Below are 57,671 nucleotides of genomic sequence, written 5' to 3' on the forward strand. Positions count from 1 at the left end.
TCGTTGGCGCCCTTCACATAGGCCGCGTGGTGCTTGTCGTGGTGCAGCTCGATGATCTCGGGGCTGATCACGGGGGCCAGCGCGGAGTAGTCGTACGGCAGTTCAGGCAGCGTGTAGACGGGCATGCGGTCCCCTCCGACCTCTTATTGCACAAGCCTTGCAACTGCACGCTAGCAGCAGGAGAGCGGTCGCGCCGGTGCGGGGCGCGCGAAAAAGCCCCCGCACCCGGGTGGTCCCGGGTGCGGGGGCCCGTCGGGGCCGGGCGGGTCAGCCCTTCGCCCGCCTGCGCTGCCGGGCGTAGCCGACGGCCGCGAGGAACAGCGTCATACCGCCGGTCGAGTACAACTGGACCCGGGTGTCCGGCTCCCGGGCCATCAGCACGAACACCGTCGCCATCCCTGCCAGCGCCACCCACGTCAGCGCCGGGAACGCCCACATCCGGACCACGATCCGCTCCGGGGCCTCCCGCTCCAGCCGGCGCCGCAGCCGTAGCTGCGCGACCGCGATGAAGATCCAGACGACCAGGATCACCGCGCCGATCATGTTCAGCAGCCAGGAGAAGACGTCGTCCGGCCGCCAGTAGCTCAGCAGCACACACCCGAACCCGAACACCGAGGACGCCGCCACCGCGATCCGCGGCACCCCGCCCGACACCCGCCCCAGCGCCTTCGGCCCCTGCCCGCGCCCCACCAGCGAGTAGGCGATCCGGGAGGCGCCGTAGATGTTGGCGTTCATCGCGCTCAGCAGCGCGACCAGCACCACCACGTTCATCAGCTGACCCGCCCCCGGGATCCCGAGGTGGTCGAGGGTGGCGACGTACGGGCCCTTCTCCACGACGTCCGGCGAGTCCCACGGGACGAGGGTGACGACCACGGCCATCGAGCCGATGTAGAAGAGCGCGATCCGCCACATGGCGGTGCGTACCGCGCTCGCCACCCCGCGCACCGGGTTCTCCGACTCGGCCGCCGCGATGGTGACCGTCTCCAGACCGCCGTAGGCGAAGATCGACGCCAGCAGACCGATCACCAGCCCCTCGGCGCCGCCCGGCAGGAAGTCGCTCAGATTGCTCGCCCCCGGCGCGTCCGTGCCCGGCAGCACCCCGGCGATCGCCAGCACGCCGAGCACCAGGAACAGCACGATCGCCCCGACCTTCAGCGCGGCGAACCAGAACTCGAACTCGCCGAAGTTGCGGACGGCCGCCAGGTTCACGGCGCAGAACACCACCATGAACAGCGCGACCCACGCCCACTCCGGGGTGCCCGGCAGCCACCCCGAGACGATCTTCGCCGCGCCGATGCCCTCCAGGCCCACCGCCGTGCACAGCAGCACCCAGAACGCCCAGCCGGCCGTGAATCCCGCCCAGGGGCCGATCGCCCGCTCGGCGTGCGCGGAGAACGAGCCGGACGACGGATACGCCGCCGACATCTCGCCCAGCATCCGCATGACCAGCATCACCAGCAGCCCGGAGAGGGTGTAGGCGACGACGATCGAGGGACCGGCGGCGGCGATGCCCGCCCCGGAGCCTACGAACAGCCCGGCGCCGATGACTCCGCCCAGGGCGATCATCGACAGATGGCGCTGTTTCAGCCCGTGGGTGAGGGCGGCGTCCGAAGACGCCTCGGCGGGGGGAGCGGCCTCGGCGGAGCCGGGGCGCAGGGGGGAGCGCGACATGGTCGGGGCGTCCTTGGTCGGGGCCGTGGGGAGAGAACTCAGGGTAACCCCGGCCCGCCCGGCTCGATCTTGGAGGAATCCAACAGCGACCCGTCGGTCCAGCTCATGTGACCGAGCAGCCCTCACCTCAGTGACCGGCATCACGTCAACCCGGGTGTATCGCGCACCCTTTGTCCGAAGCCCACCAATCGTTCACCGCCCCCTTTGTCGACGGCTGACGGTGATCGGCCGGTGGGCGCTGGGATAGCGTCGCGCTGTCCCGACCTGCCCTCACTCCCGCGGAGTCCCCATGAGCACCGCCGCCACCAGCGCCCGTCCGGGCCTGGTCCTCGCCGATCTGCTGCCCGCCTCACGCGTCCGCGACGTCGCCCTCGTGGCCGGCGGCGCCGTGCTCACCGGTATCGCCGCCCAGATCGCGGTCCCGGTCCCCGGCTCCCCGGTCCCCGTCACCGGGCAGACCTTCGCCGCGCTGCTCGTCGGCACCGCCCTGGGCGCGGGCCGCGGCTTCCTCTCGCTGGCGCTGTACGCGCTGGTCGGCATGGCGGGCGTGCCGTGGTTCGCGGAGGGCGGCAGCGGAGTCGCCGCCCCGTCCTTCGGCTACGTCCTCGGCATGCTCCTCGCCGCCACCGTCGTGGGCGCCCTGGCCCGCCGCGGCGCCGACCGCTCCGCCCCGCGGATGGCCGGCACGATGCTGATCGGCTCGGCGATCATCTACGCCGTCGGCGTCCCGTACCTGGCCCTGGCCGCCGACCTCTCCCTCACCGCCGCCGTCGCCGCCGGCCTCACCCCCTTCCTCCTGGGCGACGCCCTCAAGGCAGCCCTGGCCATGGGAGCCCTCCCCACAGCCTGGAAACTCACCAAGACCCCCTGACCCCCCGTCTTGGGGGCGCGGGGAACCGCGCACGACCAGTGACACCCACCCGCACCTTTCAACCCCGTCAGGGCAACCGCCTGTCTTGGGGGCGCGGGGAACCGCGCACGACAGGCTTCACCCCCCCACACCTTTCCACCCCGTCAGGGCAACCGCCTGTTTCTAGGGGCGCGGGGAACTGCGCGACAAGCCACACCCCCCCGCACTCTCCCCGCACCCCCCGGCACACCCCGCACCCCCAACCGCCATCACCCACCCCCCGCCCGAGAGGCCCGCCGCACAACCTCCCGCCCCACCGCAACCCCCACCACACCCGCGGCAACCAGCAACGACAACAACACCGTCGTACGCCCGTCATGCTCCGTGTCCGTCAACATGTACCCCAGCACGAACACGATCAGCCCCGCCGCCGCCCACGTCAGATACGGATACAGCCACATCCGCACGACCAGCTTCTCCGGCGCCTCCCGCTCGATGATCCTCCGCATCCGCAATTGCGAGAAACAGATCACCAACCACACGAACAGGGCCACGGCCCCGGACGAGTTGACCAGGAACAGGAAGACCGAGTCCGGGAACTTGTAGTTGAAGAACACCGCGACGAACCCGAAGACCACCGACACGAGGATCGCCGTACGCGGCACCCCCCGCCCCGTCGTCCGCGCGAACCCCCGCGGCGCGTCCCCCCGCTCCCCGAGCGAGAAGGCCATCCGCGAGGCCGTGTAGAGCCCGGAGTTCAGACAGGACAGCACGGATGTCAGCACGATGAAGTTCATGATCTGCCCGGCGTGCGCGATCCCGAGGGAGTCGAGCGCGGCGACGTACGAGCCGTCCTCCCGGATCGCGGAGGAATCCCACGGCAGCAGCGCGACGACGACGAAGATGGACCCCAGATAGAACACACCGATTCGCCAGATGATGCTGTTGGTCGACTTCGTGACCGCCCGCTGCGGATCCTCCGACTCCCCGGCGGCCAGCGTGGCGATCTCACTGCCCATGAACGAGAAGACCACCAGCAGCACACCGGTGAGGATCGCCCCGGGCCCGTTCGGCAGGAACCCTCCGTGCTCGGTCAGGTTCGCCAGCCCGGCCTGTGAGCTGTCGGCGCCGGGCAGCAGCCCGAACACGGCCAGCCCGCCGATCACGATGAACGCCCCGATGGCGACCACCTTGATCCCGGCGAACCAGAACTCGAACTCGCCGTAGGAGCCGACGGAGACCAGGTTCGTCCCGGTCAGTACGACCATCACGATCAGCGCCCAGGCCCACTGCGGCACGGCCGGGATCCAGCCCTCCAGGATCGCCGCACCGGCCGTGGCCTCGACGGCGAGCACGACAACCCAGAAGAACCAGTACAGCCAGCCGATGGAGAACCCGGCCCACCGCCCCAGCGCCCGGTCGGCGTGCGCGGAGAACGACCCGGAGGTCGGGTTGGCGGCCGACATCTCGCCGAGCATCCTCATCACCAGCACCACGAGCGTGCCGACGAGGGCGTACGAGAGCAGGATGCCGGGACCGGCGGTGGCGATACCGGTGCTGGAGCCCACGAAGAGCCCGGCACCGATGACCCCGCCGATGGCGATCATCGACAGATGGCGGTTCTTGAGGCCCGCCTGGAGGCCGCCACCCGGCTCGGTGGGACTTCCGGGACCTCCGGGACCTTCAGGGCCGGGGCCGGATTTCGGCAGCGTCGGCTGGGACGTCATGGGGGGAAGCCCTTCGCGTCGTCGGGTGGGTACCAGTGGATGTCAGCGGATGCCGTGGAGAGGGGGGAACGGTGGGGGACATCCGGTGAATCGGAGGGAACGATAAACGAGAACCTTCAAATCCAGACCGCCGCTTGAGCTTCTCCAGAGGTTCGTAATCCATAGGGGTGTCCTGTCGCCGGTCCACCCAGCGCTGCCACGCGTACCCCGGCATGTCACACTCATCCCATGCGCGTGTATCTCGGCTCCGACCATGCCGGTTTTGAACTGAAGAACCACCTCGTCGAGTGGCTCACGTCGGCGGGCCACGAGCCCGTGGACTGCGGCCCGCACCTCTTCGACGCCCAGGACGACTACCCGCCCTTCTGCCTGCGCGCCGCGGAGCGCACCGCCGCCGACCCCGACGCCCTCGGTATCGTCATCGGCGGCTCGGGCAACGGCGAGCAGATCGCCGCGAACAAGGTCAAGGGGGTGCGCGCGGCCCTCGCCTGGAGCGAGGAGACGGCGTCGCTGGGCCGCCGGCACAACAACGCCAACGTCGTCGCCGTCGGCGCCCGCATGCACACGCAGGACGAGGCGACCCGGTTCGTGGAGACCTTCCTCAGCACCCCGTTCTCGGGCGACGAGCGGCACCTCCGCCGCATCGACATGCTGAGCGCCTACGAGACGACCGGCGACCTCCCGCCGATCCCGGCGCACCACCCGCAGGACTGACCCGGCCACCCCAGGACCGACCCCGCCACCCTAGGACCGGACCCGGTACAGAAGGAGACCGAGCGTGCCGGAAGGGCACACGATCCACCGGCTCGCCCAGGACTACTCCCGGCAGTTCGCCGGCCGCGAGGCCCGCGTCAGCAGCCCGCAGGGCAAGTTCAGTGACGCCACGGCCCTGCTCGACGGGGCCCGGCTGCGCACCGCCGACGCCCACGGCAAGCACCTCTTCCTGGGCTTCCGGGACGCCGACTGGGTCCATATCCACCTCGGCCTCTTCGGCAAGGTCGCCTTCGGCGCCGCCCCCGCGCCCCCGCCCACCGACACCGTCCGGCTGCGCCTGCGCAACGACACCGCGTACGTCGACCTCGTCGGCCCCACCACCTGCGCCCTGATCACGGCCCCCGAGAAGCAGGCCGTCCACGCCCGCCTGGGCCCCGACCCGCTGCGCGCGGACGCCGACCCGGGCGCCGCGTACCGGCGGGTCTCCCGCAGCCGTACGACGATCGCGGCCCTGCTGATGGACCAGAAGGTCATCGCGGGCGTCGGCAACGTCTACCGCGCGGAGGTCCTCTTCCGGCACGGCGTCGACCCCTACCGCGCGGGCCGCGACATCACCCCCGCCCTGTGGGACGCCCTCTGGACGGACCTGGTCGCCCTGATGCGCGAGGGCGTCAGGAACAACCGCATCGACACGGTCCGCCCCGAACACACCCCCGAGGCGATGGGCCGCCCCCCGCGCGTGGACGACCACGGCGGCGAGGTCTACGTCTACCGCCGGGCCCACCTGCCCTGCCATCTGTGCGGCGGCGAGATCCGTACCGCCGATCTCGCCGCCCGCAACCTCTTCTGGTGCCCCACCTGCCAGAAACCCTGACCGGCCGCTACCGGCACACCGGTAGCAGCGGTACCGGTACCGGTACCGGAGCCGGTTCTAGAACCCGTGCGGCAGCCACGGTGCCAGGCCGCCCGGACCGAAGCCCACCGACGCCTCGGCCAGCGCCCCGCCCCGCAGTTCACGGACCCGCCCGGCCCCCGCGAGCGAGGCCAGCGTCACCCCGCCCAGATACGCCGCGCCCAACTCCCGCACGGACAGCGCGAGATCGGCCGGTTCGGTCGTACGTTCGCAGGTGGCGCCCTTGGTGTCGCCGCTCAGCCGCCAGCGCCCCGTGTTCCAGGGGCAGAAGGCGTCCTCGACGTCCAGCACCACATCCACCGGCCCCTGGTACGTCCGCGCCGCCAGCGCCTGACCGACATCCACCAGCCGCACATGCAGCGCATCCCGTTCGCGCGGCTTCAACCGCCGTACGTCCGACACCAGGTGCAGCAGCGGATCGTCCACCGGCCGCTGGTGCGCGATCAGCCGGGACGTCAGGTCGATGTCGAACAGGAACCGCCACAGCGCCGCGTACGCCGCCGGGTCCAGCGCCTCCACATCACGCGCGATGACGGTGCCGTCGGCCACCGCGTGCTCCCACTTCGGCTTCACATGGAACCGCGTGTACCCGACGATCTCGCCGTCCCGCTCCGCGACCACGCACTGGAGCGGCGAGGCGCCCTCGCGCTCGCTCTCCGGGTCGAGCACCCCGAGCCGGTCCCAGCCGGGCAGCCGCTCCACCATGCCCGCCCGCAGCGGCACCCGGCGCGCGTACAGCGCCTCGCACCGCGCCAGCACCTCGCCCGGCGCCGCATAGCGCAGCCGTACGTCGTCCGTGCCCGGCGGCACCGCCAGCCGCACCCGCCGGGTGTCGGCCTCCAGATTCAGCTGCCGGGTGCCGATGCCGTACCCGAACCGCCCGTAGATCTCCGGCTCGGAGGCCGTCAGCACGGCCAGCGGCCAGCCCCAGGACCGCACGTCCGCCAACTGCCGGGCCATCATCCCCGTGAGCACCCCGCGCCGCCGGTGGGTCGCGGCCACACTCACCATGGTCACCCCGGCCGCCGGGACCGACGTACCGCCCGGTACGGTCAGCCGGAAGCTGAACGCCCCCGCCGTGCCCACGCACTCCTCGCCGTCCCACGCCCCGAGGGAACGATCCGCCTCGGTCAGCGCCCTCCACAGCTCCCGCTCCTCGGCGGCCTCCGGCACCCCGCCGAAGGCCCGGAGCAGCACGTCGTACCAGCTGTCCCATGCGTCCGGGTCCAGCACCCGAAGCCGTGCCGCACCCGCCGGGCCGTTCACCGAACCTGTCGCATCAGTCGCCATGAACCCATGCCTACCAGGGCATTGCCGGACGAGCGAGGGAATTTCCGCCGGGGGGCGGCGCGAGCGCCTCCCGTGAAGTTCACTGTGAAGTCGAGCCTCGGACGGGGGACAAGTGGGACCTCCCGTGCCAGGCGGCCGGTCCGATGGATAGGGTCCCGAACTAATGGCAGCAGGACGAGAGCGGCGCGCGGCGGCCGAGACGTTCCCGGCCCGGTTGAAGAAGCAATGGCACCGGGCCCGCGTCGGCGTGCGCAGAAGCGCCGTGGACTACTTCCGCGGCGACGGCTCCGACTGGATCGCGCTCGTCGGTCTGCTGCTGACCATTCCCGTGATCACCGCGATGACACTCGCCAACCCGGTCTGGTTCTCCCCGGCCGCGCTGGTGCTGCCGATCGTCGCGGGCGGACTGCTGCTGCGCCCGGCGAGCCTGCTCGGCCTGTACGCGGGCGCGGCCACCGCGCTGATCATCGAGTCGATCCAGCTCGGCCCGTACACCGAGGGACCCGCCCGGGTCACCCCGGGTGTCGTGCTGGTGGTCGCGGCCTGCGGGTTCTTCGGGCTGCTGATCGCCCAGTTCCGCAGCCGGGTCGGCGTGCCCTGGCGGCGCGGCGGCACCATGCTCTTCGACCTGCGCGAACGGATCCGCACCCAGAGCCGGCTGCCCAAGCTGCCCGCGGGCTGGCACCGCGAGATGGCGCTGCGCCCGGCCGGCGGCCAGTCCTTCTCCGGCGACTTCGTCGTCGCGGCCCGCACCAACGGGGGCCGCACCCTGGAGGCCGTGCTCACCGATGTCTCCGGCAAGGGCATGGACGCCGGTTCGCGCGCCCTGCTGCTGTCCGGGGCCTTCGGCGGACTGCTCGGCTCCCTGCCCCCGCACGCCTTCCTCCCCGCCGCCAACGGCTACCTCCTGCGCCAGGACTGGGACGAGGGCTTCGCCACCTCCATCCATCTCGTCCTCGATCTGGACTCGGGGGACTACGAGCTGTACTCCGCGGGCCATCCGCCGGGCCTCCAGCTCAGCGCGGGGAGCGGACGCTGGGAGGAGAAGGCGGCCGAGGGACCGCTGCTCGGTGTGTACGAAGGCGCGCAGTTCGACCCCGTGAAGGGCTCGCTGCGGCCCGGTGACGTGTTGATGCTGTTCACGGACGGTCTGGTGGAGACGGCCGAGCGGGACATCGTGGAGGGCATCGACCGCCTCACCGGCGAGGCCGACCGCTATGTGGCGGGCGGCTTCCACGGCGCCGCCTGGCACCTCATCGAGGCCGTCGCCAAGGACGTCAACGACGACCGCGCCCTGCTCCTGATCTGCCGCGAGGGCAGCATCCCGACCGTCCCGCACTCTCCCGCCGCCTGACCGCGCCGGGGCTGGGACACTGGGCGGATGACTCCCGCCGCCGCTCCCCAGCTCACCCCGGCCCAGGTCGAGGCGCTCGCCCTGGCCGCCCACGCCGGGCAGACCGACAAGGCGGGGCGGCCCTACGCCGAGCACCTCCGGGCGGTCGCCCGGGGGGTACGCGGCCGGGGCGGCGACGCCGATCAGATCGCCGCGGCCTGGCTGCACGACGCCGTCGAGGACGACGCCCTGTCCGAGGACCGGCTCCGGCGGGCCGGGCTGAGCCGTCGTACGAAGGACATCGTCCTCGCCCTCACCAAGCGCCCCGGAGAGCCCCCGGAGTCCTACGCCGCCCGGATCCTCGCCACCCCGGGCGCCCTCCTGGTCAAGGAGTCCGACCTGGCCCACAACGCCGACCCGGCCCGCCTCGCCGCCCTCGACGCCCCGACCCGTGCCCGCCTCACGGAGAAGTACGCCCACATGCGCGCCCTTCTCGGCCTCAGGGACGGCCCGGACAACCCCTAGGTCCCGTCCGGCCCTACGCGTCGACCTTCTCGCGCCGACCGCTCTCCGTCCCACTCCCCGCCCCGGCCTCCGCCCCGGTCTCCGTCACCGCCTCCGTCCCGGCCCGCTCGCCGCTCGACCGGCGTTCGCGTGCCGCTCGACCGGCGTCCGGACGGAACGCCCAGTCCATCCTCGGCTCCAGGGCGAACCGGAGGCCCCGCATGACGAACGGGGTGCACAGCAGCGTGACCCCCGCCGCGGCGACGGCTGTGACGAAGATCTCGCCGAGCGGATGACGCAGCCAGGCGGGGTCGTACCAGCCCTGGTGGTCGGCGAGCTTCACCACGAAGCCGTGCAGCAGATAGCCGGCCATCGTGCCCGTGCCGAGGGCCGTGAACCAGGTCGTACGGCCCGGCACCCAGGCGAAGAAGCAGGCGGTCAGCAGCACCGCGCCCCCGAACATCACCGGCACCATGACCGGCCCCGCCCACCACGGGGCGCCCAACTCCTCGGCGGAGTTGCTGCGGTAGAACCACGAGGAGTCCATCCGCGGCACCGCCCACCAGCCGGCGAGCGCCGCCGCCGCGAACACCGGCACCGACAGGATCCGCACCGACGTGCGCCGCACCATCCGGAAGTGCTCCCGCCGCAGGCACAGACCGAGGACGAAGCACGGCAGGAACTGCAACACCCGCTGCATGTCGAGGTCGTCACCGATCTCGGGGGAGAGCGTGGCGACCATCGCGATGCCCAGGGCCACCGGCAGCGGCCACCGGATCAGCTTCCAGATCGGGGTGGTGAGCCGCCACAGGAACAACGCGCAAAGGAACCAGGTCAGATACCAGGGATCGAGCAGACTGAGGTCCGCCCCGGCATCCTTTTCCCAGAAACGGCGATAGGCGAAATACGCGGTCTCGAACAGGATGTACGGCACCGCGATCCCGGTGATCAGCCGTTTGAGCCGATCGGGCCGCAGATCGAAACTGCGCGAGAAGTAGCCGGAGATGATGATGAACGCCGGCATGTGGAAGGCGTACACGACCATGTACAGACCTTGCAGGGTCCGGCTGTCGCCCTTGACGGGCTCCCAGGCGTGTCCCACCGCGACCAGCACGATGGCCAGGTATTTGGCGTTGTCGAAGAACGCGTCCCGCGAGGGGCGCCGACCACCCGCGGGGTCGGCCCTGTGGTCGGACGAGAGGCTCTCGGGGGACATGGCGGCGGAGAACATCTGAGGCACCTTAGCGTCGTGTCCGGGATACCGGGAAACCCGCGACATCAATGGTTGTGCAGCTCCCTGAATATCCTCGCCATGCCCTCGATTTCCCTGTTCAGTGCCGCTGTTCGACGTGAGGACGACCACATTCGAAATGTCACCTTGTCGGTCGTTCTCAAGGCTTCCCCTTGCCTGTGAACACCGTGTGTGGACATGGAAACCGTTCGGTCGAATCTCATCCGAAGCTGATGGGGTGAGGGGCGGTACGGGCCCGCGCGCACGCCACTTGGCCCGCGCCGGCGCGCGCCGCGTGCCGGGACGGAAACGTCCCCGAGGGACCGACGATGCGTCACACGCCGCATACCTCGGCCGGGTTGGTGGCACGATGGTTCTGGCGGGGGATGTGTGGTCGCAGCCCCGGCCGGGAGGACGGACCGACCGAGGGTGTGATCAGTTGTGGCCATTTCGCTGTCAGTGGTGCTGCTGTTGGCGATCATCCTGGTGGTGTTGATCCGAGGCGGCTCCCTCAAGGGGGGTCCCGCCGTCGTCGCCATCCTCTTCGGCTTCTTCCTGGCCTCGACGGGCATGGCCCCGTCGATCAACAGGTTCCTCGACTCGATAGCCGAGACCATCAACTCGATCAGCTTCTGAGGGCCCGGGACCACCCGGCGCACACGCGTCGGGGCCGGTCGCGGAACGCTCTCCGCGACCGGCCCCGGGCCGTATGGAGCGGGCGACGGGAATCGAACCCGCGTAGCTAGTTTGGAAGACTAGGGCTCTACCATTGAGCTACGCCCGCACAGCGCACCGCAGGTCCGAGGACCGCGGCACCGCATGCATCGTAGCGGGTCACGCCCCTTCGGCGCACACCGCTTCCGCGCACCCGCCCGCCCTCCGTGGACGCGGACCCGCCGCGCCCGCGCGCCGCGAACCGGGACGGCGTCCGCCCCTACCCAGAAAATGCGGCGCTCACACTGTCGTCGGCCATGTACCCTACGTGTCGCACCAGACGGGGTGTGGCGCAGCTTGGTAGCGCGTCCGCTTTGGGAGCGGAAGGCCGTGGGTTCAAATCCCGCCACCCCGACCACGTACACACCGGGCCCCGCCCGGATCCCTCTGCCGTACCTCCGTGCGCCCCCGCGCACCCCCGTGTATCGCTGTCTCATTCCCCCGGGGCCCGGCGTGATCGCCTTTTGGGGCCTTCGGCGGCTGCGGTTACTATGCAAGCTGCGCGCCCGTGTCTCTCCTCACCGAAGCCCCCGGGCGGCGAACCTGTCGGACCTGTCTGGCACCGGCAGAAACCAAGAAGTCAGCCACAAGGAGACCGAACCGTGAAGAGCGCCGTTGAGAACCTGAACCCGACCCGGGTTCGGCTCACTGTCGAGGTGCCCTTCGAGGAGCTCAAGGACAGCCTCGACGCGGCGTACAAGAAGATCAACCAGCAGGTCACGGTGAAGGGCTTCCGCAAGGGCAAGATCCCGGCCCGGGTCATCGACCAGCGGTTCGGCCGCGGCGCCGTGCTGGAGGAGGCCGTCAACGACGCGCTGCCGAAGTTCTACACGGAGGCCGTCAACGAGGCCGACCTGAACGTGCTGGGCCAGCCCGAGGTCGACATCACGGAGCTGAAGGACGGCGAGACGCTGAACTTCACCGCCGAGGTCGACATCCGCCCCTCCATCGAGATCCCGGACTACTCCGGCATCGAGGTCGAGGTCGACGCGGTCGAGGTCACCGACGAGGACGTGGACAAGTCGGTGGAGCAGCTCCGCGAGCGCTTCGCCGCCACCTCCCCGGTCGAGCGGGCCGCCGAGGACGGCGACGTCCTCACCCTCGACCTGGAGGCCAAGGTCGAGGGCGAGGTCCTGGAGGACGGCGTCGCGAGCGGCGTCTCCTACACCATCGGCTCCGGTGAGCTGCTGGACGGCATCGACGACGCCGTGAAGGGCCTGGAGGCCGGTGGCGAGGCCACCTTCACCTCCGAGCTGAAGGGCGGCTCGGCGGCCGGCAAGGAGGCCGAGGTCACCGTCAAGGTCACCCAGGTCGCCGCGCGCGAACTGCCCGAGCTGGACGACGACTTCGCGCAGCTCGCCTCCGAGTTCGACACCCTGGAGGACCTGCGCGCCGACAGCCGCAAGCGGCTGGCCAACATGAAGCAGTTCGACCAGGCCACGCAGGCCCAGGAGCGCGTCCTGGAGAAGCTCCTGGAGCTGGTGGAGGTGCCCGTCCCCGAGAAGCTCCTGGAGGACGAGGTCAACACCCGCAAGCACAACCTGGAGCACCACCAGCTCGGTCAGATGGGCCTCACCCTCGACAAGTACCTGGAGCTCCAGGGCAAGACCGCCGAGGAGTTCGAGACCGAGACCCACGAGGCCGCGGTCAAGGGCATCAAGACCCAGTTCGTCCTGGACGAGCTGGTCAAGTCGGAGAAGCTCAACGTCAGCCAGGACGAGCTGACCGAGCACCTGATGCGCCGCGCCGCGTCCTCCGGCATGTCCCCGGACCAGTTCGCGCAGGCCGTCGTGGAGCAGGGCCAGGTCCCGCTCCTGGTCGGCGAGGTCGCCCGCGGCAAGGCCCTCGCGGTCGTCGTGGAGGCCGCGACGGTCAAGGACACCAACGGCGAGATCGTCGACCTGGACGACGACGAGGACGAGACCGAGACGGCCACCGAGACGGCCGAAGCGGTCACCGACGGTGACGCCGAGCCGGCCGAGGCCGCCGCCGACAAGGGCGACGCCGACAAGGCGTAAGCGACGCACAGAGGGCCCTGGACGAGCGGACGTCCGGGGCCTTCTTGTCTTGGTGCCCGGCCTCGCCCCGATCGTCCCGGCCGTCCGGACTTCGTCCCGATCGTCCCGGCCGTCCGGACTTCGTCCCGATCATCCCGGACATCCGGACTTCGTCCCGATCGTCCCGGCCGTCCTGCTTCGCCCCGGCCTCCGGCCTCGGCCTGGTCCCACCGGGCCCGTCCCAGTCGCCCGGACTCGTCCCGGCCGTCCGGACTCGGCCTGGCCCCCCGGACGCGTCCCGGTCGCCGCCCGGAGCGCGCGCGGGACGTCCGTGCGGGGGTGCCCCGGCAGGGGCGCGGGGCCGTGGCCGCGGGGCCGCCACCCTGCGACGGGGCGACTACGCCCCCGGCGAACACTCCCTCTTCCGGGATTCTCCGGGAGGGCTGCCGCGTTAGGGTCCATGAATACGAGGGCTACTGGAGTCCCCAGCCGGCTCCAGACCCGCAGGGAACACGTGAAGACGGCCCGCGCGCCGTCGCAAGACGAGCAGGTGGATACGTGACGAATCTGATGCCCTCCGCCGCTGGCGAGCCCTCCATCGGCGGTGGCCTCGGCGACCAGGTCTACAACCGGCTGCTCAACGAGCGGATCATCTTCCTCGGCCAGCCGGTGGACGACGACATCGCGAACAAGATCACCGCGCAGTTGCTGCTCCTTGCCGCCGACCCGGACAAGGACATCTACCTCTACATCAACAGCCCGGGCGGTTCGATCACGGCCGGTATGGCGATCTACGACACCATGCACTACATCAAGAACGACGTGGTGACCATCGCCATGGGTCTCGCCGCCTCCATGGGCCAGTTCCTGCTCAGCGCGGGCACGCCCGGCAAGCGCTTCGCGCTGCCGAACGCGGAGATCCTGATCCACCAGCCGTCGGCGGGCCTGGCCGGCTCCGCGTCGGACATCAAGATCCACGCCGAGCGGCTGCTGCACACCAAGAAGCGCATGGCGGAGCTGACCTCCCAGCACACGGGCCAGAGTGTCGAGCAGATCACCCACGACTCGGACCGCGACCGCTGGTTCGACGCCTACGAGGCCAAGGAGTACGGCCTCATCGACGACGTCATCCCCACGGCCGCCGGTGTGCCGGGCGGCGGCGGCACGGGCGCCTGAGCGCCCTGAGCACAGCCCCAGCCGACCGCCACAGCTCCTAGGAGAGAGACAGTGAACGATTTCCCCGGCAGCGGCATCTACGACCGCACGCGCGCCGAGTACAGCGGCCCGGTGGCCGAGTCCCGCTATGTGATCCCGCGCTTCGTGGAGCGCACCTCCCAGGGCATCCGCGAGTACGACCCGTACGCGAAGCTCTTCGAGGAGCGGGTGATCTTCCTCGGCGTGCAGATCGACGACGCCTCCGCCAACGACGTCATGGCGCAGCTGCTGTGCCTGGAGTCGATGGACCCGGACCGGGACATCTCGGTCTACATCAACAGCCCCGGCGGCTCCTTCACGGCGCTGACCGCGATCTACGACACGATGCAGTTCGTGAAGCCGGACGTCCAGACGGTCTGCATGGGCCAGGCCGCCTCCGCCGCGGCCGTGCTGCTCGCCGCCGGCACCCCGGGCAAGCGGATGGCCCTGCCGAACGCGCGTATCCTGATCCACCAGCCCTACAGCGAGACCGGCCGCGGCCAGGTCTCGGACCTGGAGATCGCCGCCAACGAAATCCTCCGGATGCGCGCGCAGCTGGAGGACATGCTGGCCAAGCACTCCACCACCCCGATCGAGAAGATCCGCGACGACATCGAGCGCGACAAGATCCTCACGGCCGACGACGCGCTGGCGTACGGCCTGATCGACCAGATCATCTCGACCCGGAAGATGAACAACGCCTCCGTGCGCTAGCACGGACGGCGTACCGGCAGCACGGACGGCGTATCCCGGCCCCGGGCACAGAAGGGGGCACGGGAGCCGCGCACGGAGTATCGTCTGCCGCCCCTTGGCAAGGTTCGCCCGGGTGCACGACAAGGTGCACGTCAAAGTGAACCGCGCCAAGGGGGGCCCGAACGGGGGGCTCGGCAAGGTACCGTCGGACATAAGGCAGCACCAGGAGCCGGCTGGACTCGAAAGCGTCCAGGCGCTCCCAGGCGAAGGGGAAGCACACCGTGGCACGCATCGGTGACGGCGGCGATCTGCTCAAGTGCTCGTTCTGCGGCAAGAGCCAGAAGCAGGTCAAGAAGCTCATCGCAGGCCCCGGTGTGTACATCTGCGACGAGTGCATCGATCTCTGCAACGAGATCATCGAGGAAGAGCTGGCGGAGACCAGCGAGGTGCGCTGGGAGGAACTCCCCAAGCCGCGGGAGATCTACGAGTTCCTGGAGGGGTACGTCGTGGGCCAGGAGCCCGCGAAGAAGGCCCTCTCGGTCGCGGTGTACAACCACTACAAGCGGGTGCAGGCGGGCGAGCACGGCGGCGCCCAAGGCCGTGACGACGCCATCGAGTTGGCCAAGTCCAACATCCTGCTGCTGGGCCCCACGGGCTCCGGCAAGACCCTCCTCGCACAGACCCTGGCGCGCATGCTGAACGTCCCGTTCGCCATCGCCGACGCGACGGCGCTGACGGAGGCCGGCTATGTGGGCGAGGACGTCGAGAACATCCTGCTGAAGCTGATCCAGGCCGCCGACTACGACGTCAAGAAGGCCGAGACCGGGATCATCTACATCGATGAGATCGACAAGGTCGCGCGGAAGAGTGAAAACCCCTCCATCACCCGTGATGTGAGCGGCGAGGGCGTCCAGCAGGCGCTGCTGAAGATCCTGGAGGGGACGACGGCGTCGGTCCCGCCGCAGGGCGGCCGTAAACACCCCCACCAGGAGTTCATCCAGATCGACACGACGAACGTGCTGTTCATCGTGGGCGGCGCGTTCGCCGGGCTGGAGAAGATCATCGAGTCGCGGGCGGGTGCGAAGGGCATCGGCTTCGGGGCGACGATCCGCTCCAAGCGCGAGCTGGAGGCCAAGGACCAGTTCGAGGACGTCATGCCCGAGGACCTGGTGAAGTTCGGCATGATCCCCGAGTTCATCGGCCGTCTCCCGGTCATCACCTCGGTCCACAACCTGGACCGCGAGGCTCTCCTCAAGATCCTGGTGGAGCCCCGCAACGCCCTGGTCAAGCAGTACCAGCGGCTCTTCGAACTCGACGGTGTGGAGCTGGACTTCGAGCGGGAGGCCCTGGAGGCCATCGCCGACCAGGCCATCCTCCGCCAGACCGGCGCCCGCGGGCTGCGCGCCATCATGGAGGAGGTCCTCCAGGCGGTCATGTACGAGGTGCCGTCCCGCAAGGACGTCGCCCGCGTGGTCATCACCGCCGATGTTGTCCTCTCCAACGTCAACCCGACCCTCATCCCGAGGGATTCGCGGGGACGGGGATCGGGCGAACAGAAGTCGGCCTGACCACCACCACGACCACGCACGAAGGGCGCCCGGCGGAATCCGCCGGGCGCCCTTCGCCGGTCCGGTCCGGGGCAAGGGGCGCGGGCGGACGCCCGGACCCGTTGCCCCCCGGCCTACTTCTTGACGCGGACTTCCTTGCGGACATCGGCGACCATCGTGGCCGACTCGTCCAGCGAGTAGGTCTTCTCGGTGTCCGACGGCTGGACGATGCCCATCGTGCTGTAGTCCGCCCACATGCACAGGAACGACTTCTGCTTCTCGCCGGTGAGGGCGTCCGGGCCCTCGATCTCCTGGCACTTCATCACGGCGCCGTCGAGACCGGCGGGTTCGACGCTCTTGGGCTGCCCGATGAGCTTGACGTCGTCCCCCGGTTCCTTCCGCATCTGCCCCATGGTGACGTCGAGCGCCTTCTCCGGGTCCTTCACCTTGCCGTAGACGCCGAAGTAGGCGAGGTTCTCGGCGGGGTTGCTCTCCAGCTCGCTGGGGTCGTCCATGGCGTTCAGATCGACCGTCGAGTAGAACGAGCCGACCGAGGTCTCGTCGGAGATGCCGGCCTTCGCGAGATCCTTCGCGTCACTGGCGGTCGCCTCCTCCTCGGTCCCCTCGCCCATCAGCTTGTACTTCTCGGACAGCAGCGACTTGGGCGTCGTCAGCTTGTGCGGCCCGTCGTCCTCCAGCCCGCCGCCCGAGCCGGTGCCGCCGATCAGGAAGTACGCGCCGACACCGATCGCCGCCACCACGGCCACCGCGCCGATGATCAGACCGGTCTTCTTCTTGCCGCCGGAGGGGCCGGGCGGCTGGGGCGGGCCGCCGTAGGGGGCCTGCTGGGGGACGCCCGGCTGCTGCGGGTAGCCGCTGCCGTGACCCGGCTGCTGCGGGTAGCCGCCGCCGTGACCTGGCTGCTGCGGATAGCCGTAGCCCGGCTGCTGCTGCGGGGGCGGCGGCTGCTGGGGGTAGCCGTAGCCGGGCTGGGGTGCCTGCGGCTGCTGGCCGTAGGGGCCCGGCTGGCCGTACGGGCCGGGCTGCTGCGGCTGCCCGTCGTACGGGCCCGGCTGGTTGTAGCTCATGACTGGTTTCCCCCTCAGATGCTTATGTCTTCCTGACATCCTGGACCAGGCGAGGGAAGCGCAGGCCACCGGGTTCCGCACCGTTACAAAGGAATCGCGTTTCGGGACGGCCCCGTGACACCTCTAAACTGGGCGCGTGACCGAGAACGCTCAGCAGCAGCCATCAGCGCCCGCCACCGAACTGCCGACCCAGTACGCGCCGGCCGACGTAGAGGGGCCGCTGTACGAGCGCTGGGTGGAGCGGGGTTACTTCGAGGCCGACGCGAAGAGCGACAAGCCGCCGTACACCATCGTCATCCCGCCGCCCAACGTCACGGGCAGCCTGCACCTCGGGCACGCCTTCGAGCACACCCTCATCGACGCCCTCGTCCGCCGCAAGCGCATGCAGGGCTACGAGGCGCTGTGGCAGCCCGGCATGGACCACGCCGGCATCGCCACCCAGAACGTCGTCGAGCGCGAGCTGGGCAAGGAGGGCAAGTCCCGGCACGACCTGGGCCGGGACGCCTTCGTCGAGCGGGTCTGGCAGTGGAAGGCCGAGTCCGGCGGGCAGATCTCCGGCCAGATGCGCCGCCTCGGCGACGGCGTCGCCTGGACCCGGGAGCGCTTCACCCTGGACGACGGCCTCTCCCAGTCCGTCCAGACCATCTTCAAGCGGCTCCACGACGACGGACTGATCTACCGCGCCGAGCGCATCATCAACTGGTGCCCCCGCTGTCTGACCGCGATCTCGGACATCGAGGTCGAGTACCAGGACGACGACGGCGAACTCGTCTCCATGAAGTACGGCGAGGGCGAGGACACCATCGTCGTCGCCACCACCCGCGCCGAGACCATGCTCGGCGACACCGCCGTCGCCGTGCACCCCTCGGACGAGCGGTACCGGCACCTGATCGGCAAGCAGATCCGGCTGCCGCTCACCGACCGCTCGATCCCCGTCGTCGCCGACGAGCACGTCGACCCCGAGTTCGGCACGGGCGCCGTCAAGGTCACCCCGGCCCACGACCCCAACGACTTCGAGATCGGCCGGCGTCACGACCTGCCGGCCGTCACGGTCATGGACGAGCACGCCGTCATCACCGTCCCCGGCCCCTTCCAGGGCCTGGACCGGCTGGAGGCCCGCTCCGCCATCGTCGGCGCGCTGCGCGCCGAGGGCCGGATCGTCGCCGAGAAGCGGCCGTACGTCCACTCCGTCGGCCACTGCTCCCGCTGCAAGACCACCGTCGAGCCGCGGCTGTCCATGCAGTGGTGGGTCAAGGTCGGCCCGCTCGCCAAGGCCGCCGGTGACGCGGTCCGCGACGGCCGGGTCACCATCCACCCCCAGGAGATGGAGAAGCGGTACTTCGACTGGGTCGACAACCTCCACGACTGGTGCATCTCGCGCCAGCTGTGGTGGGGCCACCGCATCCCCGTCTGGTACGGCCCGGACGGCGAGACGGTCTGCGTCGGCCCGGACGAGGAGCCGCCCACCGGCGAGGGCTGGCACCAGGACAAGGACGTCCTCGACACCTGGTTCTCCTCCGGCCTGTGGCCCTTCTCCACCCTCGGCTGGCCCGAGCGCACCGAGTCGCTCGCGAAGTTCTACCCGAACTCCGTCCTGGTCACCGGCTACGACATCCTCTTCTTCTGGGTCGCCCGGATGATGATGTTCGGGCTGTACGCGATGGACGGGACCCCGCCGTTCCGCACCATCGCCCTGCACGGCATGGTCCGTGACCAGAACGGCAAGAAGATGTCGAAGTCCGCCGGGAACGTCGTCAACCCGCTGGACTGGATGGAGAAGTACGGCAGCGACGCGCTCCGCTTCACCCTCGCCCGCGGCGCCAACCCGGGCGTGGACGTCCCGATCGGCGAGGACTGGGTCCAGGGCTCGCGCAACTTCGCCAACAAGATCTGGAACGCGACCCGCTTCGCGCTGATGAACGGCGCGACGGTGGACGGCCCGCTGCCCGAGCCGTCCCGGATGTCGGCCACGGACCGCTGGATCCTGTCCCGGCTGAACTCCGTCGTCGCCGAGGTCGACGCGCTCTACGACGACTACCAGTTCGCCAAGCTCTCCGACACGCTGTTCCACTTCGCGTGGGACGAGGTCTTCGACTGGTACGTCGAGCTGTCCAAGACCACCTTCCAGGCGGGCGGCGAGCCCGCCGAGGTCTCCCAGCGGGTCCTCGGCGAGGTCCTCGACGTCACCCTGCGGCTGCTGCACCCGGTCGTCCCCTTCGTCACCGAGACGCTGTGGACGACGCTCACCGGCGGCGAGTCCGTGGTCGTCGCCGAGTGGCCGAAGGACAGCGGCTTCCGGGACGCGGCGGCCGAGCGGGAGATCGAGACGCTCCAGTCGGTGATCACCGAGGTGCGCCGCTTCCGCGCCGACCAGGGCCTCCAGCCCGGCCAGCGGGTCCCCGCCCGGCTGACCCTGGACGGCACGGCACTGGCCCCGCACGAGGCCGCGATCCGCCAGCTGCTGCGCCTCCAGCCGGAGGGCGACGCCTTCTCGGCGACCGCGACCCTCCCGGTGTCCGGTGCGACGGTCGCCCTCGACCTCTCCGGCACGATCGACGTCGCCGCCGAGCGCAAGCGCCTCGCCAAGGACCTCGCCGCCGCCGAGAAGGAGAAGGCGCAGGCCACGGCCAAGCTCGGCAACGAGGCGTTCCTGGCGAAGGCCCCCGACAACGTCGTGGAGAAGATCCGGGGCCGCCTCACCAAGGCGGAGCAGGACATCGCCCGGATCGCCACCCAGCTGGAGCACCTGCCGAAGGCGTAGCGGCCGGTACGGACACGGACAGCGGACGGCGGCCGGCGGCTGGAGAACGGCCGACACGGCCAGCGGACGGCGGCCAGCGGCCGGCGGACAGCGCCTGGAGAACAGCCGACACGGCCAGCGGCCAGCGGCCAGCCGACACGGACGGCGGACGGCGGCCAGCCGGTGCGGACACGGCTGACACAGGCGCCCGGGGCTTCCCGCTCCGGGCGCCTGCGCGTGCCCGGGGGCGTGCGGGAGCGCGCGGCGGGGGTGTGGCGGGGGGCGTGGCGGGCGGCGTGGCGCCGGGTCGCCGTGCGGCTGCGCCGGGTGGGCGCGACCGGCCGGGGGGAAGCAGGTCCGACCCGCTCCGTAGACTGGTGGGGTGACTGACAGCGACCCGTTCGACGACATCGTCGACGCCGAGACCGACCGCGACCCCGATCTCGCCGTGATCGAGGCCGGCAGCCGTACGCTGCGCACGCAGGGCGGCCCCGCGCACCACGACGTCCCGGCGCGGCCGGAGGACCCCGAGGTCGACCGGGCGCTCCGGGAGGTCGAGACGGAGCTGGCCACCCGCTGGGGCGAGACCAAGCTGGAGCCCTCGGTCACCAGGATCGCCGCGCTGATGGACGTCCTGGGCGAGCCGCAGCGGTCGTACCCCTCCCTCCACCTCACCGGCACCAACGGCAAGACCTCCACCGCCCGCATGATCGAGGCCCTGCTCGGCGCCTTCGATCTGCGCACCGGGCGCTACACCTCGCCGCATGTGCAGTCGGTCACCGAGAGGATCAGTCTCGACGGGGCGCCCGTCTCCGCCGAGCGGTTCATCGAGACGTACCAGGACATCAAGCCGTACATCGAGATGATCGACGGCTCCCAGGAGTACCGGCTGTCGTTCTTCGAGGTGCTGACCGGCATGGCGTACGCCGCCTTCGCCGACGCGCCCGTGGACGTGGCCGTGGTCGAGGTCGGCATGGGCGGGACCTGGGACGCCACCAATGTGATCGACGGGGGTGTCGCCGTCGTCACCCCGATCGACCTCGACCACACCGACCGGCTCGGCGGCACGCCCGGCGAGATCGCCGCCGAGAAGGCCGGCATCATCAAGCCCGACGCGACCGTGATCATGGCGCAGCAGCCGGTGGACGCCGCCCAGGTGCTGCTGAAGAAGGCCGTCGAGGTGAACGCGACCGTCGCGCGCGAGGGGCTGGAGTTCGGGGTCGTCGCCCGGCAGGTCGCGGTCGGCGGACAGCAGGTCACCCTGCGCGGGCTCGGCGGCGAGTACCCCGAGCTGTACCTCCCGCTGCACGGCGCCCACCAGGCGCACAACGCGGCCGTCGCGCTGGCCGCCGTCGAGGCGTTCTTCGGCGTCGGCGCCGAGCGGGCCGTGACGCTCGACGTGGACACCGTGCGCAAGGCGTTCGCGTCCGTGACCTCGCCGGGCCGGCTGGAGGTCGTCCGCCGCTCACCCACCGTCGTGCTCGACGCCGCGCACAACCCCGCGGGGGCGCGGGCGGCGGCCGAGGCGGTCGGGGAGGCGTTCCAGTTCACCCGGCTGATCGGGGTCGTGGGCGCGAGCGGCGACAAGGACGCACGGGGGCTGCTGGAGGCGTTCGAGCCGATCTTCACGGAGATCGTCGTGACCCAGAACTCCAGCCACCGCGCGATGGACGCCGACGCGCTGGCCGCCGTCGCCGTCGAGGTGTTCGGCGAGGACCGCGTGCAGGTCGAGCCGCGGCTGCCGGACGCGCTGGAGGCCGCGATCACGCTGGCCGAGGAGGAGGGCCAGTTCGCGGGGGGCGGGGTGCTGGTCACCGGTTCCGTCATCACCGTGGGCGAGGCCCGGCTGCTGCTGGGGAAGGGCTGAGACCACACATGCGTACGCTCTGTTCGTCGACCCTGATCGGTGAGTTCTTCATCATCGGCTTCGCCGGTCTGGTCGCCATGAAGGACCCCGACCTCTCCATGACCACCGTGTGGACGGTGTGCGGGATCGCGATGTTCCTGTCCGTGGTGCTGTGCGGTCTCATCACCCGGCCCGGCGGGGTCGCCATGGGCTGGGGGCTCCAGGGGCTGCTGATCCTGGCCGGTTTCGTGGTGCCGATGATGTTCTTCCTGGGAGCGATGTTCGCCGGGCTGTGGTGGGCGTCCGTGCACTACGGACGGCAGATCGACGCGGCGAAGGCACGGTTCGCGGCACAGGGCGGGGCGGCGTCCGCGGACGCTCCCGCCGACGCTGTGTGACGGGTGCTCAGGCCCGCCCTGTAACCTCGTCCCACCGCACACCAGTCCCATGTGCCGCCGCCACAGTCCATGAAGGCAAGAAGGAGCCGTCCCGTGACCCAGCGCACCCTCGTCCTGCTCAAGCCCGACGCCGTACGGCGGGGCCTGACCGGCGAGATCATCAGCCGTATCGAGCGCAAGGCCGGCTGGCGGATCACCGCGCTGGAGCTGCGCACCCTGGACCAGGACACGCTGGAGCAGCACTACGGCGAGCACAAGGGCAAGCCGTTCTACGAGCCGCTGGTGGAGTTCATGGCCTCCGGACCGGTCGTCGCCCTGATCGTCGAGGGTGAGCGGGTCATCGAGGGGCTGCGCGCGCTGGCCGGCCCGACCGACCCGATCGCCGCCGCGCCCGGCTCCATCCGCGGCGACTTCGGGGTCATCGTCCGCGAGAACCTGATCCACGCGTCCGACTCGGAGGAGTCCGCCGAGCGCGAGGTGAAGATCTTCTTCCCGGGCCACGCCTGACCTCTCCTCCGGGGTTCGGAGGAGAGGGACCAGATCTTCTCCGGGGTCCGGGGGAGAGGGACCAGATCTTCTCCGGGGTCCGGGGGAGAGGGACCAGATCTTCTCCGGGTCCGGACGAGAAGGACCAGGGCTTCTCCTGGGGCCGGCCCGAGGTCCCTCCGCGTGGCGACACGCCGTCGTCACCGACGCTCCACGGACCCGGGCACGGCACCGGTGACCGGGTCGTGCCCGATGTCGTACGCCGTGTCCGTCCTCGTACCGCCGCCGTACGGCCTCGTGCAACCTCGTACGGTCCCGCTCGGCCCGTGGGGATTTTGCTGAGGGACCGTCACCTGTGACCTGCGGCGGACGCGCGGACGGGCGTACCTTTTCGGCCATGGTTCGGCATATGCGAGGCGATCGGGGGAACGAATGCCCCCGATGGACCGTCTCCACAAGCGAGGCGGTTCGCCATCTGCTGACAATGGCGAAGACCCTCGCGCAGTGTTCGTGCAGGCGCGTCTACGATGGAAGCCTTCACGTCACCGCACCCACCTCGCCTACCTGAAAAGCCCTCAAAGCTCTGTGGGAAGGCCAGACGAATCCTGATGGGGAACTCAATGTCGTTCATCGGCCGTGACATGGCTGTCGACCTCGGGACCGCCAACACGCTGGTGTACGTCAGGGGTCGCGGGATCGTACTCAACGAACCGTCCGTCGTCGCGATCAACACCAACACCGGTGGAATTCTCGCGGTCGGCGCCGAAGCGAAGAAGATGATCGGCCGCACGCCCGGCAACATCGTGGCGGTGCGCCCGCTGAAGGACGGCGTCATCGCCGACTTCGAGATCACCGAGCGGATGCTCCGCTACTTCATCCTGAAGATCCACAAGCGGCGGTATCTGGCCCGGCCGCGGGTCGTCGTCTGTGTGCCCTCCGGCATCACCGGCGTCGAGCGCCGCGCCGTCATCGAGGCGTCGTCCCAGGCCGGCGCCCGTCAGGTGCACATCATCGAGGAGCCCATGGCCGCGGCCATCGGCTCCGGCCTGCCGGTCCACGAGGCCACGGGCAACATGGTGGTGGACATCGGCGGCGGCACGACGGAGGTCGCGGTCATCTCGCTCGGCGGCATCGTCACCGCGCAGTCCATCCGGGTCGCGGGCGACGAACTGGACAACGCGATCATCCAGCACATCAAGAAGGAGTACTCGCTCCTGCTGGGTGAGCGCACGGCCGAGCAGATCAAGATCACGATCGGTTCGGCGTACGACCTCGACGCCGACGAGCACACCGAGATCCGCGGCCGGGACCTGGTGTCCGGGCTGCCCAAGACCGTCGTCATCTCCGCTGCCGAAGTACGCAAGGCGATCGAGGAACCGGTCAACGCGATCGTGGACGCCGTGAAAACCACGCTCGACAAATGCCCGCCGGAGCTGTCCGGCGACATCATGGACCGCGGAATCGTTCTCACCGGCGGCGGAGCACTGCTGCGCGGACTCGACGAGCGGCTGCGCCGGGAGACCGGAATGCCGATCCACATCGCCGAGGATCCGCTCGACAGCGTCGCGCTCGGCTCCGGAAAGTGTGTCGAGGAGTTCGAGGCGCTCCAGCAGGTTCTGGACGCCCAGCCGCGCCGGTGACACGGCTCTTCGATTCCGCCGTACGAGACGATCCCCTCTCGTACGGCGGATCGTTGATATAGAGGCATAAGCTCCGCATACACCCCTGAGGGATCGGTCTCCGATACATCAGCCCTGATCCGTGAAATCTTCGATACATCAGCCCTGATCCGTGAAATCTCCGATACGTCAGCCTTCGACAGGTCAGTCTCCGTCCATCAGCCTTCGACAGGTCAGTCCCGTCGCATCAGCCTTCGACAGGACGTCACCGCTCGGAGATTTCCGTACCGACCGCAATCCCACGCAATCCACTCACTTGAGAATTTCCTATGAGGAAGGGCACGGCCGCCGCACGTGAGGGACACACGAGAGAGCCGGCTGCTTCTGGTGCTGCTGGTCGCCATCGCGTTCGCGCTGATCACGGTGGACATCCGCGGCGGCGAGAATTCACCGGTCGACGGTGCTCGGCAGGCCGCGGCGACGGTCTTCGGCCCGATCGAGAACGGCGTGTCGTCGGCGGTCGATCCGGTCGGCAACGCGATCGCCGCCATCCGGGACTCCGGCGAGCGCCATGACCGCCTCGCCGAACTGGAGCGGGAGAACGCCGCCCTGAAGTCGAAGCTCGGCAGCGACGAACGCAGCCGCAGCCGCCTCACCCAACTCGACTCCATGCTGGCCCTCGCGGGCGAGGGCCAGTACGGGATCAAGGGCGCCCAGGTCATCGCCATAGGAGCGGCCCAGGGCTTCTCCTGGACCATCACCATCGACATCGGCGCCGACGACGGCATCCAGCGCGACATGACCGTCCTCAACGGGGACGGCCTGGTCGGCCGGGTCACCACCGTCGGCCCGAGCACCTCGACCGTGCTGCTCGCCAACGACCCCGACTTCACCGTGGGCACCCGGATGGAGGGCGGCGACGAACTCGGCTTCGCCTCCGGTCAGGGCGACCGACCGCTCCGGGTCGAACTGCTCAACGGCAAGGCGCAGATCAAGAAGGGCGACCGGCTGGTGACCTTCGGGTCGGAGGCCGACAAGCCGTTCGTGCCGGGCGTCCCGGTCGGTGTGGTCTCGCGTGTCGACCCGTCCGGCGGCGACCTCACCCGCACGCTGTACGTGACGCCGTACGTCGGCTTCAGCAAGCTCGACATCGTCGGGGTGGTCGTGGCGGCACCGAAAAAGGACCCGCGCGACACGGTGCTGCCCGACCCGGCCAAGCCCAAGCCCACCCCGACCGTGACGGTCACCGTCACCCCGGGCGCCGACGGTCAGCAGCCGGGCGCGGACGGGCAGCAGCCGGGCGCCGACGGCGCACAGCCCGGCCAGGAGGAACAGCAGGGCCAGGGCGGACAGCAGGACGAGGGCGAGCAGCCCCAGGGCGGGCTGATGCCACGCCATGAGCAGACGCCGCAGGGCGGGCAGACGCCACGCGGGGGACAGACCCCGCAGGGCGCGGCCGAGCCCGACGGTCAGGCCGAGCAAGACGAGCAAGAGCAGTAGGAGAGCCGAACCCATGCGCTTCAACCGGATCCTGCTCTCCACCACGCTGGCCGTGGTCGCCCTGGTCATCCAGGTGAGCGTCCTCGCCCGGCTGCACCTGCCGGGCGCCGTCCCCGACCTCGTCCTGCTCACCGTCCTCGGCCTGGCCCTGGTCTACGGCCATGTGGGCGGCGCCCTCGTCGGCTTCGGCGCCGGACTCCTCGCCGACCTCGCCCCGCCCGCCGACCACGCCGCCGGGCGCTACGCGCTCGTGCTGTGCGTCATCGGCTACCTCGCGGGCCTGGTCAAACCGGAGAACGGCCGACTGCGCTCGGCGACCGCCCCGATGGTGGTGGTCGTGGCCGCCGCGATCGGTACGACCCTGCTGTACGCGGGCGTCGGCGCGCTCGTCGGCGACACCGCCGCCCGCCATGTCGGCCTGCCCAGCCTGCTCTTCACGGCCGCGCTGTACGACCTGCTGCTCGCCCCGTTCGTCGTCCCCGGCATCATGTGGCTGGCCCGCCGGGCGGAGAACGATCCGCTGGCCGAGTCCTCCGCGTCGGCGAAGAAGAGCGACATCTCCTCCGGCTGGCTCTCCTCCGGCACCGGGCTGCGCATCGGCGGCCAGCGCGGCGGACTCAGCGGCCTGAAGGTGAAGGCGGCACGGGCCCGCGGGGCACGGGCCGGACGCATCAAGGGGGTCAAGCGGCTGTGACCGCAGGGCAGTTCACTCGAACGGGCGTACCGGAGCGGAACCGGGACTCGTCGGCCGCTCGTTCCTCACTCGTACAGACCGTCGCACACAGGCTGGGACAGACCGTCACACACATCCTCGTACGTCTCCGACGTCCCGCACATCCCGCACCCGCCGTTGATCTCGCACCCGCCGCACCCGCCGCACCCGCCGCACCCGCCGCACCCGCCGCACCCGCCGCACCCGCCGTACATCCAGTACCTCCCGCACCCGCCGTACCTCCCGCACCCGCCGTGCGCACCGCACCCGCCGCACGCACCGCACGCACCGCACGCACCGCACGCACCGCACGCACCGTCGCACCCGCGCTCTGAGAGGGGGAGCAGCCGCAGTGACCAACATCCCCGAGACCGGCCGGACCCCACGGGTCCAGATCCGGCTCGTCGTCATCCAGATCCTCGTCCTCTCCCTGCTGTGCACGCTCGGCGGCCGGCTCTGGTATCTCCAGATCCGCCAGGGCGACGAGTTCGCCAAGGAGGCGTCGGGCAACCACGTCCAGCAGGTCGTGCAGCCGGCCGTGCGCGGCGCGATCCTCGACGCGCGCGGCGTGCCCCTCGCGGACAACGAGACCCGGCTGGTGGTCTCCGCCTCCCGCACCGAGCTGCTGAAGATGCCGGACGACGGGGACGCGGTCCTCGCCAAGCTCGCGGACGTCCTGGGCATGGAGCCCAAGGAGGTCCAGGAGAAGGTCCGGCTGTGCGACGCGAAGACCCCCCAGCCCTGCTGGAACGGCTCGCCGTACCAGCCCATCCCCATCACCGACGAGGCCACCGCCCGCCAGGCCCTCCAGATCCGCGAGCGCGCGGAGGACTTCCCCGGCGTCACCGCCGAGCCCCAGGCCGTCCGCCGCTACACCGCGCCCGGTGAGGCCAACACCGCCCAGGTCCTCGGCTATCTCTCCCCGGTCACGGACGACGAGATCCAGAAGGCCCAGGACACCGAGTCGCCCTATCTCCGTTCCGACCAGGTCGGCCGCTCGGGCCTGGAGCGGCAGTACGACAGCGAACTGCGCGGCAAGGCGGGCGTCACCCGCTACGAGGTGGACAACCTCGGCCGGGTCATCGGCGAGGCCGAGTCCGACGCCGCCGAGCCCGGCTCCAACCTGGTCACCAGCATCGACGCCCGCGTGCAGCGCGTCGCCGAGTACGAGCTGAACGAGGCGATGAAGGCGGCCCGCAAGGAGTGGGACCGCAACACCCAGGAGAACTACAAGGCGGACGCCGGCGCGGTCGTCGTGATGGAGTCCAGGACCGGCCGGGTCGTCGCCATGGCGTCCAACCCGAACTACGACCCCAACGCCTGGGTCGGCGGCATCTCCGCCAAGGACTACGCGTCCCTGACCGGGAAGACCTCCAACTACCCGCTGCTCAACCGGGCCATACAGGGTCAGGCCGCACCCGGCTCGATCTTCAAGGTGGTCTCCACCGCCGCCGCCGTCGAGGCGGGCTACGACTTCAACGGCAACTACAACTGCGCCAGCTCGTACTCGGTCGGCGGTCAGGTCTTCAAGAACTTCGAGTCCCAGAACCACGGCGCGATCGACCTCGGCCGCGCCCTGGAGGTCTCCTGCGACACCGTCTACTACTCCCTCGCGCACAGCGAGTGGAAGAAGGACGGCGGCATCAACCCCAAGGGCAAGCCGAAGGACTACTTCTACAAGGCCGCCCACGACTTCGGTCTGGGCAAGGAGACCGGCATCGACCTGCCCAACGAGGTCACCGGCCGGGTCCCGGACCGCCGGTGGAAGCAGGACTACTGGGAGGCCAACAAGGACGCCTGGTGCAAGACCGGCAAGAAGGGCGGCTCCTACGTCGAGGTGATCGCGTACGAGAACTGCCTCGAAGGCAACAAGATGCGCGCCGGTGACCAGATCAACTACTCCATCGGCCAGGGCGACACCCTGGTGACCCCGATCCAGATGGCCACCATCTACGCCGCGATCGCCAACGGCGGCACGCTCTACAACCCGACGGTGGGCAAGGCGGTCGTCAGCCCCGACGGCAAGAAGGTCACCGAGATCAAGCCCAGGTCGCACGGCAAGCTGCCGGTCACCAAGCAGACCCTCACGCAGATGGACGAGGCCCTGGAGGGCGTGGCCACCCGCGGCACGGCGGCCTGGCGGTTCGGCGGCTGGCCGCAGGACGAGATCCCGATGCACGCCAAGACCGGTACGGCGGAGGTCTACGGCAAGCAGACCACGTCCTGGTTCGCCACCTACACCGAGGACTACTCGATCGTGATGACGATCTCCCAGGGTGGTACGGGTTCCGGGGCCTCGGGACCGGCCGTGCGCAACATATACGACGCGCTGTACGGCGTCTCCGACAGCGGCGCCATCGACCCGAAGAGGGCGCTGCTGCCGGCGCCGCAGAAGTCCCTGCCGAAGGTCCGCACGGACGGCACGATCGTCGCCCCGAAGATCTCCAAGGACCCGGCGAAGGAGCAGAAGGCCGCGCAGAAGGACGGCGAGGCCCCGGCGGACGGGCAGCAGCTTCCCGTGGGCACCGCCCCGCCGCCGGACACGGACAACCGGCAGACCCGCAGAAGGCGCGGCGCCCGGCCGCGCGGAGGCCGACGGATGTTCGGGCGAGGCCGGAGGACGTGCTCATGACGGGGGCGAACAGCTTCCAGGTCTCCGGCTACGGCCCCGCGCGGGCCGGCTGGACGCGACTGGTGGCCCGTGACTCGCTGGCCCGCAGGCTGGACTGGCCGATACTGCTGGCGGCCCTCGCGCTGTCGCTGATCGGCTCGATACTGGTCTACTCCGCGACCCGCAACCGCACGGAGATCAACCAGGGCGACCCGTACTACTTCCTGGTCCGGCATCTGCTGAACACCGGCATCGGCCTCGCCCTGATGATCGGGACCGTCTGGCTGGGCCACCGCACCCTGCGCACCGCGGTGCCGATCCTGTACGGCGTGTCGGTCCTCCTGATCCTGTTGGTGCTCACCCCGCTGGGCTCCACGGTCAACGGCGCCCACTCCTGGATCCAGGTCGGCGGCGGCTTCTCGCTCCAGCCGTCGGAGTTCGTGAAGGTCACGATCATCCTGGGCATGGCGATGCTGCTGGCGGCCCGGGTGGACGCGGGGGACAAGGCGTACCCCGACCATCGGACCGTGCTCCAGGCGCTCGGCCTCGCGGCCGTGCCGATGCTGATCGTGCTGCTGATGCCGGACCTCGGTTCGGTCATGGTGATGGTCTTCATCGTGCTGGGGGTGCTGCTGGCCTCCGGCGCCTCCAACCGCTGGATCTTCGGCCTGCTGAGCGCGGGCACGGCGGGCGCGCTGGCGGTGTGGCAGCTCGGGATCCTGGACGAGTACCAGATCAACCGGTTCGCCGCCTTCGCCAACCCGGACCTCGACCCGGCGGGCGTCGGCTACAACACCAATCAGGCGCGGATCGCCATCGGCTCCGGCGGGCTGACCGGCTCGGGGCTGTTCCACGGCTCGCAGACCACCGGACAGTTCGTGCCGGAGCAGCAGACCGACTTCGTCTTCACGGTGGCGGGGGAGGAGCTGGGCTTCCTGGGTGGCGGTCTGATCATCGTGCTGCTGGGGATCGTGCTGTGGCGGGCCTGCCGGATCGCCCGCGAGACGACCGAGCTGTACGGGACGATCGTGGCCGCGGGGATCGTGGCGTGGTTCGCCTTCCAGGCGTTCGAGAACATCGGGATGACCCTCGGCATCATGCCGGTCACGGGTCTGCCGTTGCCGTTCGTGTCGTACGGCGGATCGTCGATGTTCGCGGTGTGGGTGGCGGTGGGGCTGTTGCAGTCGATCAGAGTGCAGAGACCGATGTCGGCCTGAGGCGGGTCCGGGTTCGGCCTGAGGTCGGTCCGGGGTCGGTCCGAGGTCGGTCCGGCGACCCGTGGGAGGCCGTTGGTTCGTCGGGGGCGCACTCTGCCCTGATCGCGCTCCTGCCATTAGGGTCGGTTCATGGCGGAGACGAAGCGTGAAATCGAGCGCAAATACGAATCCGACGACAGTGGCCTTCCCGATCTGACCGGGGTGGCAGGGGTGGCGGCCGTCATCGACAAGGGCGTCGCCGAGCTGGACGCCACCTACTACGACACCGCCGACGAGCGCCTCGCCAAGGACGCCATCACCCTCAGGCGCCGCACGGGCGGGGGCGATGCGGGCTGGCATCTGAAGTTCCCCGTCGCCCCGGGGGTGCGGGACGAGATCAGGGAGCCGCTCTCCACCGCTCTGCCGCGCTCCATCGCCGGGCTGGTCCGTAGCCGGGTGCGGGGCACCGACCTGCTGCCGGTGGTGCGGCTGCGGTCCGCGCGGGACGTCCGGGAGCTGACCGACGCCGACGGGCGGGTGCTCGCCGAGGTGAGCGTGGACGCCGTCCGGGCCGAGCGGCTCACCGGAACGGGCGGTCAGGCCCAGTGGACCGAGATCGAGGTCGAGCTGGCCGACGGGGTGGACGTGGCGGTGCTCGACAAGATCGAGAAGCGGCTCCGCAAGGCGGGCGTACGGCCGTCCACGTCCCCGTCGAAGCTGGCGCGGGCCCTGGCGGAGACCGCGGCGGGGCGGGCCGAGGAGCAGGCGCACGCCGAGGAGGCCGAGGGCGCCGAGACGATCAAGGCCGGCAAGAAGGCAAAGGCCAAGGCGAAGGCCAAGGCCGAGGCCGGAGTCAGAGCCGGAGTCAAAGCCGGGGCCGGGGGCGGCAGGAAGGCCGGGAAGCGGATGGACCCGGCGGGCGGGCCGCTGACCTCCGGTGATCATGTGCTGGCCTATCTGCGGGAGCAGCGGGACACGATCGTCGGACTGGATCCGGCGGTGCGCCGGGATCTGCCCGACTCGGTGCACCGGATGCGGGTGGCGACGCGCCGCACGCGCAGCGCGTTCAAGTCGTACGGGAAGCTGCTGGACCGGGCGGTGACCGATCCGATCGGGGCGGAGCTGAAGTGGCTGGCCGGGGAGCTGGGGGTGGACCGGGACCAGGAGGTGCTGACCGAGCGGCTCACGGACGCCCTGGGCGGGCTGCCGCGGTCCCTGGTGGCCGGCCCGGTCCGCACCAGGCTGCGCACCTGGGCGCACGCACGGCACGGGGGATCGCGGCGCCGGCTGATCGCCGTCCTGGACGGCCGGCGGTACCTGGCGCTGCTGGACGCGCTGGACGCGTTGATCGCCGAGCCGCCGTTGCTGGAGCGGGCGGCGGGCAAGCCGAAGAAGGTGATCTCCAAGGCCGTGCGCAAGGACGTCGGGAAGCTGGCGGTGCTGGTGGACCAGGCGCTGGAGCAGCCGCCCGGCCAGGAGCGGGACGTCGCGCTGCACGAGGCGCGGAAGAAGGCGAAGCGGGCACGGTACGCGGCCGAGGCGGCGGCCCCGGCGCTCGGGGACCCGGCGTCCGAACTGGTGAAGTCGATGAAGTCGGTGCAGAGCCTGCTCGGCGACCATCAGGACAGCGTGATGACCCGCGAGGCGCTGCGGGAACTGTCGCGGCAGGCGCACACGGCGGGCGAGAGTTCCTTCACGTACGGGGTGCTGTACGGGCGGGAGGAGCGGCGGGCGGCGGACGTGGAGCGCGAACTGCCGGGCGTGTGGGAGCCCCTCCGCGCGGGCGTCGACCTCTGAGGAGCGCCCGCACGGTGCGTGGGCCGACGGTCGGGAGGCGGGTACGGTGCGTGGGCCGACGGCCGGGAGGTACGGGCGGCCCTCCGGGCCGCGTTAGGCTGGATGGTCACCCCTGTCAGCTCACGAAAGTCCCCGCGATGTCTGTCGAGTCGGTTTTCCCGCAGCTCGAAGCTCTGCTGCCGCACGTGCAGAAGCCGATCCAGTACGTCGGTGGAGAGCTCAACTCCACCGTGAAGGACTGGGACTCCTGCGATGTCCGCTGGGCGCTCATGTACCCGGACGCGTACGAGGTCGGTCTGCCCAACCAGGGCGTCATGATCCTCTACGAGGTGCTCAACGAGCAGGAGGGCGTCCTCGCCGAGCGCACCTACAGCGTGTGGCCGGACCTCGAAGCGCTGATGCGGGAGCACCGCGTACCGCAGTTCACGGTGGACGGCCACCGTCCGGTGGGCGCGTTCGACGTGTTCGGGGTGTCCTTCTCCACCGAACTCGGCTACACCAACCTGCTGACCGCGCTGGATCTGGCGGGTATCCCGCTGGAGGCGCGGGAGCGGACGGTGGACGACCCGATCGTGCTGGCGGGCGGGCACGCCGCGTTCAACCCGGAGCCGATCGCCGAGTTCATCGACGCGGCCGTCATCGGCGACGGCGAGCAGGCCGTGCTGGACATGACGAAGATCGTCCGGCAGTGGAAGGCCGAGGGCCGCCCCGGGGGCCGCGAGGAGGTGCTGCTCCGGCTCGCGAAGACCGGCGGGGTGTACATCCCCCGCTTCTACGACGTCGAGTATCTGCCGGACGGGCGCATCGGCCGGGTCGTACCGAACCGCTCCGGGGTGCCGTGGCGGATCTCCAAGCACACGGTGATGGACCTGGACGAGTGGCCGTACCCCAAGCAGCCGTTGGTGCCGCTGGCGGAGACGGTGCACGAGCGGATGTCGGTGGAGATCTTCCGCGGCTGCACGCGCGGCTGCCGCTTCTGCCAGGCCGGCATGATCACCCGGCCGGTGCGCGAGCGCTCCATCACCGGGATCGGCGAGATGGTCGACAAGGGCCTGAAGGCGACCGGCTTCGAGGAGGTCGGCCTGCTGTCGCTGTCGTCCGCCGACCACTCCGAGATCGGTGAGGTCGCCAAGGGCCTCGCGGACCGCTACACCGAGGACAAGGTCGGTCTGTCCCTCCCCTCGACCCGGGTGGACGCCTTCAACGTCGACCTGGCCAACGAGCTGACCCGCAACGGCCGCCGCTCCGGTCTCACCTTCGCCCCCGAGGGCGGCAGCGAGCGGATGCGCAAGGTCATCAACAAGATGGTCTCCGAGGAGGACCTGATCCGCACCGTCGCCACCGCCTACGGCAACGGCTGGCGCCAGGTGAAGCTGTACTTCATGTGCGGTCTGCCGACCGAGACCGACGACGACGTCCTCCAGATCGCCGACATGGCGATGAACGTGATCGCCAAGGGCCGTGAGGTCTCCGGCGCCAACGACATCCGCTGCACGGTCTCCATCGGCGGCTTCGTCCCCAAGCCGCACACCCCGTTCCAGTGGGCGCCGCAGCTCAGCGCCGAGGAGACGGACGCCCGGCTGGAGAAGCTGCGCGACAAGATCCGCGGCGACAAGAAGTACGGCCGTTCCATCGGCTTCCGCTACCACGACGGCAAGCCCGGCATCGTCGAGGGCCTCCTCTCGCGCGGCGACCGCCGCCTGGGCGCCGCCATCCGCGCGGTCTACGAGGACGGCGGCCGGTTCGACGGCTGGCGCGAGCACTTCTCCTACGACCGCTGGATGAGCTGCGCGGACAAGGCGCTGGCGCCGTACGGCGTGGACGTCGACTGGTACACCACCCGCGAGCGCTCCTACGAGGAGGTCCTGCCCTGGGACCACCTGGACTCCGGTCTCGACAAGGACTGGCTCTGGGAGGACTGGCAGGACGCCCTGGACGAGACCGAGGTCGAGGACTGCCGCTGGACACCCTGCTTCGACTGCGGGGTGTGCCCGGCGATGGACACCCAGATCCAGATCGGCCCGACCGGGAAGAAGCTGCTGCCGCTGAGCGTGGTCAACGGGGGAAGCTGAGCCGCCGCGCCCTCCGCCCATCCCCGGGAGCCACGCCCGCCCGGGGGCACGGGGAACCCCGCGTCCAGTACGCCGTCCGGCACCGGTTCGGGACGGAACCCGGACAGGATGGCCGGATCCGATCGGATACGCCGCGCGTCCCTACCGGTATGGATCCGGTGGACCTGGAGAAGCGGGACGTTCACAGACCCGAGCCGCGGGGCGGTGAGGGCTGTCTGACGGTGGCGGTCCGGTTGCCCGTGCGGATCGTCGTGCTCGTGCTCGTCGTGCCCGTACGGATCGCGTGGGACGCGCTCGTCGTCGCCGGCCGCTTCGCGTACGGCACCGTCCTGCGGCCCGTCGGCCGCGCACTGTTCGTCTGGCCATGGCTCGCGCTGTGGCGGTACGTCCTCGTCCCCGCAGGCCGCGGCCTGGAGCGGCTCGGCACCGTCCTGGTCGTCGTCCCGGCGGTGTGGCTGTACCGGAACGCCCTCACCCCGATCGGCCACGGACTGGCCTGGGCGGGACGGGAGATCTGGGCGGGGCTGCGGTGGGTCGGGGGCTGGACCGCCGCCGGGCTCGGATGGCTGGGGCGATACCTGGTCGTCGTACCCGCCGTATGGCTCCACACCTGGATCCTCGCCCCCGTCGGACGCGCGATCGCCTGGTGCGCGCGGGGCGTTCGGCTCGTCCTGTACTGGACCGTGCGTGTGCTGTTCGTGCTGCCGGTGCTCGCCGTGTGGCGCTGGGTGCTCGCCCCCGTCGGACGGTTCCTGGCCGTCGTCGGACGGGAGACCGCCGACGCGCTGGGACACGCCTGGCGGGTGGCCGGACGGATCTCGCGGGCCGTGGGCCGGTTCCTCGGCGGGATCCTGCGGTGGATCTTCGTGGAACCGCTGCGCTGGGTGTACCGGGCGATGCTCACCCCGGTCGGGCACGCCGTACGGGACACCGTGCTGCGGCCCGTCGCCGACGCCGGGCGGGCCGTGGGCCGGGCCACCCGGCAGGCCCTCGCCACCGCCCGCGCGACCGTACGGCAGACCCGCGCCGACGTGCGCCGGGCCCTCTTCGGCGCGCCCCGACGGCGTGAGATCGCGGCCCGGCGGGAACCTCCGGGCCGCGACACACGTACTCTTGGTAGCAGTACGACCGCACTCACGAAGGAATGAAGGACACTGGGCAAGCGACAGCCCGTAGGCCCGCCGCCCGCACCCGCGGTGCAGCGCATCCGACTGCGCTACACCAAGCGCGGCCGCCTCCGGTTCACCAGCCACCGCGACTTCCAGCGTGCTTTCGAGCGCGCGTTGCGCCGCGCCGAGGTGCCGATGGCGTACTCGGCGGGGTTCACGCCGCACCCGAAGGTGTCGTACGCCAATGCCGCACCCACCGGCACGGGCAGTGAGGCGGAATATCTGGAGATCGCGCTGACGGCACCGCGCGACCCGGGGACGCTGCGCGAGCTTCTCGACGCGTCGCTGCCCCCCGGGCTGGACATCGTGGACGCCGTCGAAGCCCGTACGTCCGGACTGGCCGAACGGCTCACCGCCTCCGTGTGGGAGCTGCGGCTGGACGGCGTGGACCCCGCGGAGGCCGCCCGCGCGGTCGCCGCGTTCAACGCGGCGCAGAGCGTGGAAGTACAGCGCCGCACCAAGAACGGGATGCGCACGTTCGACGCCCGTCCCGCCGTGGCCGCCCTGACATGCGGCGACAGCGCTGAGACACAGAGTGCGCCCGCTGATAGGCCGAGCGGCCGGCCCTGTGCGATACTGCGGCTGGTTGTTCGGCACGTGACGCCTGCCGTTCGACCCGACGACGTCCTGTCCGGACTCCGCGCCGTGGCCGACCTGGCGCCGCCGGTCCCCGCAGCGGTGACCAGGCTGGCGCAGGGGCTGTTCGATGAAGAGACCGGCACGGTGACCGACCCGCTCGCGCCCGACCGCGAGGCAGACCCGGCCCCCACTTCGGCCGCACCGTCTGCCGCCGCGAAGGCGCCGGCGTAGGGAAGGTCCCGCGTAGGACGGACGCCGAAAGCGCCGCCCTCGTACTCGGGAGCCACCTGGGTCGGGCAGCGCACCCCACCACAAGACTTTCGCCAGGCCGTACGCGACAAGGTGTACGGAACCGGCGAGACAGGACACAGAGAGCTCCCGTGCGGCGCCCGCGCCCCGGACGGCGGTACACGCGCTTCGCGCGAGCCGCGGACGTCACCGGCCTTCCCGCCGGACCATGCGCGGCGCCCGGGAGCCTGACGGGAGAAACCCCCGCATGCTCGAACCGACCGATTCCGCAGAGTCCACCGAGTCCATCGACTCCACCGATTCCGCGCAGAACAGCCCCAGCGACACCCTGCCGCCGCGCCGTCGGCGCAGGGCCGCGTCCCGCCCGGCGGGACCGCCGGCCGCCGTCGCGCGAGCCGCCGACGGAGCCGACAGCGCTGACGCCGTCGACGCCGAGGAGGACGAGACCCTGGTGACCGCCGAGGCCGACGAGGCCGAGGTCACCGACGTGGCCGCCGAGGCGCCCGCCGCCGTGGAGGAGCCCGCGCCCGCCCCGCGCACCCGCCGCCGGGCCGTACGACGGGCCTCCGCGCCCGCCGGAGCACCGGTGGCCGGCGAGGCCGCTGAGCCCGCCGAGACCGTGGTGCCGGCCGCTGCCGCCGCCGAGCCGGTCGCCGAGGCCGCCGCCCCCGCCGAGGAGCCCGCCGCGCCACGGACCCGCCGTCGTGCCACGCGCCGCGCCACCGCGCCCGCAGAGGCTTCCGGCAGCACCGAGGCACCGGCCGCCGTGAAGGCCGCCGAGCCCGCCGCCGAAGCCGCCGAGGCCGCTTCGAGCCCGGCCGCCGCCGAGAGCGCCCCGGCCGCCGAGGACGCCGCGCCCCGCCGCACCCGCCGCCGTGCCACCCGACGCGTGGCGACGCCGGAGGCCGAGACCGCCGTAGCGGAGAAGCCCGGGAAGCCCGAGAAGGCCGGAAAGACAGAAGAGATCGAGAAGGCCGGGGCCGTCGTGGCGGCCGGGAAGGCGTCCGAGGCCGCTGCGGATGCCCCCGTCGCTGCCGCCGCGCCCGAGGCCCCGCAGGCCCCTGCGCCCGCCCCTGCCGCCTCCGCCGGCGCCGAGGACGAGGCCGGTGCGCCGCGTCGCGGGCGTCGGCGGGTGGCCCGTAAGGCCGCGACCGGGTTCGCCGCGCCCGCCGAGGCCCCGAAGTCCGCCCGCGAGGACGACGCCCCCCGGCGCCCGTCCCGCCCCGCCGTCGCCGTGTTCCAGGCGCCGGTGTTCGCCGAGCCGAGGTTCCAGACGCCCGAGCGGGCCGCCGCCGAGGCCGCCGCTGAGGCGGCGGAGGAACCGGCCGGACCCACCGGGCGGGTCGAAAAGGCCGAGCGGGTCGAAAGGGCCGTGCGGGTCGAGCGGGCCGAGCCCGTCGCGGCCGTCGCGGCCGAGGAGGTGGCGGAGGAGCAGAGCGGCGGACGCCGCCGTCGTCGCCGTCGCGCCCTGCTCGCCGAGGACACCGCGCCCGCGCGCACCGAGGCACCGGTCGCCGAGGAGACGTCCGGTGGCCCCGCCGAGGACTCCGAGGAGCCCCACGGGCACGAGGAGCCCGGGGACGACACCGAGGACACCGAGGACACGGACGGCGCGGACGGCACCGAGCACGCCGACGAGGAGTCCGAGGAGACCGGCTCGCGTCGCCGTCGCCGCCGTGGGGGCCGTCGCCGCCGCCGGGGTGACTCGGCCGACGGCGACTCCGCCGACGGCGAGGGCGACGAGGCCGCCGCGCAGGACGCCGAGGACACCGACGACGACGGCGCGGACGCCGACGCCGAGAACGACGCCGAGCGGGACGAGGACTCCGGTGGTTCGACCGCCGGCAGCCGTCGCCGTCGTCGTCGGCGGCGTCGGGCCGGTGACTCGGGCGGCGAGCCCGAGGCGTCGTCCGACGACCCGGAGCGCACGGTCGTCAAGGTGCGTGAGCCGCGCAAGCAGTCCGAGCCGTCCGACGAGGTGCAGTCCATCAAGGGCTCGACCCGTCTGGAGGCCAAGAAGCAGCGCCGCCGCGAGGGCCGTGAGCAGGGCCGCCGCCGGGTGCCGATCATCACCGAGGCCGAGTTCCTGGCCCGCCGCGAGGCCGTCGAGCGGGTGATGGTGGTCCGCCAGCACGGCGACCGCACCCAGATCGGCGTCCTTGAGGACGACGTGCTGGTCGAGCACTACGTCAACAAGGAGCAGTCGACGTCGTACGTCGGCAATGTCTACCTCGGCAAGGTGCAGAACGTGCTGCCGTCGATGGAGGCCGCCTTCATCGACATCGGCAAGGGCCGCAACGCCGTGCTCTACGCCGGAGAGGTCAACTTCGAGGCGCTCGGCATGGCCAACGGGCCGCGCCGGATCGAGTCCGCGCTGAAGTCCGGGCAGTCCGTGCTCGTCCAGGTCACCAAGGACCCGATCGGGCACAAGGGCGCCCGGCTGACCAGCCAGGTCTCGCTGCCCGGCCGCTACCTCGTGTATGTGCCCGAGGGCTCGATGACCGGCATCAGCCGCAAGCTGCCCGACACCGAGCGGGCCCGGCTGAAGACCATCCTGAAGAAGATCGTCCCCGAGGACGCGGGCGTCATCGTGCGCACCGCCGCGGAGGGGGCGAGCGAGGACGAGCTGCGCCGGGACGTCGAGCGGCTCCAGTCGCAGTGGTCCGACATCCAGAAGAAGGCCAAGAGCGGCAACGCCCCGACGCTGCTGTACGGCGAGCCGGACATGACCGTCCGCGTCGTGCGCGACATCTTCAACGAGGACTTCTCCAAGGTCATCGTCAGTGGTGACGAGGCGTGGCAGACCGTCCACGGCTATGTGGCGCACGTGGCGCCGGACCTCGCCGACCGGCTCCAGCGGTGGACCTCCGAGGTCGACGTCTTCGCCACGTACCGGATCGACGAGCAGCTCGCCAAGGCGCTGGACCGCAAGGTGTGGCTGCCGAGCGGTGGCTCGCTGGTGATCGACAAGACCGAGGCGATGGTCGTGGTCGATGTCAACACCGGCAAGTTCACCGGCCAGGGCGGCAACCTCGAAGAGACCGTGACCAGGAACAACCTGGAGGCGGCCGAGGAGATCGTGCGTCAGCTGCGGCTGCGCGACCTCGGCGGCATCGTCGTCATCGACTTCATCGACATGGTGCTGGAGTCCAACCGGGATCTGGTGCTGCGGCGGCTGCTGGAGTGCCTGGGCCGGGACCGTACGAAGCACCAGGTCGCCGAGGTGACCTCGCTGGGCCTGGTCCAGATGACCCGCAAGCGGGTCGGCCAGGGGCTGCTGGAGTCCTTCTCCGAGACCTGCGTCCACTGCAACGGCCGCGGTGTCATCGTCCACCTCGACCAGGCCACCTCGGCCGGCGGGGGCGGCGGCAAGCGCAAGAAGCGGGCGCGGGCCGGGGCGGACGTGCCCGAGCACACCCACGAGCCGGCCGTGTCCGCCGCCGCGGAGACCGCCGAGCAGGAGGCGGAGTCGGAGGCCGAGGTCGCCGCCGAGGCCGCGGCTCCCGTGGCCCTGGCGTCGCCCGTGTTCGAGCCGGACGAGGAGCTGTACAGCAGCGTCGCCGAGGCGGAGGCCGCGGCCTCCCGCGGTGGCCGTACCCGCCGTCGGGCCGGACGCCGGGCGTCCGCTCCGGCGGGTGCCCCGCAGAAGGCGGGCGCGCAGTCGACCGGCGAGGTCGTGGTGCCGACGGCCGCCAGGACCGCCGATGCGGCTGACGCGGCCAGGGCTGCCGAGCCGGCCAGGACCGCTGAGCCGACCGAGGCGGCCGAGACGGCCGAGACGGCTGAGTCCGACAGGCCCGCCAAGGGATCCAGGGGAGCCAGGGCGGCCAAGGCCGACAGGGCCGACAGGGCCGACAAGGCAGGCCGGTCGGACAGGGCAGGCAGGGCGGCCCAGGCGGCCCAGGCCACGTCGGAGTCCGGCGCCGCTGCCGCCCCCGTACGGGCCGAGTCCGCCGCCGAGGCGCACGCCGAGCCGGTCGCGGTCGAGGACCCCGTGGTCGAGGCCCCGCCCGTCGAGGAGGCCGCGCCCGTCGAAGAGGCCGCTCCCAAGGGCCGTACCCGCCGTCGCGCCACCCGCCGGGTGTCCGCGCCGGAGGGCGCCGAGGCGACGGTCGTCACGGTGAGCGAGTCGGCGAAGGCCGAGGCCGCCGCCGAGGCCGCCGGAGCCACCGAGACCGGTACCGGCACGGAAGCCGCCACCGAAGCCGCCGCGAGCACCGCGCCCGCAGCGACCGCCGAGGCCGCGACCGCCGAGGCCGCGCCCGCCCGTCCGCGCCGCCGTGCGGTGCGCAAGGCCACCGCGCCGACCGCGTCCGAGGAGACGGCCGTCGTGGTCGTCCCGTCGGGCACGGCGTCGGAGGCACCGGAGCCGGTCGCCGAGCAGCCCGAGGGCGAGGCGGCCCAGGCCACGTCGGAGTCCACGGCGCCGGCCAAGAAGGCGGCCCGTAAGACGGCGAAGAAGGTGACGGCGAAGAAGGCCGCCACCAAGTCGACGGCCACGACCGCCACCAAGTCGACGGCCGCGAAGAAGACCGCCGCCAAGAAGACCGCCGCGAAGAAGGCGACGGCCAAGAAGGCGGCCACCAAGAAGACGGCGGCGAAGAAGACGGCGGCTGCCGAGCAGACGCTGTCCTCGGTGTCGGCCTCCACGGAGGACTGACCGCCGCCGACGAGACGCGGGCCGACCGGCCCGTGAGGCAAGGCAGTTGACGGCCCGTCCGGTGCTCACCGGGCGGGCCGTTCCCTTCCCCAACCGGAATCCGTCGCTTCTCTTCGCCTTCTCCTCGCCTTCTCCGCGCATCTCCTCGCATCTCCTCGAATCCCGAATCCCCTCGAATCTCCTCGGAATCCGGTCCGCACGGTTCGTGAACGCCTGTGCACACCGTGATGACGTGAATACCCCGGGAATCCCTGGGGGAGGCGCGTGCATATGATGTGAGAGGAGACTGTCGGTTATTCAGCGAAAACGGGGACTTTGCTCCCCGTGGTTATTGGGGTTTCTCGTGGTTGCAGTGGTGTTGACGTGAAGGCGCTCGTGCTCTCCGGGGGAGCGGGCACCCGCCTCCGCCCGATCACCCACACCTCGGCCAAGCAACTGGTGCCGGTCGCCAACAAGCCGGTGCTGTTCTACGGCCTGGAGGCGATCGCCGACGCCGGGATCACCGAGGTGGGCATCGTCGTCGGTGACACCGCGGAGGAGATCCGCGAGGCGGTCGGCGACGGCTCCCGCTTCGGGATCAAGGTCACCTACATTCCGCAGGAAGCGCCGCTGGGCCTCGCCCACGCCGTGCTGATCGCGCAGGACTTCCTCGGCGACGACGATTTCGTGATGTACCTCGGCGACAACTTCATCGTCGGCGGTATCACCGCTCTGGTGGAGGAGTTCCGCCGCGAGCGCCCCGAGGCGCAGATCCTGCTGACCCAGGTCCCCGATCCCACCTCCTTCGGTGTCGCCGAACTCGACGCCGACGGACGGGTGGTGGGCCTGGAGGAGAAGCCGAAGCAGCCCAAGAGCGATCTCGCGCTGGTCGGCGTCTACCTCTTCACCCCCGCGATCCACGAGGCGGTGCGGTCCATCGAGCCGTCCTGGCGCGGGGAGTTGGAGATCACCCACGCCATCCAGTGGCTGATCGACGCGGACCGCGACGTCCGCTCCACCGCGATCTCCGGCTACTGGAAGGACACCGGCAACGTCACCGACATGCTGGAGGTCAACCGGTCCGTCCTGGAGAGCCTCCCGCCGCTCAACGAGGGCACGGTGGACGAGGCCAGCGAGCTGATCGGGCGGGTGCGGGTCGAGGCCGGCGCCCGGGTCAGCGGCAGCCGGATCGTCGGACCGGCGATCATCGGCGCCGGATCGGTGGTCAAGGACGCCTACATAGGCCCCTTCACCTCGGTCTCCGAGGACTGCCGGATCGAGGACAGCGAAATCGAATACTCTATCGTCCTGCGAGGCTCGTCCGTGACCGGTGTGCGCCGTGTGGAGGCTTCGCTGATCGGGCGCGATGTCGAGGTCACGCCCGCTCCCCGTCGTCCTTCGGCCCACCGGCTCGTACTCGGTGATCACAGCAAGGTGCAGATCTCTTCATGACGGCCTCTTCCACCGGCGTGACCCGGGCTCCCGCCCCAGCCCCCGCCGCCCGCCCGACCCGGATCCTGGTGACCGGCGGTGCCGGCTTCATCGGCTCGCACTACGTGCGTACGCTGCTCGGCCCCGAGGGCCCGGGCGACGTGGCCGTCACGGTGCTCGACAAGCTGACCTACGCGGGCAACCCGGCCAACCTGGACGAGGTGCGCGAGCACCCGTCGTTCGCCTTCGTGCAGGGCGACATCTGCGATCCCGACCTGGTCGGCACGCTGATGGCCGGACACGACGAGGTCGTGCACTTCGCCGCCGAGTCGCATGTGGACCGCTCCATCGACGGCGGCGCCGAGTTCGTCCGCACCAATGTGGTCGGCACCCACACCCTCATCGACGCCGCGCACCGGGCCGGCGTGCGGACCTTCGTGCACATCTCCACCGACGAGGTCTACGGCTCCATCGACGAGGGCTCCTGGCCGGAGACCCACCCGCTCCAGCCCAACTCGCCCTACTCCTCGGCGAAGGCGTCCAGCGACCTGATCGCGCTGTCGTACCACCGCACCCACGGCCTGGACGTACGGGTCACCCGCTGCTCCAACAACTACGGCCACCACCACTTCCCCGAGAAGGTCATCCCGCTCTTCGTGACCAACCTCCTCGACGGCAAGAAGGTCCCGCTCTACGGCGACGGCGGCAACGTCCGCGACTGGCTGCACATCGACGACCACGTCCAGGGCATCGAGCTGGTGCGCACCAAGGGCCGGGCCGGCGAGGTCTACAACATCGGCGGCGGCACCGAGCTGTCCAACCGGCAGCTCACCGAACTGCTGCTGGCGGCGTGCGGCGCCGACTGGGAGACCAGCGTCGAGTACGTCGAGGACCGCAAGGGCCACGACCGCCGCTACTCCGTCGACTGCGCCAAGATCCGCGACGAACTCGGCTACGAACCCCGCAAGAGCTTCGAGCAGGGCCTCGCCGAGACGGTCCGCTGGTATCGCGACAACCGCTCCTGGTGGGAGCCGCTGAAGGAGCGGGCCGCGCTGTGACCGACACTCGCCCCTGGCTGGTCACGGGAGCGGGCGGGATGCTCGCCCGGGACGTCCTGGCCCGGCTGGCCGTCGCGGGGATCCCCGCGGTCGCGGTCGCCCGCGCCGACCTCGACATCACCGCCCCGGAGGCGGTGCGCGCGGCGCTGGCCGCCCACCGCCCGGCCGTGGTCGTCAACTGCGCCGCCTGGACGGCGGTGGACGACGCCGAGTCCCGCGAGGCCGAGGCGCTGCGCGTCAACGGCGACGGCGCCCGCCATCTCGCCGAGGCGTGCGCGGCCGACGGGACCGTACTGCTCCAGGTCTCCACCGACTACGTCTTCCCGGGCGACGCGGACGCCCCGTACGCCGAGGACGCCCCCACCGGCCCGCGCGGCGCCTACGGGCGTACCAAGCTCGCCGGCGAGCGCGCGGTCCTCGCGGCGCTGCCCGAGACCGGGTACGTGGTGCGCACGGCGTGGCTGTACGGCGCCGGCGGCGGCAACTTCGTCCGGACGATGATCCGGCTGGAGGGCGTCAAGGACACCCTCGATGTGGTGGACGACCAGCGCGGCCAGCCCACCTGGACGGCCGACCTCGCCGACCGGCTGGTCCGCCTCGGCCTGGGCGCCCTCGCGGGCACCGCCCCGGCCGGCGTCTACCACGGCACCAGCTCCGGCGAGACCACCTGGTACGGCTTCACCCGGGCCATCTTCGAACTGCTCGGCGCCGACCCCGCCCGGGTCCGCCCGACCACCAGCGAGGCGTTCGTACGCCCCGCCCCCCGCCCCGCGTACAGCGTGCTGGGCCACGACCGCTGGGCCACGGCCGGCATCGAGCCGATCCGCGACTGGCACGCTGCCCTGACGGAGGCGTTCCCGGAGATCCACCGGGCCCAGACGAAGGAGGATCCGGCGTGACGGTCAAGGTCAGTGTCGTCATCGCGGTCTACAACCCCGGCAAGTATGTCGAGGACTGCATCGGGGCCCTGTTGCGACAGAGCCTCCCCCAGGACGAGTTCGAGGTCTTCTTCGTCAACGACGGCTCCACCGACGACACGCCCGCCCGGCTGGACCGGCTCGCGGCCGAGTACCCGCACATCCACGTCATCCACCAGGAGTCCTCCGGCTGGTCCGGCCGCCCCCGCAACACCGGGACCCGGGCCGCCCGGGGCGAGTACGTGATGTTCGCCGACCACGACGACTGGCTCGGCGACGAGGCCCTGGAGCGGATGTACGACTACGGCAAGGAGAACGACGCCGATGTGGTCGTGGGCAAGATGGCGGGCATCGGACGCCCCGTCCCGCAGGAGCTGTTCCGGATCAACCGGCCCCGGGCCACGGTCGAGACCGCGCCGCTGATCGACAGCCTCACCCCGCACAAGATGTTCCGCCGGGACTTCCTGAACGAGCACGGGATCGTGTTCAAGGAGGGCAAGCGGCGGCTGGAGGACCACGTCTTCGTCGTCGAGGCGTATCTGCGGGCCAAGAGCGTCGCCGTCCTCAGCGACTACCTCTGCTACTACCACATCGCCCGCGACGACGGCTCCAACGCCGGCTTCCAGCGCTTCGACCCGGTGGGTTACTTCAACAACCTGCGTGAGGCTCTCGACGTGGTCGAGGAACTCACCGAACCGGGCCCCGTGCGCGACCAGTTGTACAGCCGCTGGCTGCGTAACGAGATGGTCGAGCGGCTGCGCGGCAGACGGCTGCTCAAGCTGCCCGAGGAGTACGCGCAGGAGTTGTACCGGGAGATCCGCGGGGTGGTCACCGAGCGGTTCGGACCGGGGGTCTTCGCCCGGGTCGCCCCCACCCAGCGGGTGATCGCCGGACTGGTCGCCGCCGGTCTGTACGACGACATCAGGGCGCTGGCCGAGTGGGAGTCGGGGATCCGGCCCGCCGGCCGGCTCACCTCGCTGGCCTGGGAGGACGGCTCCCTCAAGGTCGGTTTCAGCGCCGAGTACCAGGTCGGCGGCGTCCCGATGACCTTCCGCCGGGACGACGGGCAGGACGGGCAGGACGGGCGCGACCTGCTCGACCTGCCGCTGTCCGACGCGGCCCGCGCGGCCCTCGAAGCCCAGGGCATCAGTCTTCGGGCGCCCGTCGCCAAGAGCGATGTCGACCTGGTGATCCGCTTCCGTGAGAACGCGACCCAGTTCTATCTGCCGCTGACCAGCGAACGGCACCGGATCGACACCGGCGACGACGGGGTGTTCCGCCAGGAGATCACCGCCCGGGCGGTGATCGACCCGGAGACCGCCGCCGGGGGAGTACCGCTCGGCAAGGGCATCTGGGATCTGCACCTGCGGATCAAGTCGTGCGGCTGGAACAAGGAGGTCCGGCTCGGCGCGGTACGCGACGGCGAGGTGGAGCGCACCCGGACCGCCGCGCTCACCGGTGAGCCGCGCCGTCTGGTCCTGCCGTACTGGACGGACGGGCCGGGCAACCTCTCCCTCGACGTCGACCACCAGACCAACAAGCTGGAGCGCGAGGCGGTGGCCTGGACGGACCCCGCCGCGGGCACGGTCGAGGGCTCCTCGGTCCGGCTGCCGCTGCCGCTGCATCTCGCCCCCGCCGGGGGCGAGCCGGTCCAACTGCGCTTCGAGCGCAGGAACGTCGGCACCTACCCGGCCCTCGCCGAGGCCGACGGCCGTACGGTGAGCGCTCCGCTGCCCCTGGAGCAGTTGGTCGGGCGCCGCTGGGCGGTGCGGATCGGCATGCCGTCCGCGGCCCGGGGCGAGCCCCGCTGGACCCGGCTGCCGGTGGACGTGCTGGTCGACGCCAAGGGCGCGGCCCGGGTGATCGACCGGAAGTCCGTCCCGCTGTGGCGCAAGCTCGCCCGACGGCTCAAGCGTGCCCTGACGAACCTGCAGAAGACGAACTGAGGAACCCCGCGATGCGACCGCTTTCCCTCCCCGGCGCCTGGGTGCACGAGCCGAAGGTCTTCCCCGACGGCCGGGGCAGCTTCCACGAGTGGTTCAAGTCCCCCGCCTTCACCGAGGCGGTGGGCCACCCGCTCACCGTGGCCCAGGCCAACATGTCCGTCTCCAGCCGGGGCACCCTGCGCGGCATCCACTATGCGGATGTGCCGCCGGGCCAGGCCAAGTACGTCAAGTGCGTGCGCGGCGCGGTCCTCGACGTGGTCGTGGACATCCGTACCGGCTCACCCACCTTCGGTCAGTGGGAGGCGGTCCGCCTCGACGACCGGGACCATCACGCGGTGTACCTCTCCGAGGGCCTCGGCCACGGCTTCATGGCCCTCACCGACGACGCCACCGTGGTCTACCTGTGCTCCGAGGGCTACGCCCCCGAGCGGGAGCACGGCATCCACCCGCTCGACCCGGCCCTGGCCATCGACTGGCCCGCGGACATCCCCCCGCTGCTGTCCCCGAAGGACGAGCGGGCCCCCACCCTGGCGCAGGCCGTGGAGCAGGGGACGCTGCCGTCCTACGAGGAGTGCGTGGCCTACCGGGAGGGCCTCGCCTGAGCCCGTGCCGTCGCGGCCCAGGGCCGGGGCGGGCCCGGTTTGACCCCCTCGGGGCGGGCCCCGTACTCTTGACCGTCGGTGTGTCCCCGGATATGGACGCGCCACATCCCCGTAAACCTCTTCCTCCGGCGGCACCCGGTGTCGGCGGAGAGGCTGCTCGCGTGTCGGGCCGCTGGACTGCGGGGGTGCCGTTCCTGAGCGAGAGAGTGAGATCCGCGTGTACGCCATCGTGCGCAGCGGTGGCCGTCAGCACAAGGTTGCTGTCGGTGACATCGTCGAGGTTGACAAGATTTCCACCGCCAAGGTTGGCGACACGGTAGAGCTCTCTACCCTGCTCGTTGTCGACGGCGAGGCCGTGACCAGCGACCCGTGGGTGCTGGCCGGCATCAAGGTCCAGGCCGAGGTCGTGGACCACCACAAGGGCCAGAAGATCGACATTCTGCGCTACAAGAACAAGACCGGCTACCGCCGTCGCCAGGGCCACCGCCAGCAGTACACGGCGATCAAGGTCACCGCGATCCCCGCGGCTGCGAAGTAAGGGACTGAGGAGAAATGGCACACAAGAAGGGCGCATCGTCCACTCGGAACGGTCGCGACTCCAATGCCCAGCGGCTCGGCGTGAAGCGCTTCGGCGGCCAGGTCGTGAACGCGGGCGAGATCCTGGTCCGCCAGCGTGGTACGCACTTCCACCCCGGCTCCGGCGTGGGCCGCGGCGGTGACGACACGCTGTTCGCGCTTCAGCCCGGTGCGGTGGAGTTCGGCACCCACCGTGGCCGCAAGGTCGTGAACATCGTTCCGGTCGCCTGACCCGAGCGAGTCGACCGAAGCTTTCCACAGCTTTCGCGAGGCGGACCTCACTTCCCGGTCGGGAAGGCGGGTCCGCCTTTCGCGTGTTGACATTGACATTGACCCGAGTTTTCTGGAGGCACCACCATGACCACCTTCGTGGACCGCGTCGAACTGCATGTCGCCGCGGGTAACGGAGGTCACGGCTGTGCCTCCGTCCACCGGGAGAAGTTCAAGCCGCTCGGCGGTCCCGACGGCGGCAACGGCGGACACGGCGGCGATGTGATCCTCACCGTCGACCAGTCCGTCACCACGCTGCTCGACTACCACCACTCCCCGCACCGCAAGGCCACCAACGGCAAGCCCGGCGAGGGCGGCAACCGCTCCGGCAAGGACGGCCAGGACCTGGTGCTGCCCGTCCCCGACGGCACCGTCGTCCTCGACAAGGCGGGCAATGTCCTCGCCGACCTCGTCGGCCACGGCACCTCCTACATCGCCGCCCAGGGCGGCCGGGGCGGCCTCGGCAACGCCGCGCTCGCCTCCGCCCGCCGCAAGGCGCCCGGCTTCGCCCTCCTCGGCGTGCCCGGGGACCTGCGGGACGTCGTACTGGAGCTGAAGACCGTCGCCGACGTGGCGCTCGTCGGCTACCCGAGCGCCGGGAAGTCCTCGCTGATCTCCGTGCTCAGCGCGGCCAAGCCGAAGATCGCCGACTACCCCTTCACCACCCTGGTGCCGAACCTCGGTGTGGTCACCGCGGGCTCCACCGTCTACACCGTCGCCGATGTGCCCGGGCTCATCCCCGGCGCCAGCCAGGGCAAGGGCCTCGGCCTGGAGTTCCTGCGCCATGTCGAGCGGTGCAGCGTCCTGGTGCACGTCCTGGACACCGCGACCCTGGAGTCCGACCGCGACCCCGTCTCCGACCTCGACATCATCGAGGAGGAACTGCGGCAGTACGGCGGCCTCGGCGACCGGCCCCGGATCGTCGTCCTCAACAAGATCGACGTGCCGGACGGCAAGGATCTCGCCGAGATGGTCCGCCCGGACCTGGAGTCACGCGGCTACCGGGTCTTCGAGGTGTCCGCGGTCGCCCACATGGGGCTCAAGGAGTTCTCGTTCGCCCTCGCCGACATGGTCGCGCAGGCCCGCGCCGCCAAGCCGGCGGAGGAGGCGACCCGCATCGTCATCCGGCCCAAGGCGGTGGACGACAGCGGCTTCACCGTCACCCGCGAGGAGGAGTCCCTCTTCCGGGTCCGCGGCGAGAAGCCCGAGCGCTGGGTGCGCCAGACCGACTTCAGCAACGACGAGGCCGTCGGCTACCTCGCCGACCGGCTCAACCGCCTCGGCGTGGAGGACCAGTTGATGAAGGCCGGCGCCCGCACGGGCGACGGTGTCGCCATCGGGCCCGAGGAGAACGCGGTCGTCTTCGACTGGGAGCCGACCGTCATGGCCGGTGCGGAGATGCTCGGGCGCCGCGGTGAGGACCACCGTATGGAGGCGCCGCGCCCGGCCGCCCAGCGGCGGCGCGATCGGGAGGCCGAACGGGACGAGGTCCAGCAGGAGTTCGAGGGCTTCGAGCCGTTCTAGCCGACGGCGGAAGGCACGGTCCGGGCCTACTGGGCTGACCGTCCGGGCCTGGCGGACTGACGGTACGGACGGTACGAGGGCGGCGGCCCTGGCTCACCGGAGAGGTGGGGCAGGGCCGCCGTCGTGCGTTCCGGCGACGTCCCCGCCCGCCCTGCACTTGTCATGCCCGCGCTTTCTCCCGTTCAGCGGGCCGACCAGCCCGCCGTGGAGCTTCCGAAGTGTCCAGGACACCACCGGGGCAAGGGAGTTCCCCCCATGACACCCATGACACCGACGACACCGACGACACCGACGACACCGACGACACCGACGACATCCACCCCCCTCCTGACCGACGCGAACGGGACGGTCCCGACCGGCGGCCGTCGTCGCTTCCTGACCGCCGGGGCCGCCGTCGTGGGCACCGCGGCCTCCGCCCAGCTCTGGCTGCCGGCCTCCGCACGGGCCGCCGAACCACCGCTGCCCGAAGGGGTGTTCAGCCTGGGCGTCGCCTCGGGCGACCCCCTCCTGGACGGCGTCGTGCTGTGGACCCGGCTCGCCCCGGACCCGCTGCACGGCGGCGGCATGCCCGACCGCACGGTGACCGTGCACTGGGAGATCGCCGAGGACGAGCGGTTCCGCACGGCCGTACGCCGGGGTGCCGCCCAGGCCCGGCCCGAGTACGGGCACAGCGTTCACGTGGATGTACGAGGGCTGCGCGCCGGCCGCACCTACTGGTACCGCTTCCGTGCGGGCGGGCGGCTCTCCCCGACCGGCCGCACCCGTACCGCGCCGCCCCGCACGGCCTCCGGCGGCAGCCTGCGCATCGCGCTCGCCTCCTGCCAGAACTGGCAGCACGGCTGGTTCACCCCGTACGCCGACATGCGCGCCCAGGACCCCGACGTGGTGCTCTTCGTCGGGGACTACCTGTACGAGTCGAGCCCCTCGGCGACCGCCCCGCGCCGGCACGAGGGCGCGGGGGAGCCGTACGGCCTGGCCCAGTACCGCAACCGGTACGCCCAGTACCGCGGCGATCCCCACCTCGCGGCGATGCACGCGAGCGCGCCGTTCGTCGTCACCTTCGACGACCACGAGGTGGACAACGACTACGCGGGCGGCATCCCGCAGGACCCGGACAAGCAGCCGCACGACGCCTTCGCGGCCCGGCTGGCCGCCGCCTACCAGGCGTACTACGAGCACATGCCGGTCCGCGCGAGCGCCGTCCCGAACGGCCCCCACATCCGCATGTACCGCCGACTGGAGTTCGGCCGCCTCGCCCGGCTGAACGTGCTGGACACCCGCCAGTACCGCAGCGACCAGGCCACCGGCCAGGAAGGCGCGAAGAACCCCGCCCTCACCATGCTCGGCGCCGCCCAGAAGCGCTGGCTGCTCGACGGACTGCGCTCCTCGCCCGCCCGCTGGAACCTGGTCGCCTCGCAGATCATGATGGCCGAGACGGATCTGCTGGTCGGCGAGGGCAAACGGTGGTTCTACGACGCCTGGGACGGCTACCAGGCCGAACGCAACGCGTTCATGAGGGAGTTCAAGGCCACCCGCAACCCGGTGGTGCTCACCGGCGACCGCCATCTGACCATGGTCAGCGATCTCAAGGAGGACTACGACGACCCGGGCTCCGCCGTCGTCGGCGCCGAGTTCGTCGGTACGTCCATCTCCTCCAACGGCGACCAGGACCAGAGCGCGTTCCGCAAGGAGTGGGACCCGCGCATCCCGGACAACCCGCACTGGAAGCTGCTCGACGCCCACCGCGGCTACCACCTCTTCGACGTGCGCCGCGACGGCATCGACGCACGCGTCCGGGTGGTCGACACCGTGCTGAAGCCGAAGTCCGCGGCCCGCACCCTGGCCACGCTGCGGGTGGACGCGGGACGGCCCGGCGTGCGCGTCGTCTGACCGGGCCCGAACCAGGCCCCCGCCCACAGCCCCCCACCCGGTCCAGTCCCTGCCCGAACCAGACCCCCGCCCACAGCCCCCCACCCGCTCCAGTCCCTGCCCGAACCAGACCCCCGCCCACAGCCCCCACCCGGTCCAGTCCCGGTCCAGTCCCGGTCCAGTCCCGGTCCGGTCCCTGCCCGGGGCCGGCCCCGCACGCACCGCCCCGCGCGGTGCCGGAACGCCGCGCATCGCCCCCTGACCCTGGCCGAGACCGAAATGCCGCGCAATCTTGATGTCGAGTTCCGCGGCGGGCGCCGGTGGCGGCCGGGGAGACCGGGGAGACCGGGGCGGGGGTGGTCGGACCGGTCCCGGGCGGGGCCGGGGCCGCGCTCGAAGCCGCTGCTCAGGCGCCGTACGGGCCGCTCACGACGGGGCGCCGCCGTACCCGTGCGGCACAGCGACGTCACTCACCGTGACCGTTCGTTCCTGTGGAGTTACTCACAGCGATTCCCGGGGTGCCGGCTGGGCGCCCCGGGAACTGTTCGGCCTTCACCAGCGTCATAAAGGTGAATGAGAGGTTGCGCGCACATATGCGCCCGAGGTCGCTCACCTTGCATCGCGGTAACCACAAGTGGGACCCTTTGCACGTTCCCAGTCGCCCCAAGGTAGGTCACCTGTGTCACAGCACATTGCCAAGCCCCGTACCACCGCAGTGATCCTGGCCGGCGGCACCGGTCAGCGCGTGGGTCTGTCGATCCCCAAGCAGCTGCTGAAGATCGCCGGCAAGGCAGTCATCGAGCACACCCTGACCACCTTCGAGAACGCCGACTCGATCGACGACATCATCGTGCTGATGGCGCCGGGTTACGTGCCGGACGTGGAGAAGATCGTAGCGAAGGCGGGCTTCACCAAGGTCTCCCGTGTCATCGAGGGCGGCGCCACCCGCAACGAGACCACCGAGCGCGCCATCGCCGCCCTCGGCGAGGGCCTGGCCGAGGGCGAGGACCCCAACGTCCTCTTCCACGACGCCGTACGGCCGCTGCTGTCCCGGCGCGTCATCGACGACTGCGTGGCCGCCCTGGAGCGCTATCAGGCGGTGGACGTCGCCATCCCCTCCGCCGACACCATCATCGTCACCCGTACCCACGGCGAAGACGGCGAGTTCATCACCGAGATCCCGGACCGCTCCCGGCTGCGCCGCGGCCAGACCCCGCAGGCGTTCAAGCTGTCCACCATCAAGCGGGCCTACGAGGTGGCCTCCGGCGACCCCAACTTCCAGGCCACGGACGACTGCACGGTGGTCCTGCGCTACCTGCCCGACGTGCCGATCCACGTCGTCGCGGGCGACGAGTACAACATGAAGGTCACCCAGCCCGTCGACGTCTTCATAGCCGACAAGATGTTCCAGCTCGCCTCCACGGCCGCGCCGGAGCAGAACGGCGAGGAGGCGTACCGCGAACTGCTCAGCGGCAAGACGGTCGTCGTCTTCGGCGGCTCCTACGGCATCGGCAAGGACGTCGGTGAACTCGCCGAGTCCTACGGCGCCACGGTCTACGCCCTGGGCCGCTCCACCACCGGCACCCACGTGGAGAACCCGGAGGAGGTGGACGACGCCCTGTCCAAGGCGTACGCCGAGACCGGGCGCATCGACTACGTCGTCAACACCGCGGGCGTCCTGCGCATCGGCAAGCTCGCCGAGACCGACAACGCCACCATCGAGGAGGCGCTGAAGGTCAACTACCTGGCGCCGGTGCAGATCGCGCGCTCCGCGTACAAGTACCTGTCCGAGACCAAGGGCCAACTGCTGCTCTACACCTCCAGCAGCTACACCCGCGGCCGGGCCGAGTACAGCCTCTACTCCTCCACCAAGGCCGCCATGGTCAATCTGACCCAGGCGCTGTCCGATGAGTGGGCGGGCGACGGCATCCGCGTGAACTGCATCAACCCCGAGCGCACGGCCACCCCGATGCGCACCAAGGCGTTCGGCCAGGAGCCCGCGGGCACCCTGCTCTCCTCCGAGGCCGTGGCGCGCACCTCGCTCGACGTGCTGCTCTCCGAGCTGACCGGCCATGTCATCGACGTACGCCAGCAGGACCCGACGGCGGTCACCGGCCGGGCCTCCGGCTTCGAGCAGGCGCTGGCCGGTGTGCTGGACCGTCAGGACGGCGTGGCATAATCGACATCTCCTAGCCTTCTGTCATTCAGGCCCTTGTGGGTACCGGTTCGCCGGGCTGTCGCCGAGCGATCGCCGAAAATGCGCCGCGTATGCACAAGGGCCTGAGTCCATGAAATTCCAGAAAACTTCACATACTGAGGTCTTCACACTGTTTTCCGGATTTTCACGGGCCTCCCGACACCTGCGGGCTTAACCCACCGGCACCCCTCCCAGAGCAGGTTTTCCGTGATAACCACCGCTATTCGCGTCGCCCGGGTGGGCAGCGCGGCCGAACTGGCCGCGGCGGCGCTGATGATGCTGGGCTACCCGGCGCTCATGCTGGCCGCGCTGGTCCCGAGCGTCCCCGCCTTCGCCGCCGCGGCGGCCGTGACCTACCTCGCGGACCACTATCTGCACCGCAAGGGCAGCTATCTGATCAACCGCCTGAGCAAGGTGCGCGCGGGACTGTCGATCCGCTTCCTGATCCGTGAGCTGCTGCTGGTGCTGCTGCTGGCCCGGCTGTCCCTCTCGGACAACCTCATGTTCTACGGCGCGGTCGCCGGCTTCATCGCCTTCTACGGCCTCCAGGCCCCGCACGGCGCGCTGGTCACCCTGATCCGCAACCGCCGCCGGATGCCGGTCGCCACCCGCAACGTCGACCTGAAGTCCCGCATCCGCATCCCCGACGCCCCGCCGCGGTGGCTGCTGGACCGCTCCGCCGAGAAGATGCTCCACCTCGACCTCGCGGCCGTCGTCGGCATACTGATCAGCGCCCAGACGGACTCCGCCGCCGCTGGTTTCGCCGGGGTCGGCGCCACCATCGGCCTGGGCTGTGTGTACGTCCTCGCCCTCGCCCCGTACGTGCGCGGGCGGAAGATACCGCCGGGCGCCGACACCGTCCTCGCCGCCATGGACGACTGGCTGCGCGTGCACCGCCCCGAGACCGTGCTCTACTTCTCCGGCTCCAAGGACTCCGCCTACCAGGTCAACATGTGGCTGGAGACCATGGAGCAGCTCGACTCCAGGCCGCTGGTGATCCTGCGGGAGCGGGCCGTCCTGGAGCGCCTCGCGCCCACCACCGTCCCGGTCGTCTGCGTGCCCGGCGGGGTGCACCTGATGAACATGGACCTGTCCACCGTGCGGGTCGCGCTGTACGCGGCGAACGTCGGCAAGAACATCCACCTGCTGCGCGTCCCCACCATGAAGCACGTCTTCATCGGCCACGGCGACAGCGACAAGCTCGCCAGCGTCAACCCGTACAGCAAGGTCTACGACGAGGTGTGGACCGCCGGCCGGGCCGGCCGCGACCGCTACGCCATCGCCGACGTCGGGGTCCGCGACGACGACATCGTGGAGGTCGGCCGCCCGCAGCTCGCCCCCATCCAGTCCTGGCAGGGCGTGCCCGAGGGCCGTGTCCCCACCGTGCTGTACGCGCCGACCTGGGAGGGCTGGGACGACAACCCCGGCAACACCTCCCTGCTGCTGGCCGGCGAGAACATCGTCCGCTCGCTCGTGACGGCCGACCCGCCGGTCCGCGTCCTGTACAAGCCGCACCCCTTCACCGGCACCCGCAGCGCCGCCGCCAAGGCCGCCCACCAGCGGATCACGGACCTGGTCCGCAAGGCCGCGGAGGAGCGCGCCGCCGATGCCCGCTTCACGGCCGACGCCACCGAGACCGCCGCCGCGCGGGCTGAGCTGGCCCGGATCGAGGCCCTGCTCGGCCGGTCCTCCCGCTCCGGCGACACCGGCGACGACGCCGAGGCCACCCGGGACGGTGTGGTCGACGTGGCCCGGTTCGAGGAGATCGCCCGGCTGCGCGCCGAGTGGAACACCGCCTACTGGCGGTCCTTCCCCGCCTGGGAGCACCGGGTCATCACGGACGCCGAGCCGCGGCTGTACGACTGCTTCAACGTCTCCGACGCGATGGTCTCCGACATCTCCTCCGTGGTCTCCGACTTCATCGCGAGCGGCAAGCCGTACGCGGTGACGGACTCCGCCGAACTCGGCGAGGAGGAGTTCAAGCGGCAGAACACCGCCGTGCGCGCGGCCGTGATCCTCTCCAACGGTGCCACCGAGCTGATCGCCCTGCTCGCCGCGGTGCGCTCACCGGCCGCCGACCCGCTGGCCGGTGAGCGGCGTGAGCTGAAGCGCTATCTGCTGGGGCCGGACGAGCCGACCTCGCTGCAGCAGTTCAACACGGCGGTGAGGAACCTCGCGGTGAAGGCGGCGGCCCGCAACCGGGGCCAGGACGCCCGGGCGACGGAACTGACCGGCTGAACCACACGGAACCGACCGGCTGAACCACATGGACCCGACCGGCTGAGCAATACGGAACTGACCGGCTGAGCAGCGCCTCGGCCGAGATCAGGCCCCGAGGACCCCCGGGCCCTCGGGGCCTTCTTCGTGCCCGCAAAAGACAAGCGGCCTAAGAAGACAAGGATCACAACCCCGGGAATGCAACCCTGCGCCCCTGTGTCCCGTCTTGAAGGCATCGAAGAAAGACATACCGAGGAAATTCTCCGTGACCAAGAGGATTTCCTCCGTGACCATAAGGGGAAACCGTGACGCAGCCTGATGTCAGTGTGATCATCGGGGCGTACGAAGCGATGCCTTATCTGATCGACTGCCTGGCGTCGGTCGAGGCACAGACCATCGATCCGGGGCGAGTCGAAGTCATCACCGTGGACGACGGCTCGACGGACGGTACGGGGGAGTACCTGGAGGAGTTCGCCGCCCGCGCGCCGATGCCGGTCACGGTGATCCGGCAGGAGAATTCCGGCGGCCCGAGCGGCCCGCGCAACGTCGGCCTCGCCAAGGCGACCGGCCGGTACGTCTTCTTCCTGGACGCCGACGACCGGCTCGGCGAGGAGGCGCTGGAGCGGATGGTCGGGGCGGCCGACCGCAACGGCACGGACGTGGTGCTCGGCCGCGTCGAAGGCGTCAACCGCAAGGCGCCGAGATCGATGTGGGACGCGAACCGCGACCGTACGGACGTCTACTCCTCCAACATCAAGTTCACGCTGAGCGCGCAGAAGCTGTTCCGCCGCGCCCTGCTGGACCGTCACGGCATGCGGTTCGACGAATCCCTGTGGACCGGTGAGGACGCCCTGTTCACGATGGAGGCGTATCTGCGGGCCGACGGGGTCTCCGTCATCGCCGACTACACCTGCTACTACCTGGTGGGCCGCAGCGACGGCAAGCACGTCACCAAGTCCGGCGGCTACGCCAAGCGCTTCGACTCGGCCCGCTCGCTGATGGCCCTGATCGCGGACCTGGTCCCGCCCGGCCCCCGCCGTGAGCTGCTCATGGTCCGCCCCTTCACGGTCACCCTGCTGCCCCAGTTCGGCCCCCCGTACGCCAAGGACAGCGAAGAGGTGCGACGCCACAAGCTGGAACTGGCCAAGCCGATGATGGACGCGTACTGGAACGCCGACCTGGCCCGTCGGCTGCTGGTCAACGAGCGGCTGCGGCTGCACCTGGTGGCCGAGCAGCGGGGCGATCTGCTGCTCGACGTGGTCAAGTTCGTCCGGTCCAAGACGCGGCCGACGGTGTATCTGGAGCGTCGGGGCAGCCGGGTCTACCTCGGCTACCCGCATTTTCGCGAGCGGGCCGCCGGGATCCCCGACTCCGTCTATCTGGCCGAGCCCCGCGAGGCCCGCAAGGTGCCGGGGTACCGGGAGAACCGCATGGGGCAGCTGGTGCAGCGCGCGACGCGCAAAGCGCGGCGGATCATCCTGCCGACGGGAACGTCCGGAGGCAGAGCGGCCCGAAAGCCGTAGCACGGACGGACAGGACAGTGCCGGGCACGCGACACACGGCCCGGCACTCCACGCCGTACGGCTGACGGGGCCGTCACCCCTGGTGGTTCACGGTGTCACTTCTCGCCCAGCGCACGTGAGACCACCCGCCGCGCCCGGCGGTACACCGACGGCGCGGGGACCGGGCCCTTGGCCGGCGCCGCCGCGGCGGCGGGCCGGGCCTTCAGTTCCTTGCGCAGCTTGGCGTTGTCGGCGGTGAGCGCCTCGACCCGGCCGTGCAGGAAGCCCAGCCGGCTGCTCATCTCCGCGATGCTGGTGTCGAGCCACGGCCGTACGCCCGGCGGGAACGACAGATCGAGCATCCGCTCCTCGAACGCCGCGCCCCCGTCGCCGTGGGTGAACGTGTCCTCCAGGCCGTTCCTGGCCAGGAACCCCGTGAACCGCTCGAACCGCTCCTGGTGGCCGCCCATCAGCGCGCTGAAG

Annotated in this window: 42 protein-coding genes, 2 tRNA genes and 1 pseudogene (1 of these 45 running past the window's edge); 37 read left to right on the forward strand and 8 right to left on the reverse strand. The window is 70.9% G+C overall.

Annotated elements, in window-relative coordinates; translation table 11 throughout:
• A pseudogene (locus tag ACIQNG_RS30635) lies at positions 1 to 125 on the reverse strand (superoxide dismutase); the annotation flags it as partial.
• Positions 126 to 267: 142 nt separating this feature from the next.
• Complete coding sequence (locus ACIQNG_RS30640) at positions 268 to 1,671, reverse strand: amino acid permease (protein ID WP_401489503.1); 1,404 nt, start codon at positions 1,669 to 1,671, stop codon at positions 268 to 270.
• Positions 1,672 to 1,960: 289 nt separating this feature from the next.
• Between ACIQNG_RS30640 and ACIQNG_RS30645 the strand changes: the two genes are divergently transcribed.
• Positions 1,961 to 2,542, forward strand: a complete 582-nt coding sequence (locus ACIQNG_RS30645; protein WP_401489505.1) for a biotin transporter BioY — start codon at positions 1,961 to 1,963, stop codon at positions 2,540 to 2,542.
• A 248-nt stretch (positions 2,543 to 2,790) separates the two neighbouring features.
• Here ACIQNG_RS30645 and ACIQNG_RS30650 read toward each other — a convergent pair whose 3' ends face one another.
• Complete coding sequence (locus tag ACIQNG_RS30650) at positions 2,791 to 4,248, reverse strand: amino acid permease (RefSeq protein ID WP_401430563.1); 1,458 nt, start codon at positions 4,246 to 4,248, stop codon at positions 2,791 to 2,793.
• 228 nt (positions 4,249 to 4,476) lie between these two features.
• Between ACIQNG_RS30650 and ACIQNG_RS30655 the strand changes: the two genes are divergently transcribed.
• Both ACIQNG_RS30655 and ACIQNG_RS30660 read left to right on the forward strand, forming a co-directional pair.
• A complete protein-coding gene (locus ACIQNG_RS30655; protein ID WP_401489507.1) occupies positions 4,477 to 4,962 on the forward strand; it encodes a ribose-5-phosphate isomerase in 486 nt (161 codons plus the stop codon).
• A 64-nt stretch (positions 4,963 to 5,026) separates the two neighbouring features.
• Positions 5,027 to 5,836: an Fpg/Nei family DNA glycosylase gene (locus ACIQNG_RS30660; protein WP_401489509.1), complete on the forward strand. Its 810-nt coding sequence runs from the start codon at positions 5,027 to 5,029 to the stop codon at positions 5,834 to 5,836.
• A 57-nt stretch (positions 5,837 to 5,893) separates the two neighbouring features.
• Here ACIQNG_RS30660 and ACIQNG_RS30665 read toward each other — a convergent pair whose 3' ends face one another.
• Positions 5,894 to 7,165: a GNAT family N-acetyltransferase gene (locus tag ACIQNG_RS30665; protein WP_401489511.1), complete on the reverse strand. Its 1,272-nt coding sequence runs from the start codon at positions 7,163 to 7,165 to the stop codon at positions 5,894 to 5,896.
• A 163-nt stretch (positions 7,166 to 7,328) separates the two neighbouring features.
• Between ACIQNG_RS30665 and ACIQNG_RS30670 the strand changes: the two genes are divergently transcribed.
• Both ACIQNG_RS30670 and ACIQNG_RS30675 read left to right on the forward strand, forming a co-directional pair.
• A complete protein-coding gene (locus ACIQNG_RS30670; RefSeq protein WP_401430555.1) occupies positions 7,329 to 8,519 on the forward strand; it encodes a PP2C family protein-serine/threonine phosphatase in 1,191 nt (396 codons plus the stop codon).
• A 27-nt stretch (positions 8,520 to 8,546) separates the two neighbouring features.
• Entirely contained in the window at positions 8,547 to 9,023 is a 477-nt protein-coding gene (locus tag ACIQNG_RS30675; protein WP_401489513.1) for an HD domain-containing protein, read from the forward strand.
• A 13-nt stretch (positions 9,024 to 9,036) separates the two neighbouring features.
• Here ACIQNG_RS30675 and ACIQNG_RS30680 read toward each other — a convergent pair whose 3' ends face one another.
• Complete coding sequence (locus tag ACIQNG_RS30680; protein WP_401489515.1) at positions 9,037 to 10,233, reverse strand: acyltransferase family protein; 1,197 nt, start codon at positions 10,231 to 10,233, stop codon at positions 9,037 to 9,039.
• A gap of 441 nt (positions 10,234 to 10,674) precedes the next feature.
• Here ACIQNG_RS30680 and ACIQNG_RS30685 point away from each other — a divergent pair, with 441 nt between their 5' ends.
• Complete coding sequence (locus tag ACIQNG_RS30685; RefSeq protein ID WP_401430549.1) at positions 10,675 to 10,869, forward strand: hypothetical protein; 195 nt, start codon at positions 10,675 to 10,677, stop codon at positions 10,867 to 10,869.
• A 74-nt stretch (positions 10,870 to 10,943) separates the two neighbouring features.
• Here ACIQNG_RS30685 and ACIQNG_RS30690 read toward each other — a convergent pair.
• A tRNA-Gly gene (locus tag ACIQNG_RS30690) sits at positions 10,944 to 11,017 on the reverse strand.
• Between the two features lie 211 nt (positions 11,018 to 11,228).
• Here ACIQNG_RS30690 and ACIQNG_RS30695 point away from each other — a divergent pair.
• From ACIQNG_RS30695 to clpX, 5 genes are all read left to right on the forward strand, one after another.
• Positions 11,229 to 11,305: transfer RNA gene (locus ACIQNG_RS30695), tRNA-Pro, on the forward strand.
• A gap of 244 nt (positions 11,306 to 11,549) precedes the next feature.
• Positions 11,550 to 12,965: a trigger factor gene (gene tig / locus ACIQNG_RS30700; protein ID WP_401430547.1), complete on the forward strand. Its 1,416-nt coding sequence runs from the start codon at positions 11,550 to 11,552 to the stop codon at positions 12,963 to 12,965.
• Positions 12,966 to 13,514: 549 nt separating this feature from the next.
• Complete coding sequence (locus ACIQNG_RS30705; protein WP_401430711.1) at positions 13,515 to 14,120, forward strand: ATP-dependent Clp protease proteolytic subunit; 606 nt, start codon at positions 13,515 to 13,517, stop codon at positions 14,118 to 14,120.
• 51 nt (positions 14,121 to 14,171) lie between these two features.
• Positions 14,172 to 14,852: an ATP-dependent Clp protease proteolytic subunit gene (locus ACIQNG_RS30710; protein ID WP_401430545.1), complete on the forward strand. Its 681-nt coding sequence runs from the start codon at positions 14,172 to 14,174 to the stop codon at positions 14,850 to 14,852.
• 260 nt (positions 14,853 to 15,112) lie between these two features.
• On the forward strand, positions 15,113 to 16,399 hold the full coding sequence (gene clpX / locus ACIQNG_RS30715) for an ATP-dependent Clp protease ATP-binding subunit ClpX (protein ID WP_401430543.1): 1,287 nt from the start codon (positions 15,113 to 15,115) through the stop codon (positions 16,397 to 16,399).
• Positions 16,400 to 16,512: 113 nt separating this feature from the next.
• Here clpX and ACIQNG_RS30720 read toward each other — a convergent pair whose 3' ends face one another.
• A complete protein-coding gene (locus ACIQNG_RS30720; RefSeq protein WP_401489518.1) occupies positions 16,513 to 17,466 on the reverse strand; it encodes a hypothetical protein in 954 nt (317 codons plus the stop codon).
• Between the two features lie 136 nt (positions 17,467 to 17,602).
• Here ACIQNG_RS30720 and ACIQNG_RS30725 point away from each other — a divergent pair, with 136 nt between their 5' ends.
• From ACIQNG_RS30725 to ACIQNG_RS30850, 26 genes are all read left to right on the forward strand, one after another.
• Entirely contained in the window at positions 17,603 to 20,227 is a 2,625-nt protein-coding gene (locus ACIQNG_RS30725; RefSeq protein WP_401430539.1) for a valine--tRNA ligase, read from the forward strand.
• A 361-nt stretch (positions 20,228 to 20,588) separates the two neighbouring features.
• Positions 20,589 to 22,073, forward strand: coding sequence for a bifunctional folylpolyglutamate synthase/dihydrofolate synthase (locus ACIQNG_RS30730; protein ID WP_401430537.1), 1,485 nt, complete (start codon positions 20,589 to 20,591; stop codon positions 22,071 to 22,073).
• A gap of 8 nt (positions 22,074 to 22,081) precedes the next feature.
• Complete coding sequence (locus ACIQNG_RS30735) at positions 22,082 to 22,450, forward strand: DUF4233 domain-containing protein (RefSeq protein ID WP_401489520.1); 369 nt, start codon at positions 22,082 to 22,084, stop codon at positions 22,448 to 22,450.
• Between the two features lie 93 nt (positions 22,451 to 22,543).
• Complete coding sequence (gene ndk / locus ACIQNG_RS30740; protein ID WP_401430533.1) at positions 22,544 to 22,957, forward strand: nucleoside-diphosphate kinase; 414 nt, start codon at positions 22,544 to 22,546, stop codon at positions 22,955 to 22,957.
• 599 nt (positions 22,958 to 23,556) lie between these two features.
• Positions 23,557 to 24,576 (forward strand): rod shape-determining protein, encoded by a 1,020-nt coding sequence (locus tag ACIQNG_RS30745; protein WP_004931372.1) that lies wholly within the window; start codon positions 23,557 to 23,559, stop codon positions 24,574 to 24,576.
• Positions 24,577 to 24,909: 333 nt separating this feature from the next.
• The gene (gene mreC / locus ACIQNG_RS30750) at positions 24,910 to 26,055 is read left to right on the forward strand and encodes a rod shape-determining protein MreC (protein WP_401489523.1); all 1,146 of its coding nucleotides are present in this window, start codon (positions 24,910 to 24,912) and stop codon (positions 26,053 to 26,055) included.
• A gap of 13 nt (positions 26,056 to 26,068) precedes the next feature.
• A complete protein-coding gene (mreD, locus tag ACIQNG_RS30755; protein ID WP_401489524.1) occupies positions 26,069 to 26,749 on the forward strand; it encodes a rod shape-determining protein MreD in 681 nt (226 codons plus the stop codon).
• A 370-nt stretch (positions 26,750 to 27,119) separates the two neighbouring features.
• The gene (gene mrdA / locus ACIQNG_RS30760) at positions 27,120 to 29,399 is read left to right on the forward strand and encodes a penicillin-binding protein 2 (RefSeq protein WP_401489526.1); all 2,280 of its coding nucleotides are present in this window, start codon (positions 27,120 to 27,122) and stop codon (positions 29,397 to 29,399) included.
• Positions 29,396 to 30,595: a rod shape-determining protein RodA gene (rodA, locus tag ACIQNG_RS30765; protein ID WP_401430524.1), complete on the forward strand. Its 1,200-nt coding sequence runs from the start codon at positions 29,396 to 29,398 to the stop codon at positions 30,593 to 30,595. Before mrdA ends, rodA begins: the two co-directional genes overlap by 4 nt.
• Before the next feature lie 129 nt (positions 30,596 to 30,724).
• Complete coding sequence (locus ACIQNG_RS30770; protein ID WP_401489529.1) at positions 30,725 to 32,371, forward strand: CHAD domain-containing protein; 1,647 nt, start codon at positions 30,725 to 30,727, stop codon at positions 32,369 to 32,371.
• 137 nt (positions 32,372 to 32,508) lie between these two features.
• The gene (locus ACIQNG_RS30775; protein ID WP_401489531.1) at positions 32,509 to 34,443 is read left to right on the forward strand and encodes a TIGR03960 family B12-binding radical SAM protein; all 1,935 of its coding nucleotides are present in this window, start codon (positions 32,509 to 32,511) and stop codon (positions 34,441 to 34,443) included.
• A 149-nt stretch (positions 34,444 to 34,592) separates the two neighbouring features.
• Positions 34,593 to 35,591: a hypothetical protein gene (locus tag ACIQNG_RS30780; protein ID WP_401489533.1), complete on the forward strand. Its 999-nt coding sequence runs from the start codon at positions 34,593 to 34,595 to the stop codon at positions 35,589 to 35,591.
• Positions 35,592 to 35,639: 48 nt separating this feature from the next.
• Complete coding sequence (locus ACIQNG_RS30785; protein WP_401489535.1) at positions 35,640 to 36,422, forward strand: TIGR03936 family radical SAM-associated protein; 783 nt, start codon at positions 35,640 to 35,642, stop codon at positions 36,420 to 36,422.
• 265 nt (positions 36,423 to 36,687) lie between these two features.
• A complete protein-coding gene (locus tag ACIQNG_RS30790; RefSeq protein WP_401489537.1) occupies positions 36,688 to 41,100 on the forward strand; it encodes a ribonuclease E/G in 4,413 nt (1,470 codons plus the stop codon).
• Positions 41,101 to 41,463: 363 nt separating this feature from the next.
• On the forward strand, positions 41,464 to 42,531 hold the full coding sequence (locus tag ACIQNG_RS30795; protein ID WP_401430496.1) for a glucose-1-phosphate thymidylyltransferase: 1,068 nt from the start codon (positions 41,464 to 41,466) through the stop codon (positions 42,529 to 42,531).
• The gene (gene rfbB / locus ACIQNG_RS30800) at positions 42,528 to 43,568 is read left to right on the forward strand and encodes a dTDP-glucose 4,6-dehydratase (protein ID WP_401430494.1); all 1,041 of its coding nucleotides are present in this window, start codon (positions 42,528 to 42,530) and stop codon (positions 43,566 to 43,568) included. The genes ACIQNG_RS30795 and rfbB overlap by 4 nt, the downstream gene beginning before the upstream one ends.
• A complete protein-coding gene (gene rfbD, locus ACIQNG_RS30805; RefSeq protein ID WP_401489539.1) occupies positions 43,565 to 44,467 on the forward strand; it encodes a dTDP-4-dehydrorhamnose reductase in 903 nt (300 codons plus the stop codon). The genes rfbB and rfbD overlap by 4 nt, the downstream gene beginning before the upstream one ends.
• A complete protein-coding gene (locus ACIQNG_RS30810) occupies positions 44,464 to 46,431 on the forward strand; it encodes a glycosyltransferase family 2 protein (RefSeq protein WP_401489541.1) in 1,968 nt (655 codons plus the stop codon). The genes rfbD and ACIQNG_RS30810 overlap by 4 nt, the downstream gene beginning before the upstream one ends.
• Before the next feature lie 11 nt (positions 46,432 to 46,442).
• A complete protein-coding gene (rfbC, locus tag ACIQNG_RS30815; RefSeq protein ID WP_401489543.1) occupies positions 46,443 to 47,033 on the forward strand; it encodes a dTDP-4-dehydrorhamnose 3,5-epimerase in 591 nt (196 codons plus the stop codon).
• 217 nt (positions 47,034 to 47,250) lie between these two features.
• Positions 47,251 to 47,571, forward strand: coding sequence for a 50S ribosomal protein L21 (gene rplU, locus ACIQNG_RS30820; RefSeq protein WP_401430486.1), 321 nt, complete (start codon positions 47,251 to 47,253; stop codon positions 47,569 to 47,571).
• Positions 47,572 to 47,585: 14 nt separating this feature from the next.
• Entirely contained in the window at positions 47,586 to 47,840 is a 255-nt protein-coding gene (gene rpmA / locus ACIQNG_RS30825) for a 50S ribosomal protein L27 (RefSeq protein ID WP_401430484.1), read from the forward strand.
• A gap of 126 nt (positions 47,841 to 47,966) precedes the next feature.
• Positions 47,967 to 49,403 (forward strand): GTPase ObgE, encoded by a 1,437-nt coding sequence (gene obgE, locus ACIQNG_RS30830; RefSeq protein ID WP_401430482.1) that lies wholly within the window; start codon positions 47,967 to 47,969, stop codon positions 49,401 to 49,403.
• A gap of 255 nt (positions 49,404 to 49,658) precedes the next feature.
• The gene (locus tag ACIQNG_RS30835) at positions 49,659 to 51,293 is read left to right on the forward strand and encodes an alkaline phosphatase D family protein (protein WP_401489546.1); all 1,635 of its coding nucleotides are present in this window, start codon (positions 49,659 to 49,661) and stop codon (positions 51,291 to 51,293) included.
• A gap of 658 nt (positions 51,294 to 51,951) precedes the next feature.
• Positions 51,952 to 53,451, forward strand: a complete 1,500-nt coding sequence (locus tag ACIQNG_RS30840) for a D-ribitol-5-phosphate cytidylyltransferase (RefSeq protein ID WP_401430480.1) — start codon at positions 51,952 to 51,954, stop codon at positions 53,449 to 53,451.
• 225 nt (positions 53,452 to 53,676) lie between these two features.
• A complete protein-coding gene (locus ACIQNG_RS30845) occupies positions 53,677 to 55,707 on the forward strand; it encodes a hypothetical protein (protein ID WP_401489548.1) in 2,031 nt (676 codons plus the stop codon).
• 284 nt (positions 55,708 to 55,991) lie between these two features.
• Positions 55,992 to 57,209, forward strand: coding sequence for a glycosyltransferase family 2 protein (locus tag ACIQNG_RS30850; RefSeq protein ID WP_401489550.1), 1,218 nt, complete (start codon positions 55,992 to 55,994; stop codon positions 57,207 to 57,209).
• Positions 57,210 to 57,304: 95 nt separating this feature from the next.
• Here ACIQNG_RS30850 and ACIQNG_RS30855 read toward each other — a convergent pair whose 3' ends face one another.
• Positions 57,305 to 57,671: the final stretch of a polysaccharide pyruvyl transferase family protein gene (locus ACIQNG_RS30855; RefSeq protein WP_401430474.1), read on the reverse strand. The gene runs 1,013 nt beyond the window's last position; 367 of the gene's 1,380 nt are visible here — the last part of the coding sequence; its start codon lies off the right edge, out of view; its stop codon occupies positions 57,305 to 57,307.

The sequence above is a fragment of the Streptomyces sp. NPDC091377 genome, assembly GCF_044757045.1.
Taxonomy (GTDB): Bacteria; Actinomycetota; Actinomycetes; order Streptomycetales; family Streptomycetaceae; genus Streptomyces.

What these genes read in the sequence shown, in the direction of transcription:
- ACIQNG_RS30640 (WP_401489503.1), bottom strand. Translation starts at nt 1,671, where the DNA reads ATGTCGCGCTCCCCCCTGCGCCCCGGCTCCGCCGAGGCCGCTCCCCCC.
- ACIQNG_RS30645 (WP_401489505.1), top strand. Translation starts at nt 1,961, where the DNA reads ATGAGCACCGCCGCCACCAGCGCCCGTCCGGGCCTGGTCCTCGCCGAT.
- ACIQNG_RS30650 (WP_401430563.1), bottom strand. Translation starts at nt 4,248, where the DNA reads ATGACGTCCCAGCCGACGCTGCCGAAATCCGGCCCCGGCCCTGAAGGT.
- ACIQNG_RS30655 (WP_401489507.1), top strand. Translation starts at nt 4,477, where the DNA reads ATGCGCGTGTATCTCGGCTCCGACCATGCCGGTTTTGAACTGAAGAAC.
- ACIQNG_RS30665 (WP_401489511.1), bottom strand. Translation starts at nt 7,165, where the DNA reads ATGGCGACTGATGCGACAGGTTCGGTGAACGGCCCGGCGGGTGCGGCA.
- ACIQNG_RS30670 (WP_401430555.1), top strand. Translation starts at nt 7,329, where the DNA reads ATGGCAGCAGGACGAGAGCGGCGCGCGGCGGCCGAGACGTTCCCGGCC.
- ACIQNG_RS30675 (WP_401489513.1), top strand. Translation starts at nt 8,547, where the DNA reads ATGACTCCCGCCGCCGCTCCCCAGCTCACCCCGGCCCAGGTCGAGGCG.
- ACIQNG_RS30680 (WP_401489515.1), bottom strand. Translation starts at nt 10,233, where the DNA reads ATGTTCTCCGCCGCCATGTCCCCCGAGAGCCTCTCGTCCGACCACAGG.
- ACIQNG_RS30705 (WP_401430711.1), top strand. Translation starts at nt 13,515, where the DNA reads ATGCCCTCCGCCGCTGGCGAGCCCTCCATCGGCGGTGGCCTCGGCGAC.
- ACIQNG_RS30720 (WP_401489518.1), bottom strand. Translation starts at nt 17,466, where the DNA reads ATGAGCTACAACCAGCCGGGCCCGTACGACGGGCAGCCGCAGCAGCCC.
- ACIQNG_RS30735 (WP_401489520.1), top strand. Translation starts at nt 22,082, where the DNA reads ATGCGTACGCTCTGTTCGTCGACCCTGATCGGTGAGTTCTTCATCATC.
- ACIQNG_RS30745 (WP_004931372.1), top strand. Translation starts at nt 23,557, where the DNA reads ATGTCGTTCATCGGCCGTGACATGGCTGTCGACCTCGGGACCGCCAAC.
- mreD (WP_401489524.1), top strand. Translation starts at nt 26,069, where the DNA reads ATGCGCTTCAACCGGATCCTGCTCTCCACCACGCTGGCCGTGGTCGCC.
- rodA (WP_401430524.1), top strand. Translation starts at nt 29,396, where the DNA reads ATGACGGGGGCGAACAGCTTCCAGGTCTCCGGCTACGGCCCCGCGCGG.
- ACIQNG_RS30770 (WP_401489529.1), top strand. Translation starts at nt 30,725, where the DNA reads ATGGCGGAGACGAAGCGTGAAATCGAGCGCAAATACGAATCCGACGAC.
- ACIQNG_RS30775 (WP_401489531.1), top strand. Translation starts at nt 32,509, where the DNA reads ATGTCTGTCGAGTCGGTTTTCCCGCAGCTCGAAGCTCTGCTGCCGCAC.
- ACIQNG_RS30780 (WP_401489533.1), top strand. Translation starts at nt 34,593, where the DNA reads ATGGATCCGGTGGACCTGGAGAAGCGGGACGTTCACAGACCCGAGCCG.
- ACIQNG_RS30790 (WP_401489537.1), top strand. Translation starts at nt 36,688, where the DNA reads ATGCTCGAACCGACCGATTCCGCAGAGTCCACCGAGTCCATCGACTCC.
- rfbB (WP_401430494.1), top strand. Translation starts at nt 42,528, where the DNA reads ATGACGGCCTCTTCCACCGGCGTGACCCGGGCTCCCGCCCCAGCCCCC.
- rfbC (WP_401489543.1), top strand. Translation starts at nt 46,443, where the DNA reads ATGCGACCGCTTTCCCTCCCCGGCGCCTGGGTGCACGAGCCGAAGGTC.
- rpmA (WP_401430484.1), top strand. Translation starts at nt 47,586, where the DNA reads ATGGCACACAAGAAGGGCGCATCGTCCACTCGGAACGGTCGCGACTCC.
- obgE (WP_401430482.1), top strand. Translation starts at nt 47,967, where the DNA reads ATGACCACCTTCGTGGACCGCGTCGAACTGCATGTCGCCGCGGGTAAC.
- ACIQNG_RS30835 (WP_401489546.1), top strand. Translation starts at nt 49,659, where the DNA reads ATGACACCCATGACACCGACGACACCGACGACACCGACGACACCGACG.